Origin of the sequence: Actinomycetospora rhizophila (assembly GCF_042657905.1) — a bacterium.
Classification (GTDB): Bacteria; Actinomycetota; Actinomycetes; order Mycobacteriales; family Pseudonocardiaceae; genus Actinomycetospora; species Actinomycetospora rhizophila.
In genome coordinates, this window is the sequence record NZ_JBHSKG010000001.1 from 396,160 (window position 1) to 452,839 (window position 56,680).

Here is a 56,680-nt window from a genome sequence, read left to right on the forward strand (position 1 = left end):
TCCGGGTTCTCGCTCATCCATGCCTCGAGCTGCGGGTTCACCACCATCGGCGTGTTCACGCCGGTCGGGTGGACGGTGTTGACGCGGATGCTGTGCGGGGCGAGCCAGTGGGCGAACGTCCGCATCAGCCCGACGACGCCGTGCTTGGCCGCCGCGTAGCCGCTCATCGCGCCGCCGCCGTCGCCGCCGCGGCCCGACAGGCCCTGCGTGGAGCTCGTCAGCACGATCGCGCCGCCGTCGCCCTGCTCGATCATGCGCGGCGCCGCGACCCGCACCGTGTGGTAGACGCCGGTGAGGTTGATGTCGATGACGTCCTGCCAGCCGCGCTCCTCGTCGTCGGGCTCGCCGCCGACCTGGTTGGCGATGCCGGCGTTGGCCAGGACGATGTCGACCCGCCCGAGCTCGGCGATGCCCTCGTCGAACGCCGCCTGCAGCGCGCCGCGGTCGCGGACGTCGGCCTGGCGCGTGACGATCCGGCGGTCGAGGTCCTCGACCCGCTTGGCTGTCTCGGCGAGGTCCTCGGGCGTCGACATCGCGTACTGCACCGTGTCGACCTGCTGGCAGAGGTCGACGCCGATGATGTCCGCGCCCTCCTGCGCCAGGCGTAGCGCATGGCTGCGGCCCTGGCCGCGTGCCGCTCCGGTGATGAACGCGACCTTCCCGTCGAGCTGTCCCATGCTCGCGGCTCCTTAGCTCCAGACAACGTTGTCCCCCTACCGTGACCCACACCACGTCGATCACGCCACGGCCGGACGGCCGATCTTGTTGCTCGTCCCTGGCGGTCGCGCGGTGCGTACGGCACCGTGCTCGCCGTGATCGGGCGCCTGGTGGCGGTGGTGCTGCTCGCGATCGTCGGCGTCTACGCCGTGGTCCTCGAGGGGCCGCCCGAGCCCGTGCCCGCGTCCGCCCCGCCGGCCGAGTTCAGCGCGGATCGGGCGGCCGTCGTCGTGGATCAGCTCGCTCGCGAGCCGCGCCCGATCGGGTCCCCGGCCTCCGACGCGGCGCGCGACACGCTGGTCGGGTGGCTCGCCGCCGAGGGCCTGGCGCCGCGGGTCGAGGCGACGGCGTCGATCGCCGCCGAGGAGGGGCAGGCGCGGGCGGCGCGCGTCGAGAACGTCGTCGCGACCCTGCCGGGCACCGACCCCACGGGCGCGGTCGTGCTCATGGCGCACTACGACTCGGTGGCCGCCGGGCCGGGCGCCGCCGACGACACGTCCGGCGTCGCGACCATCCTCGAGACGGTCCGGGCCCTGCGCGCCGGCCCGCCGCTGCGCAACGACGTGACGGTCGTGCTCACCGACGGCGAGGAGGCGGGCCTGCACGGCGCGCGGGCCTGGGTGCGGGATTCGATGCCGCGCGACCGTCCGACCGTCGTCCTCAACTGGGAGGCGCGCGGCGTCTCCGGCCCGTCGATGCTGTTCCAGACCTCGCCGGGCAACGCCGGGCTCGTCGACGCCTGGGCGGGCTCGGTGCCGGCCCCGCGCGGGGACTCGTCGCAGGTCGAGATCTACCGCTTCCTGCCCAACGACACCGACCTCACGCCCGTGCTCGCCGCCGGGCGGCCGGGCATGAACGCCGCCTTCATCGGCGGCGCCGAGCAGTACCACACCCCCGGCGACGTCCCCCCGAACCTCAGCCGGGCCTCGCTGCAGAACCACGGCGGGAACGCGCTGGCGCTGACCCGCGCGCTGGGCGCGACCGACCTCGCCCCGCTCGACCCGGTCGCGTCCGGCCTGCCCCCGTCCGGCGACGCGACCTACTTCACCGTCCTCGGCTACACGGTGACCTACGACAGCTGGTGGGCCTGGCCGCTCGCCGGCCTCGCCCTGCTGCTGGCGATCGTGCTGGTGGTGGTGGCGCGGGCCCGCCGCACGGCGACCGTCGGCGGGGTGGTCGGCGGGTTCTTCGGCTACCTGCTCGCGCTGGTGCTCGCGCTCGCCGTGGGGATCGGGTTCTGGCAGGCGCTCGTCGCGATCCGCCCGTCGTATGCCGACACCGGCCCGTTCGTCGGCCGCCCGCTGATGTACGAGATCGCCGCCGGGCTCGCGGCGTTCGTCGTGGTGACGCTGATGGTGAGCCTGCTGCGGCGCCGGCCCGGCGGGATGGCGTTCGCGGCCGGGTCGCTGCTGGTGCTCGCGCTGCTGGCGGTGGGGCTCGCGGTGGTCGCGCCGGGCTCGGTGTTCATGCTCGCGTGGCCGGTGGTGGGGCTGGCGCTCGGCCTCATCGTGGTCGCCCTGGCCGGGGAGCGGCCGTGGCTCGCGGCGCCGTTCTTCGTGCTCGGCGCGGTGCCGGCGGTGGCGCTGCTGATCCCGTTCGCGGTCGCGTCGTACGACGTCGCGGGGGTGTCGGACGGCCTGCCGGTCGCGCTGTTCACGCTGGTCGGGGTGCCGATCGCCGCGGGCCTCTCGGCGCTCCCGCGGCCCGGGCAGGTGCGGGGCTACGCGCTGCCGATCATGGCGGTGATCTGGGTGCTGATCCTCGCCGCCGGCGGCCTGTTCCTCGACCGCCCCGACGCCCGGGCACCGCAGGGCGCGAGCCTCGACTACGCCCTCGACGCCGACACCGGCGTCGCGCGCTGGGTCACCACCGACACCGCGCCGGCGGACTGGACGCGGTCGTACGCGCCGGAGCCCCCCGTCGTGGTCGAGGGCTTCGACGAGCCGGTGGGGAGCGGGTCGGCGCCCCCGCTCGGCCTGCCCGCACCGGTCGCCGTCGCCGAGCGGACCCCGGGTGGCGTGCGCCTCCAGGTGTCGTCGCCCCGCGGGGCCCCGACGATCGCGGTGCGCTCCGAGGCCCCGGCGTCCTCGGTGACGGTGTCCTACCTCGGGCGCCCGCCGGTGTCGGCGCCGCTGAGCGGCGGCCCGCTGCGCCTCCAGCTCGACGACGTCCCGCGCGAGGGCGCGCTGGTGGACCTGCAGCTCAACGGCCCGGCGACCCTCGTCGTCGACGACCAGACCCTCGGTCTGGCGACGGTCCCGGGGTTCCGCCCGCGCCCGCCCGAGCTGCGCCAGGCGCGGGGGAACGACAGCGACCGCGTGATCGTGGCGCGGCGGGTCGAGGTGCCCTGACGGTCAGGCGCGCTCGTCCGAGACGACCTCGTACCAGCTCATGTCGCTCGGCCCCTCCTGCAGGCCCTCCATGCGTTCCCGGGTCTCGAGGAACGCCTCGTCGGCGTGCCAGGCCTCCCACGCCGCGCGGGTGGTCCAGGTGCCGATCACCGTGCGCTCGTGCGGCGCGTCGAGCGGGATGACGAGCTGGTTGCCGACCCAGCCCTCCTTGTCGCGGGCGGTCTCGAGGCGGTCGCGCATCGCCGCGTCCCACTCCGGCTCGCGGCCGGGCGTGAGGGTGACGTGGGTGATGACGGTCATCATGGGCGCCCGGCTACCCCGGCACGTCCGTGCTTCACGCCCGCGGATGCGCCTTCTCCCCGACGGCAGCCCGTTCCGCGATCTGCGTGACGCGGGTGCTGCGCGTCGCTGGTCGCTTGGCTTCGACGAGCCACACGAGCATCGCGCGGCGCGCCGAGCGGGAGAACCCGTCCCACTGCTCGCGGGCGCCGGGGTGGGCGTCGAAGGCCGCGGCGAGGTCGGGCGGGACCACCAGGTCCTCGACGTCGTCGAGCATCGTCCAGCTGCCGTCGGCCTTCGCCGCGTCGATCAGCGCCCGGCCGGGCGGCGCCATCAGCCCGGCTGCCTCGAGCCGGGCGATGCGCTGCTTGTTCGAGCGGGCCCAGCCGCTGCCGCGCCGGCGCGGGCTGAACCACATCGCGGTGCGCTCGTCGTCGAGCGAGCGCGTGGTGCTGTCGATCCAGCCGAAGCACAGGGCCTGCTCGACCGACTCCTCGTAGCCGACGGTCGGGCGCCCGGTGCGCGCCTTCCAGGTCACGAGCCAGACGCCCTCGCCGCGGTCGTGGTGCTCGGCGAGCCACGCGCGCCAGGCGTCGACGTCGTCGGGGTGGACCTGCTCGCTCACGCCCGCACCGCCGTCCGCGCCTCGAGCCGGTCGGCGACCATGCCCAGCGGGATCGCGAGCGCCCAGCTGATGCGCGCCCACGTCGGCGACACGAAGGCGATCGGGATCGACGGCAGGAATCCCGCGATGACGGCGGCCGTGCCCCAGTACTTGCCGTGCCCCCAGCGGCGTGCCCACCCCTCCTTGACCAGGTTGTCCTGCTCGGCGATGCGCCACAGCGCCAGCGAGCTGAGCGCCGTCCCCATGATCGAGCCGGCGTAGATGATCGTGGCGGTGACGCTGTCGCCGTCGCCGAGCAGCCCGGTGGGGAACGGGAGCATCACGACGAAGAACAGGAACACGAGGTTGGCGACGAGCAGCCGCCGGCTGGCGCCGTTCAGGGCCATCAGGTCGTCGTGGTGGAGCACCCAGAAGCCGCCGATGACCGCGAAGCTGATCACGAGGGCGAGGAACTGGTGGCCCAGGGCGAGCAGGTCGGCGAGGACCTGCCCATCCCGGACCTGCACGTCGGTCAGCGGCAGGATCAGGATCGTGATCGCGATGGCGAAGATGCCGTCACTGAGCGCCGACACGCGGTCGAGGGACGGCAGCGGCCGGCCGTCGTCACCCTCCACCGCCGCCCCCCGTCGTGCTCAGCCCGTGATCTCGTAGGTCGGGGTGATGATCGCGCGTCCGATGCTGTGGAAGAAGAGGTTGAAGCCGAGGAACGCGGGCGTGGCGTCGGCGCCGACCCCGAGGTCCTCGACGTCGACGGCGTGGACGACGAAGAAGTACCGGTGCGCCCCGTGCCCGGCCGGTGGGGCGGCGCCGATGAAGCGCTTGGCGCCGGCGTCGTTGGCCAGGGTGATGGCGCCCTCGGGCAGCAGGCCCTTGTCGGGGTCGCCGGCGTCGGCGGGCAGGCTGGTGGTGGAGGCCGGGATGTTGACGACCGCCCAGTGCCAGAACCCGCTGGCGGTCGGCGCGTCGGGGTCGTAGCAGGTGACGGCGTAGCTCTTGGTCCCCTCGGGGGCGCCCGACCACTCCAGCTGCGGGGTGACGTCCTCGCCCCCGGCACCCATGATCCCGCTGACGTGCGCGTTCGGGAGCGTCTGCCCGTGGGCGACGTCGGTGCTGGTGACGGTGAACGACGCGACGTCGGGCAGGAACTGGTAGGGGTCGGGCGGCTGGTGGGACACGGTCGTGGCCTCCTTCTCGACGGCTTGCTCTCCGTCGCGCCAGTACCCGTGTGGTCCCGGTGGCCACGCCTCCGGAGCGGCGACTCGTCAGACGGTCGCCGGTGTGGCGGCCCGGTCCGTGGTGGCGGCCGCGGTCGGCGCGACGAGCAGCGCCACGCCCATCACCGCGAACCACAGCAGGCTGCTCAGGGCGGCGATCAGCGGCAGCCAGAGGTGCAGCAGCGGCAGGATGCCGAGCACGCCGGCGCCGGCGACCCACGCCGGGAGGGCCTTCGACCGGTACGCGACGAGCGAGGTCGCGAGGATCATCGCGGCCGCCCCGATCTGCGCGTAGTGGTAGCTCCAGACCGCCAGCGCCAGCAGCGGCTGGGCGAGGGCGGGCAGGACGATCTCGCCGAACCGGACGACCGCGGCGGGGTAGGCGACCTCGGCCGCGAAGCCTGCGGACGTCAGGGCGAAGAAGAGCACCCCGCCCGCGAGCGCGACGTAGACCGCACCCGACGGGCCGGCCGCCCGGCGCAGGACGTGGACGAGCACGCCCAGGAACACCAGGCCCAGCAGGACGTGCAGCAACGGCAGCGCGCCGTTCGCCGTGACGAAGCCGGCCGCGCTCTCGTAGTAGCCGGCTGCCTCCTCCGGGGTGCGCGGCTGGTTCGGGGTGCCGACCACGTAGGCCGGGATCATGGCCACCGCGGCCAGCACCCCGCACGCTCCGCCGATCTTCGTCTCCGTGCTCGTCACGTCGCCCCCTCGGTCGGCCACCTCCGGCGGGCACATTGCAGCGAAACGGACCAGCCGGTGACAGACCGCGAGAACGAAGACCGCCCGTTCGTGTCAGATCGTCAGGCCACCGTCTACGGCGACCGTCGCGCCGGTCATGTAAGCGCTGTCGTCCGACGCGAGGTAGACGACCGTCTTCGCGATCTCCGCCGGCGTCGCGTGCCGGGCGAGCGGGACGAGCTCGTCGAACGCTGCGGCGGCCTCCTGCTGGCCCAGGCCGGTCGCCCGCATCTCGATCGAGTCCTGGAACGGCGTCGATGTGGGGCCGGGGTGCAGGGAGTTGACGCGGATCCTCCGCGGAGTGAGCTCCTTGGCCGCCGCCTTCATCATCCCGACCTGGGCGTGTTTCGCGGTGACATAGCCGCTGATCCCGCCGAAGCCCATCAGCCCGACGACGCTGGAGGTGATGATGATGCTCGCGCCCTCGCCGAGGTGCGGCGAGGTGTGCTTGATCATGTGGAACGCGCCGAGCGCGTGGATCTGCAGCGTGCGGGCGAATTCGTCGGACGGGTAGTCCTCGATCGGCGCGACGGCTCCGGTGTTGCCGGCGTTGCTGAAGACCACGTCGAGGCGCCCGAACCGCTCGATCGCTTCGGCGACGGCCGTCTGCACGGCCTGTTCGTCGGTGACGTCGGCCTGGGTGCACGCGGCCTTGTCGTCGCCGAGCTCGGCGACCGCCCGCTTCAGCGCGTCGGCGTCGAGCCCGATGAGGTGCACCTGCGCGCCCTCGTCGACCATCGCGCTCGCCGACGCCCGCCCGATCCCGCTCTCGCCACCGGTGATGATCGCGACCTTGCCGTCCAACCTCGCCATGACTGCCCCCTCCGAGTCGTGCGTCCTCGGGACAGCCTTGTCGGGCTGTAAGTGAGGTAGGTCACAGCGAGGGCACGGGATGATCGCTGCTCGGGGTGGTGGCTGCGCGCGGTCGTCGGGCGGGCGCGGGGGGTGAGCCATCGCGTGGCGCGGTGCGTCTCGTCGCGGTCGTCCCGCACCACACGATCGCGGGCGGCGAGTACGACGGCCTCGCGGTGGGCCGGTACGCGGGGCTCGGGTTCGCGCTGCAGGTGGGGTCGTCGACGCCCTCGGACGGAGGGTCAGGCGTGGCGCAGGAAGGCGACCCGGTGCCGGTCACGACGGTGACGGGCACGGTGCTGCTGCCCAGCGACGAGGCCCCGCCCGTCCTGTCGGCCGGCGCGGTCCAGCCACTACTGGCGAGCGCCGACGAGACGTGGCCGGCGGACGGGCAGCTCGCCGTGACGGGTCGACTGGTCGTCGAGCCGTGCCTCTGGGCCGCCGACGGCATGCTCTGGTCGCTCGTGTCCGACGGCGTGCGGATGTGGTCAGTCGACGCGATCTGCCGGATCGGTGGGGACGGCATCGAGGACCTCGCGACCCTGTCTGGCCTGATCGAGTTGGATCACGGCTCGACCTACGTGCTGGAGCTCGTCGACGTCTGACGCTCACGCCTCTCGCGCGAACACTCCCGACCGGTCGAGGACGAGCTCGGTCTCCCCGGGCTTCGCGGTCTGGACAGCCTCCTCGAGATGGACGAGGAACAGCCGCCAGGCGGCTTCCAGGGAGTCGACGTCGGGGAAGACGAGGGCGGCGTCCGGTGCCATCGCCCGTAGGTGTCCGTCGAAGGCTGCTGGCGTGACGTGCAGGCGGAGCGGTACCGGCAGCGGCCGGTGATCGAAAACGGTCAGCACCCCGACCCCTTGCTCGCGGTCCTCGTCGACCGCGCCCTCGGCGGCGAGGTAGCCGACCAGCTGGTCGTAGAACCCAATGCTGGGCTTCTCCATCTCTTCCTCCTCACGCCGGGTCGGCATAGGTGACTCCGTGATGGCAACGAGCGATCCAGGGCGAGGACCGACACCACGGGGTTGGACTCGACGGCGCGCCGATCGGTTCCATCGATCTCCGTGGTGGCGTTGATCGAAGTGGCGTAGCCGGTCGAGCCGTTGAACGCCGCTCGCCGATCCCGTGAACCCTGTCGGGAGTGCCGTGGGTGCAGCACGGATCGGGTCGGGGATGCTTGCCGACGGGTGCCAAACAGAGGATAGTTCGAACATACGTTCGAGGAGGCGATCATGGCGAGAGCTGACCTCGTCCGTCGCCTCGTCGCGGCATACGGCCGAGGGAACGACGGCGAGTTCCGTCGTGTGGTGTCGGAGATCGTCGACGACGAGCGGCGAGCGGGCCACAATGCCGTGGCGTCGGCTCTCGACAGGGAGCTCAACGAGGGAAGGGGTCCCGGACTCGGAGCGCCGACCTCGCTCCGCCCGATCCCCAAGGCCCGCGACGACCGCCCGCTGCTCCGGGTCGGTAAGGCTCGGTACGACGAGGCCGATCTCGTGCTCGACGCGGACGTCCGTCGACTCCTCGTCGAGGTGGCGAGGGAGCATCGTCGCCGCTCCACGCTGCTCGATTACGGGGTGCGTCCCCGGTCGCGCCTCCTTTTCGTCGGGCCGCCCGGCACCGGCAAGAGCGCGACGGCCGAGGCTCTAGCCGCGGAGCTCAGCGTGCCCGTGGCGCACGCGTCGCTCACTGCGATCACCTCCTCCTTCCTGGGTGACACGAGTCGGAATCTCGATGCCGTTGTGCAGTTCGCTCGCGCGGCCCCGTGCCTGTTGCTCGTCGACGAGGTCGACGTCCTCGGGCAGGACCGTGGGCGCGCCGACGACCACGGCGAGCTCAGGCGTGTTGCAGCCACGCTCCTGCAGGTTCTCGAGGACGACCCGGGTGAGTCGGTGGTCGTCGCCACCTCGAACCACCCCGGTTCGCTCGACAGTGCGCTGTGGCGCAGGTTCGACGACGTCGTGATCTTCACCGAGCCCGACCTCAAGCAGCGCGCAGAGCTGCTGGACCTCCGACTTCGGGTGATGGACGCGTATCCACCGGCGACGCCTTGGGCACGGCGCCTCGATGGAGCCTCTGCCGCGGACGTCGAGCTCGTGGCGCGAGAGGCCGTGCGCCGCGCGCTGGTCGACGATCGCCGCACCGTGAGCTCCGCCGATGTCGAGCACGCTCTCGAACGCTTCCGTCAACGGCGCCGCGCGTTGGGGCAACCGGGTGATGTTCCGGTCGGGGAAGGGCCGAGTTCCTCCGAGTAGGACCCTTCGAGCGACGAACTTCGTAACGTCGATCATGTGGTCGGCGAACATGACGTCCCTGACATGTTCGCCGTTCGCGACCATCCGCACCTTGCCCTGAGGGCGTGGCTACGCCCTCGACCACGGTTCCGTGAACGCACTGGAGGCGGCCGGGGGCCACTGAATCACCCTGACCGTCGCCGCCACGCGCGGGACCTCCTCGCGCAGGCCGAGACCATTCGCGCTCGTCACCGCTCTCGGACGACCGTGCTCGGGATACACCCCGAGTCCGTGATCATGCTCGACCTCCACCGACGGGTCCCCGTCATCGAGGTCGAGCGCGCTGGGCTGACCGTCATCGAAGCCATTGACGAGTCGGTGATGGTCGCGTTTCCGACCGAGCCGGACATGCGTGAGTTCGTCCGCCGCTGCGAGGCCTACGAGGGTGGCCCGTCGTCCGGCCAGGTGAGCGCTCCGTACGAGGCACTGTTCGACAGCGTCCGTCGAGTCCGGTCCCTCTCCGTCGACGACGTCCTCGACTCCGCCCTCCCTCGCGACGGCGACGAGGTCGTCAGGGTCGATGTGAGCGGGTGGTGCCCGGACGACCGCCCGGAGGCCGAGCGTCGGCATGCTGAGCTGCGAGGGATCCTCGAGCAGGCGGGGGCCGAGATCCAGGACTCTGCGCTCGATCTGCGGGTCGGTCTGTCGGCCTTCCGTGCTGACGTATCCGGCGCCCGACTGGTCGAGATCGCCGCCACGGAACGCGTCAGGGCGATCCGTCGCTGCCCGCGCCCCGTACTCGGGCGGTTCTCCGCCTTCCGCGCCGCCGCCGACGAACTGCCAGCCGTACGCCCACCGGCGAGCCGATCACCGATCGTCGGAATCGTCGATTCAGGAATCCGGGCCGAACATCCTCTGATCCGGCCGGCATTACGGACCGCGACGAGCGTCGGCGGCCTACCGCCTCACGATGCCAGCGGTCACGGCACGCTCGTCGCGAGCCTCGCGTTGTACGGCTCGCTCGAGGAGCACCTCCACGGTCGTAGCCCGGTCCAGGCTGCGGCGGGGCTCGTGAGCGTCAGGGTGCTCGACGAGAACGACTTCTTCCCCGACGCCGAGCTGTGGGAGCGAGACCTCGAGCTCGCTGTTGCCACTGCCGCTGACGCCGGTGCTCGGATCATCGTCCTGTCACTGGGAGATCTCCGCAGCCCCTACCGCCCGCCGGGCCCCGTGCCGGTCGCGGCCGTGGTCGACCGGCTCGCTCGAAGTCGTGGGTTGGTCATCGTCGTAAGTGCCGGCAACACGGTCAGCGCCGACTTCCCGCGGGAGGACGGGCTCGAGCACCGCTATCCCGAGTGGTTGCTCCAGCATCGCGAGGCAAGCCTCCTCCCGCCGGCGATGGCGTCCCTGGCCTTGACGACCGGAGGCATCGTCGGCGGCTACCGCCAGGGTCTGCGTCCTCACAGCGACGACGTCCACCAACGACCGATGGGTCGACCCGACCATCCGAGCGCGCACACCCGGTGTGGGCCGGGCGTGGAGAACGCCGTGAAGCCCGAGCTGGTGGCGCCAGCGGGGACGCCGACGTTCCTCATCGGAGAGAAGCGCGTCGCGGATGACGTCCGCACGTCGCACATCGTGGGAGCCGCGGGTGGGGGAGAGACCGACCGTCTCCTCAGCTCTGGCAGCGGGACGAGCTTCGCGGCGCCGATCGTGGCGCACGCCGCAGCGCGTGTCCTCGATCGATACCCGAATCTCACGGCCAACGCGGTCCGCGCGCTCGTCCTCGCCGGCGTCGAGGACGTACCCGCAGTCGTTGAGGGCGAGACTGAGAGTCAGTCCCGCGAGCAGCGGCGACGCCTCACCGGGCACGGCAAGGTGAACGCCGAACGGTCGACGAATTCCACTGATCACCGGGCGATGCTGCTCGCCGAGGCCGAGCTCCCCGTCGACGGCGTTCACTTCTACACGGTCCCGATCCCCGGGGCGTTCTTCCGCGCCCGACAGATCGTCGTGCGCGCCACCGTCGCCCACGACCCGCCAGTACGGGCGACTCGCCTCGACTACCTCGCCAACCGAATGCAGGTCCATGTCTTCCGTGGCGTCGACCTCGATCAGGTCCGGCGCAAGTACGAAGAGGATGCGCGCGTCGAGCTCGGAGCGCCGGCCGACCTCAGGCGCCACCACCTCGGTCTGCAACCGGCCGCGTCTGCGTCATGTCATGCCGCGAACCAGTGTGCGACGGTGGAATTCGCCCAAGCCTGGGACGCCCACTATCGCGGCACCGACCTCGTCGTCGTCGTGCGCAACACGAAGCGCTGGGACGACGAGCCGACCCAGGCCTATGCCCTGTGCGTGATGCTCGAGACCGACGAGAACGCAGAACCCCTCTACGAGGAGCTCCGGGTCCGGCTCGAGGCCGTGGCCGAGGTCGAGATCGAGGCGGAGACATGATCGGCTCCCGACTTCAGCGTTCGGTCGACGGCGGCCGCCGGTGCCGGGTGGCCGACGCCAGCCGTCCGCGAACTCCGTCGGTCATCCGCGAGAAGCCGAACAGCGCGAGGGTGTCGCGGAACAGCTCGTTCTCGTCCATCCCGCCGGTACCGGACTCGACGTCGTCCATCGCGTTCGCGATCTCCCGCAGAGGGATCTCCTCGAGCTTGCGTTCGGCCTCGCCGTTCGCGACCCGGTAGTCGGTCCACGTGCGCGGGTCCGTGCCCGGCGGCCACACGAAGCCCTCGGCGTCGCGCAGGAGGTCGGTCGGGAGGCAGGCGAGGACGGCGTCGCGGCGGTCGGCGTTGACCCGCGACAACCCGAAGGCCCCCGCGACCGTCCGAGCGAGGCGGGCGGCCTCGACCGGCCCCTCGGCCGCCACGACCTCGGCGAGTGCGTGCCTGACCAGCTCACGCGAGCGGGGATGCGGCAGGCTGTCGAGCACCTGCCGCTCGCCGCGCGGCACGACCGACCACGGGCGGAACGGCATGCGGACACTGGAGCCCGGCTCGGCTGCGGCGTCGGGAGCGGGCGCGGTGGACTGCGGAGGCTGCTCGGCGGCGATCGGCGCCAGGCGCGTCAGGCCGAGGGCATGGTGACGGCGACGCGGCGGCGACGGCTCGACAGCCCGCCCAGGTGATGACTCCGGGCTCTCCTCCCGAGGGGTCGGCGGCTCGGGGTCCTCACCCCGCACGACGCTCTCGACGCGCGTACAGAGGCCGTCCAGGACGGTAGTGGGGTCGGCGAGCCAGCTCGGCAGCCACACCCGCGCGACGTGGGGCCACCCGAGCGCGCCCTCCAGGACGTTCGCCGGCAGGCCGTCGCGATCGCCGACGGTGCGCCGCCGTGACCAGCCGGGACCGTCGAGCAGGACGACCAGCGCGGGTTCGTCCGGTGCCTTGCGCGGTGCGACGGTGAGGTCGAGCCGGAACTCCGAGAGCCCGACGTCGGTTCTCACGGCGTAGCCCCGCGCCCGCAAGGCTGCGGCGAGCTCGTCACGGTGCCGGTCACGAGCCGAGACGGGTCGCGCCGCGGCGTCCCCCGAGCTCTCGACACCGCCCGCCGCCATCTCGAGATAGGCGCGGAGGTGGTGGATGCCGACGGCCGACGTGTCCTCGGCGCGCAGGTCGGCGGGATCGAACGAGCAGAACACGACGATCTCCCGCCGCGCCCGCGTCACCGCGACGTTGAGGCGGCGCTCCCCGCCGGCCCGGTTCAGCGGCCCGAAGTTCAGCGGCAGCTTCCCGCGGGCGTCGTGGGCGAAGGCGACCGAGAACAGGACGAGGTCGCGCTCGTCGCCCTGGACGTTCTCGAGGTTCTTGACGAACAGCCCGGTGCCGTCGTCGCGCTCGAGCGCATCGGTGATGCGGGGGTCGTCGAGCGCGCGGAGCTGCTCGTCGACGAGATCGCGCTGCTGGATGTTGAAGGTGACGATCCCGATCGACGGCTCCTCGTCGCGCGCGAAGCGGGCGACCACCTCGTCGACGAGGGCCCGTGCCTCGACAGGATTGGTGCGCAACGGCCCGTCCCCGGTGGCGGTGCGGTGGAAGCGGCCCGGCACCCGGCGGAACGACACCCCGGTGTCGTCGCGCGGGGGCGCGGGGAAGGACGCCAGCCGGCCCTCGTAGTACTGCCGGTTGGAGAAGGCGATGAGGGACTCGTCGCGGCTGCGGTAGTGCCACGACAGCCACCGCTGGGGGACGCGCGCCTGCACGCACTCGGAGAGCACCGACTCCTCGTCCTCGGGCACGGTCTCCAGCGTCGGGTCGGGGTCGTCGCCCGGGCCGTCGTCCAGTCCGGCTCCACCGAAGACGGTCGGCGGCATCTGCTTCGAGTCGCCGACGACCACCGCCGCGCGGGCTCTGCCGAGCGCCCCGACCGCGTCCGCCACCCGGATCTGGGACGCCTCGTCGAACACGACCAGGTCGAAGGTGACCGCGTCGGGCGCGAGGAACCGTGCGAGGGAGTCGGGCCCGACCAGCACGCACGGCGTCACCTGCGTGACGAGGTCGCCGTAGCGCGCGAGGAGCCGGCGGATCGAGAGACCGCCGCGCTGGCGCCCGAGCTCGCGACGCAGCTCCCCGACCCGTCCCCGCGTGGTCTCGGCGTCGATCCGCCGGCTGTCGAGGACCTGGCGTGGGATCACGTCGACGAGATGGCGGCGCACCTCGTCGGCGCTCGCGGTCAGGGCGGCGACGGCGCGTTCGTGGGCGACCGCGTCGAATGCCCCGAGCCCGGTGGTCTCGAGCCGTTCTTCCAGCGCCGCCGCCGCGAGGCCGCGCTCCAGCGCCGCGACGACCTCGTCCGCGCCGACCCCGCCGTCGAGCACCGCGTCGGCCGTCGCCGCGCTGCCGTGGCGGACCAGCGGCTCCAGGACCGCCCGGAGCTCGTCCCACCGCCGGAGGGCGACGAACCCTGTGTCGACGTCGGCGCGCCGGGCCGGTGCCTCGGCGACCCAGGCCGCCACCAGGCCGGCACCGTCTCGCCAGCGGTCGGTGGCGTCCTGCTCGGCCCCGGCGGCGTCGAGTGCCGCCCCGAGGCCGCCGGCGAGCCGCGTCAACGCGTCGTGCCACCGCGGGTCGTTCACCGCGGGGTCGACGAGGTGGGCCCGGACGGCGTCACGGAACGGGCCCTCGGGCAGCGCGGCGAGGGACGTCGCGCGGGCCTCGCGCTGCAGGGCGCTGATCTGCGCGCCCACGCGGTCGGGCTCGACCAGGGGGTTCCAGTCCTCGGGCAGCGCGATGCCCGGCAGGGCGACCGCCCGGCGGCGCAGGTCGGCGATCTCGGTGCGCAGCGTGCGGAGGTCGTCGACGAGCGGGGCGAGCGTGCGGCGGTCGGGGGCGGCGTCGTCGCGCAGGCCGGGACGGAGCCGGTCGAGGACCGCGAGCTGCTTCTTCTTCCGTCCGATGACGAACGCCGCGTCCGCCGTGACGGCCTGCTGGTGCAGCCCGTCGAGGTCCAGCGCGACCGCTTCGGGGCGGGCGGTGGCGAGGGCGGGCCGCTGGGCGGCGACGAATCCGTCGACGGCCCGACGGAGCTCGCTGGCCGCGGCCTCCCACCGCGGGGAGAGGACCTCGTCGAGCAGGGCCAGGGGCGGTCGCCCGGGCCGGGCGACGCTCGCGGCGACGTGGAGCTCGCGGGCGGTGGTGGCCGCGTCGAGGACGCCGCGCACGCTCGGCGGTGCCCCGGCGAGCACCGCGAGCGCGCCGTCGGCGATCCGGACCCCTGCGGCGGCCGCCGCGGTGTCGACGGTGGCCGTACCGCGGACGAAGCCCCACGGGTGGTGACGGCGCGGGCGGGCGTGCCACACCGCTTCCGGCGCGTTGCGCAGGCGGTGCCGGAGGTCGGCGAGGACGTCGCGGTCGGCGCCCGTCACGAAGGCCCGGGCGACCTCGAGCGTCGGGCCCTCGCCGACGGCGAGCACCGCCGTGCGGGCCGAGTAGAGACTGAGGCCGATGGCGTTCTCGCCGTGGACGAGGTCGCGGTAGCGCGCCAGGCGGCCGGTGGCCGTGCGGAGGTCGAGATCGGCGACGCGGTGCCCGTCGACGTCCACCTCCGCGCCCGCGTCCAGCGCGCGCAGCAGCCGGGTCCGCACCGTCGACGGTTTGGCGGCCTTGTCGTGCAGATCGAGGGCCAGGTCGGCGAGTCCGACCTGGTCGAGCCGCGCCCGGACGACGTCGAGCGCGGCGCGCTTCTCGGCGACGAAGAGCACCCGCTTGCCGGCGGCGACGAGGTGGGCGAGCAGGTTGGTGATGGTCTGCGACTTCCCGGTGCCCGGCGGGCCCTCCAGCACGAACGTCCGGCCGGCCCGGGCGTCGGCGACCGCGGCCAGCTGGGACGAGTCGGCGGGGACCGGGCAGACGCTCGCCAGCGCGTCGAGGTCCGCGTCGCTCGGGGCCGGTGCGGCGACCGGGTCGGTGAACTCGCGGGTCGGCGTGTGCACGAGGTGGTGGACCAGCGGAGCTGCGGTGAATCGCTCCCAGTGGTCGTCGAGGTCGCGCCACAGGACGAAGCTCGAGAAGTGCAGGATCGCGAGGTCGGCGCTCTCGCGGACGGAGAACGGGAGGTCGCGTTCGGCGAGGGTCTCGCGGACGGCGCGCAGCGTGGCGGCGAGGTCGATGCCGTGCTCGTCGACGGGCGGATCGGCGAGGGCCGGGAGCTCGATGCCGAGCTCGGTGCGCAGCTTCTCGAGCAGACACAGGTTCGGTGCTGTCTCGCCGCCCTCGTCGAGGGTCAGCGTCGGGGGCTGCCCGCGTCGGCCGAGAGTGAGCACGACGGGCAGGAGCAGCAGCGGGGAGCGCAGCGGCTTCCCGTCCGCGGCCGACCACTGCAGCGTGCCGAGGGCGATGTAGAGGTTGGCGCTGCCGGACTCCTCCCGCAGCGTCCGCGCCTTGCGCTGCAGGGTCCGCATCCGGCCCGCGAAGCTCGTGGTGTCGAGCTCGGTGAAGACCTGCTGGCGTCGCAGCCGGTCGGTGAGGACGTCGTCGGGGAGGTCGCCGGCCGACGTCACGCCTTGCGCGCGTCGGACCTCCGGCAGGTCGTCCGCCGCGTGGAGCTTGATCGTGCGGCCCTGATGCAGCCGGTCCTCGAGCTCGCCCAGCGCCGACTCCGGGAGAGCGAGCCGGGTCGCCGACGGTCCCGCGGTGAAGTTGATCAGTCGGTTGCGCCGGGTGAGATCGAGCAGGGCGTTCTTCCACACGGCGACGCGCGGGGGTGCGTCGTCCGTTCGTTGCCCGGTGTGCGGGACAGGCCTCGAGGGCGGCTGCTCGGTCGGTGTTGTCGCGCTCGGCGTCGCGGGCGCCTGCACGGTGATCACGACGGAGCCGCCGTCGTCGATGTGACGTGCCGGGAGAGGGACGACGCCGTTGCGGCGGGCCTCGCGCACATCGACGACCCCGAGCAGCAGCTCGTCGCCGGCCTGGCGGAGCTGACGATGGCCGGTGGCGCACGCCTCGTCGAAGGTCTGGGACGACGGCCCGGAGGTGACCACGGTCGTCTCGAGGAATCGGGCCCGTCCGAGATCGACGAGATTGGTGACGGTGCCGATCTCGTGGGCGGCGACCTGCGAGAGCCCCAGCTCCTCCTCGCGCCAGTAGCCGACGAACGCGTGCCCGGCGGGGACGCACAGCAGCGGGTGCAGTCCCGCCTGCTCGAATGCGGCGGCGAGCAGCACCGTCGTGTCCAGGCAGGTACCGACACGTTCGGTGCGCAGGACCTGCTCGGGGGTGCGGACGCGCTGGCCGGTGTGCTCCCAGCTGGCCGGCGCCACCCCGTAGGCGACATCGCGGTCCTGGACCGCCCGGTAGATCGCGCCGGCCACAGCGTCGACGTGCTCGGGGCCCCGCTGGTAGCCCGACATGGAGGGGTCGCCGGTGGTCGTGCGGAGGTGGTCGCGCGCGGCCGTCAGGACCTCGGCGATCTCGGGGTGATGGGGGAGCACGAAGGCGGCGAGCAGTTCGACCGAGAGCCGGTGCTCCAGCGGATCGAGCACCCAGTGGTGGTGGGCCAGCACCCGCAGCGGCTCGCGATGCGTGTGCTGTTGTCCGCCGGCATCGACGCGGACGAGGAGCGTCGCCTGGTGGGTCTCCTCGACCGCCGCCATCCGCCGCGGGTCCGGCAGGAGCGGAACGGACTGGAACGCCACCGGACGCTCGGCACGGACCACCTCGAGCGACCGGGCCCACGGCGTCACGAGGAGCTCGCCCATACCGTCGACGACGGAGACCTCGACGCACACGTCGTGCAGATCTTTCGCGGCGCGCAGCCTCAGGCGTCGGACGGGCGAGATGCCGCTGTTGGCCATCGCGTGGTTGACGAAGTCCAGGCGGACGACATCGACCGAGACCGGCTGGTCCATACACCTCCCCCATCGTGCGAGCCCATTCCACATGATCGGTCCGATAGTCCGCTGCCCCGCGTTGCGCCGACCAGGTTGCATGGTCCGGCGCCTTCAACCGTTCGAGTGGTCGGGCCCGGCGGCCCGGGCGAGGATCTGTTGGAGGACACAGTCGTTCCGGAACCAGCTCCGAGCAGGCTCGACGCAGCCGCGTCGTCGTGTGTGAGTCCTGAGGGCTGGCGTCATCGTCGCGGGAGCGGTCGGCTCTTCGATCACAGCGTTCGACGGTGCTTCGGCATCGTCCAGACAGCTCTCAGTGTGGTGCGGGCAGGAACGGGCTGGGAGTCCGCGCCCAGGTGACCACCAGCCGATCGCGCGCGCGGCTGCAGGCCACATAGAACAGCGAACGCTCGCGGGCCACTCCCGCCTCACGTTCGAGGCTCGGAAGCTGGTCGATGACGAAGTCGAGGGGAAGGACGCCCTTCTGCGCGCCGACGACGACCACCGCTGAGAACTCGGTTCCTTTGGAGCGGTGCATCGTGGCGAGCTTGACGGCGTCGCGGTCCCCGGGGCCGTCCCTGTCGATGATCTCGACCGCGACGCCCACCCGTTCCAACGCGCCGCGTACCTGGTCCTGTTCGGTACCGCGTCGGGACAGCACCGCGATCGACCGCGCCTCGACCTTCTCAGAGAGCCACTGCTCGACTGTCTCGGTCACGAACTGCATCTGCTCGGCGTCGGAGGTGAAGCCCCGCACCTCGGGTGAGGGCCCGTCGAACGCCGAGTGATATCCGGCCACCGTGTCTGGATCGCCGTCGAGGTCGACCACCCCCGCTCGGTCCATCACGTCCATCGCGAAACGCAGATTCTGACGTGTGGTGCGGTAGTTCAACGTCAGACGACGTGAGCGTCCGCGGGTGTCGATGCCGAGACGTCCAAGAGTGAGCCGTTCACCGTAGATGCGCTGGTGACCGTCCTCGCAGAGGAACATGTCGTTAGGCCCCGGGGCGACCAGTCGGCGCAGGACACGCCAGTGGCCGGCATGGAGGTCCTGGCCCTCGTCGACGACGACATGGTCGAAGGAAGGAGCCAGCGGCCGCAGCTCCGGATCAGCCAGGATCTCCGCGGCTCGTCCCGAGAGTACGTCGTATGTGGTCCGCCCGTCAGACGCCACGTCGCGCCGGAACGCTTCGAAGACGCGCCACACGGCCGTTCGCTGTACACGGGTGAGGCGGGTTCCGCGACCGGTGCGTCGGGCCTTCAGGTAGGCGTCCTTGGTCGCGACGGACTGGGCGAGGACGACTGCACGGTATTCACCGGCGAGGAACGACGGAGTCAGACTCGGGGCGAGGTCGTTCGGAACCCCGGCCTCGTGGACCGCGCGACTCCAGCGCTGATTCTCCTCGCGTGGATCGAGGGGCTGTCCCGGATGTCCGTCGACCGATTCGACGACTCGACGGACGACCTGGTCCACCCCGAGGACTTCGGCCCGCTTCGCTGAGTCCGGAGCCAACAGGCTGCTCAGATCACCGCGCAGGTTCGCCGCGAGGTTTCGTGTGAAGGCGCAGAGGAGCACGCTCCCGCGTGCGGCGAGGTGCGCCGTGCGATGCAGCGCCACGACGGTCTTGCCGGTCCCGGCGCCGCCGGCGAGCCGGAACGGACCGTTGTATGTCTCGCGATACGCGATCGAGCGCTGAGTGGGGTGGAGGTAGGTCCGCCAGGCCGCGAAATCGCCCTCGAGCATTCGCCGGAGCTCGTCGTCCGTGTCCAGGTAGACGAACTCCATGCGGCTGGTCGGCAGCCGGACCGCGACGGCAGGGTCGTCCGCGGCTGCGGGCTTCTCGTTTCCGTACGTCGCCCGGACGTCATCGAGGGAGGCGCCGGTGGCGAGATCGAGGAGCACCTGTTGCTGCCAGGCGGGGAGGTCGACGGCAAGGCTGAGGATGTCGTCCTCGCTGGTGAGCCGGACAGCTTCGGCGGCGACCTCGGCGTTGATCCCGACCTCGATCAGTTCCTCCGGCGTGAACGGAAGGACCTGTGGGCTGTCCAGAAGGGTGGGACGGGTGCGGAACGTGTCGACGGTCTTCTCGACGGCCGACGGTCGATAGACCTCCATGGCTCCGTTGGCCGGGTTGACCTCGTAGACCAACGAGCCTGCGAGTTCGTAGGCGTCGTCGTGGTTCTTGATCGCGGCGAGGAGCCACGTCGGTTCGGTGTCGTCGCTGACCGCGAACATGACAGCGCGGTACTGCTGGTCCACACGGGCCGTGCGAACCTTGGGATCGGCAGGGTTCTTCGGCTTCTTCAGGTCGAGACCAGTGAGGTCGGCGTTGCTGTTGAGCTTGGCCAGAAAGTCCCAGGCTCTCGCCTTGATCGAACCATCGAGCTCGAGGTCCTTGTGGAACTGCCTCGACATGAAGACGCCCATCAGCGATGCCCTCCTCGGTGCTGGCGTATCGATGATCCACCCGCGACCCGACAATCGGCGCCTGGTGCTCGGGCTCTTGCGACGGACCGACGGCGCGGGCGGTGAGATCAGTGGCTGAACAGCGTCGGTTCGGAGGACCGGTCGAAGAAGTCGTCCCGGACCGGGCGCGGCAGGAGTCGGTCGAGGGTTCCTTCTCGGACCTCGGGGGACCAGGACTCGTTGACGCAGTTGTCGAGCAGCGCCGGTGGGAGCGTCAAGCCCAGTACCGCGGCGAGCGCATGCGCCCCGAGCCGAGGAGGGATCGCGTTGCCGATCTGCTGTCCCTGGTTCTTTCCCGACCAGGGGTAGTCGAGAGGGAACGTCTGCAGACGGCCGGCCTCCGCGGGCGAGAGCCTTCCGGCTGTCCCGCTGATGCCCTCGCCCTCGAGCCGAACGCGACCGACCTTGCCGGTGATCGTCGCCGCCGGCTCCTCGGAGCTCCTGCGTCCCCGATCGGCGGGGTCTCCATTGGTGCCGTAGTTGGAGACGGCGACGAAGTCGCTCGCTCGCGCGACAACCCCGCTCATCGTCTCCCACGGTTGTAACTGATCATCGCCCTGGTCGCGCGCCACCCCCCGTCGATAGGCCCGGTGCGTCGGGCTCGGCAGTCGCGGTCGATGGCGACGGTGCGCGAGGAGCAATGCGCGCCGTCGCGTCTGCGGAACCCCGTACTCCTCCGTGCCGAGCACACCAACGTCGGTGTGGTACCCGTGGCGATTCAGGACGATCTCTATCGACTTCCACACGGGGAGAACGGCGGGGACCTGCTCCAGGACGACCGCCTCGTACGGATGGCCGGCCCTCTCAGCCTCCAGCAGCCATCGGAGTGGTTCGAGAACGAGCCCTGTCCGCTCGTCGTCGAGTGCCCCGAGGTCCTTCTTGACGTTCTCGCCCCTGTCCAACCGCCCGATCATCGCGAGCACCTTCTGCAGGGCCCTTCGCCCGTTGCCTGCTCCGGCGATGGTGAACGTCTGGCAGGGCGGACCGGCTGTCAGGATCGTGGCGGTCGGGAGGTCCGACGGCACGAGCCGTCGTACGTCGTCGGAGACGGTGAGCAGTCCGGCTGCTTCCCGCGTGGCGCAGGCGTCGTCGTCCCACTCGACCCCGAGGGCGCGGATGCCGAGCCAGGTCGCAGCGACGTCGAGACCGCCCGGCCCAGCGAACAGATCGACGAGCCGGACGTCCGGCGACGGTTCCTCCGAGGCCACGGGGCGGATGCTACCGGCGGAACGTCCGTGCCCCGTGCCGACGGGGTGATCGCTGAGCGGCCTCCCGGCTGGGCTTCCAACCGGACGTAACGGACGTCCGGGTGCGGAGCGATGGCACCGCGTGAGAGAGATCGCTTCGGGGCGGATCCTGAAGTACCCTCCGGGCCGCGCGGGGCCGGATGGAGTAAGAGGGGGTCAGCTGCAGCGTGGTTGCTGTCTGGAAGTGGGAGCGCCAGAGCCCTACCTACGGGAACTACGGGAACGCCAACCAGTGGACGCTGAACGCAGGTCTCGACTCCTTGGCCCGGGAGACCGCACAGAACTCGAACGACGCCAGGCGGTCCACAGAGCCCGCCGAGCTGGTCTACACCTTGATCCGATTGACGGGCGAACGCCGTCGTCGATTCGAGGAAGCGATGGGGTGGGACCAGCTCGAACCCCACCTCCGGTCGATGGGCTCCGCGGCGGCGGGCGCGGTCACGGCCGGTCAGATCCAGGCGAACCTCGAGATCATGCGGAACGCGCCGGCTCTGACCCTGCTGCGCATCGCCGATTACGGCTGTAGAGGGCTCGGTGGGCCCGAACTGACGGTCGGCGACCCGGCGGACTACGGGGACTTCATCAAGCTCTGTCGGCTCGACCTCTTCAGCGGTAAGGACGAGGGGGCCGGCGGCTCCTTCGGTCTGGGGAAGGCCGTCTACTGGCGCTTCTCCCGCATCCAGACCGTCATCTTCAACTCTTCCCTCCCCGCGGTCGCAGGTGATCGACCTCGGACCCGCCTTTTCGGGGTGAACCAGGGCGTGGTCCACCGCGTGGGCACGCAGGGCTACCAAGGTCGGGGATGCTTCGGTGATCTCGACGACGCCGGCAACGTGGTCTCCTCCTGGGACGACGAACGCCTCGCCGATGACCTGTACCTGGGACGTCACGACCCGCGTCCCGGGACCTCAGCTCTTCTCGTCGGCTTCCACGATCCCGACCAGCCTGAGAAGCTGCTGCGCGGGAACGAACTGGCAGAGCTGCACGATCTCGCCAAGGAGCTCCGGAACGGCATCGAGGAGAATTTCTGGCCGTTGTTGACCCGAGGTGGACTACGAGTCCGGATCGAGGTCGACGACGGCGAGCAGCTACTCGAGGAGCGGGTGGACCCGGAGGAGACCTTCACCGAACTCGTCCGCGCTCTCCGGCGGTTCGACGCCGGTGACGTCGACCAGCACCTCGGCGACCCCTACTCGGTCGTCGTCAGGGACGTTCCGGTGGAGATCTCGCGTCGTCGCACCGGCGACAAGCATCCGAAGTTCGGTCACACCGCCAAGCTCGTCGTGACGATTTCGGACACACAGAAGGACACGCTGGAGAACCAGGTGTGTCTGTTCCGCAGACCCGAGATGGTCGTCCAGAAGCTGCCTCGCACGTTCGAGGGGACGACTTATCACGCCTTCCTCGTGGCAGGTGCCGCGATGAGACCCGGTGATCCGCCACAGGATGACGTCCGCGCCGACGATTTCCTGCGCTTCTCCGAACCTCCGGCACACGACCGTTGGGTCCCCGGACGGGGAGCCTCGCAGGCCAATCTCAGCGCGCACTACGTCGCGCCATGGCTCCCGAACCTCCGTGCCATCGAGAAGAACGTGATGGCGGCGCTCGTCGGCCTCTTCGGCAGCACCATGGGAGACACGGCCAAGCCGCCTCGAGCTGTGGTGAAGAACCTCGACTTCCTGCGCGGATCGGCTGGTCCGGGTGGCGCGGGGACGACGTCGAAGAAGCCCGACGTCGACATCAAGGCATGGGAGGTCGAGGACGGCCGCTGGCACATCACTTTTGAGGTCAGGGCGAGGAACAGGGCGGAGGGCTGGTCGATGCGCCCGTCCCTGGCGCTGGTCGGGCTCGACGGCTCTCACCAGCTCGTCCCCTGGGAGCACCTGGAGTCGCTCACCACGGACGCGTCGGTGGCCGACGGCATTCTGCAAGTACCTCGGATCGGGCGGGGGCGATCGACCACCGTGCGGCTGCGCGCCTCCAGTACTCGCGAACTGCTTGTGCCTGCAGGCGAGACGGGAATCGACGTCGTTCTGAGGGAAACCGGCCCGCTCGCGACGGCGCAGGTGACGACATGAGCGTTCGCTTCGCCTGGCCCGTTCTGGCCGCTCCACCACAGGTCGATCTCCAGGATCTCCAGCTCGATGAGGCTCCGGCTCGCGGCATCACGAAGGACCAGGACCACCTCCGGGTGGTCCTGCCCGGAGACCACGCGTGGGACCGCTTCAGTTGCCGAGTGCTTGTCGCGACCGACGAGGACGGCTCGGTCTTCGAGGACCTGATCTGTTACGTCGTCGCTTCGTCGCGTGACTCCGCCACGCGGGTGCCGTTCGTGCTGTCGGGCCTCCCCGGGGATGGCCTGGTGGAGATCCATCGAGACGAGATCGCTCGCGACGTGATCCTGACCGTCGAGGTGGCTGCGGTCCATCACGGTCGCCGGCGTGTGATCGGTCGGTCCGCTCCCTGGACCGTTGTCGCCCAGGTCGGTGTGGCCCCGAGGACGGCCGGAGGATTGCCCTTCGGGTTGACGTGGGTCGACTTCTCCTCCGAGGACGCCCCCGCCGTCGTGAAGGGCTCGCCCCTTGCCTCAGCCGTCATGGAGACAACGCTCGGAGCGACACCGCAGTTGCTGCTGAACTCCGCGCTCCCCGGCTTGCGGGATCTGCTCCACGCCGACTCGGCGAAGCTCGAGCGGCGTCGACTCCGGGATCTCCTGGGAAGCGACGTCGCTCGGCTGGCGGTCTCCTCGCTGATGCGAGCGGCCGCGGCCGAGGTGGTCGAGGCGGACGACGGAACGGTCATCGCTCCTCAGGAGGACCTGCACCGGCAGGTGTGCGAGGCCATCGCCGAGGTGATGGGTGGCATGGGGTCGGTCGAGGAGCTCTACCAACGTCTGGCCGGCGGTGATTCGGACTCCTCGTCCGGCGATCTCTGGAGTCGAATCGATCTCGCCATCGACGAGGTGGTGGGGCGTCGGGGCGCCGTGGCGACGGCCTGTGAGGAGATCAGGGTTGTCTGAGCTTCGACGACTCGTGTCTGCGGATCTGATCTGGTCCCGCGACCCAGAGGAGGTCAGGGAGATGTCGCAGCTGGTTCGCCGTCGCCATGGCGAGATCGTCGGCACCGATGTGTTCGACGAGCTGATGGTCGAGTTCGTGCGTCGGCGTGTGGACGGTGCCTGGGACGAGGACCGAGCCGCTTCGGATCGCTGGCTGGCCCCACGGCTGCACTTCGCGCTGCGTCTCACCCGGAGTGAGGCCGCTGACCGCCTGATGTGGGCCTGGATCGCCAACCGCTACCTCGAGGTCGTTCAGTGGCGCTGGTCGGACGCCAAGGGCGACGTCGCGGTGGACCGCCTCGTGGGTCCGATTCACAAGCAGGCGTTCGCGCGCCTGTGGTGGGGCGCGGAGCTGTTCCGCGACGGAACGGACTACCGGACAGTCGAGCGTGCGTTCGTGCTCCAAGATCTTCCGAACAGCTATCTGCACCGCCCTCTGGTGCGCTGCCGATCCTTGGCCCTGGGGCTTCTCGAGGTCCTGGTACCGACAACGGCGGATGGCTCGGGCGGCTCGGCCTCGGAGGTCAACGAACTGGCGCGGGTTCTCAACCTGGTCACCGCCGGTTGTCCGCCCGAGGTCGAGACGGGCTTCCAACAGGACGATCGCTCCGGCTACCTCCGGTGGGTCGGGCGAGGCGTCCCCCGGCCGACCTCGTGGCAGCCGTTGCCGGCCGGACCGGATGTCGAGGACACGACTCCAGAGTCGGTCGCGGCAGGCGCTGAGATCGCGAGGCGAGGCAGAGAGCTGGCTCAGAAAGCCGTTGCGGAGGGAGCGCATCGTGACTGAAGAGCGTCCGCCCGACAATCCGGTGCTGGAGCTCGTCGAAGCCCAGACGATCCGTGCGCTCGGGGTGTATCGCGTCGATCCCGGGCTCGTCGAGGAGCATGCGAACAACGAGCGACGGATCGAGCAGGGTGGCTACGGAGATCGACAGATCTTCGAACTGGTGCAGAATGCCGCAGACGAGCTGCGGACCAAGTCCGGCGGCGAGATCGCTGTCACGCTGACGGCCACGACCTTGTACTGCGCGAACGAGGGATCGCCGGTGACCGCCGAGGGAGCGGACACCATTCTCAGGATGAGCGTCTCGAAGAAGCGTGGAGGCCAGATCGGTCGCTTCGGTGTCGGGGTCAAGTCTGTGTTGGCCATCTGCGACGCGCCGCAGTTCTTCAGCACCTTCGGCGAGGACGAGCTCTTCGCTTTCGGGTTCGACCGCGAGTGGTCGGCGAAGCGAATCCGAGCCGTACAGACCGATGCAGTCAACACCCCGGTTCTGCGCATGGCACGTCCACTCGACGGCGACGACGAGCGAACCGACGATCCCGTCCTCGACGAGATGCTCACCTGGGCGACCACAGTGGTACGCCTACCCTTGAAAGAGGGCGCCGCAGAGCGACTGGCACGCGACCTGAGGTCTTTCCCGGTCGAGTTCCCGCTGTTCTCACCGCACGTCGGAACGGTGACCTTGTCGGATCGCCGCCGCGCCAGGGTCGACCGACAGTTCTTCCTCCGGCAGGAGGGAGTGACCCACACGCTGCAGGAGGAGACGCCGAACGGCGACACCGTTCAGCACCACTGGCGCGTGTTCACCCGTGCGCACCGGCCGAGCGAGGGAGCGCTCGCCTCTGCCGGTGAGCTCCACGACCGGCCGACGATCGATATCAGCTGGGCGGTGCCTCGGAGTGCGCAGTCCCGCGGGCTCTTCTGGTCCTATTTCCCTACCAAGTTCGCGACTCTGCTGCGCGGTATCCTCAATGCTCCCTGGAAGACCTCGGAGGATCGTCAGGCGATCTTCGATGGGAACGCATTCAACGAGGAGCTCATCGAAGTCGCGGCGGACCTCGTGGTTGAGTCTCTGCCGCACCTGGTCGCGCAGGACGACCCCGGCTCCTACCTCGCCTATCTGCCCGGTCGAGGTCGAGAGGCACCCCAGTTCGCCGACGAAAAGCTGACCGCCGCCATCTGGCGCGCTACGGGACGGAACCCGTCCGTCGTTGATCAAGACGGTCGGCTCCGTCGGCCGGCCGATGTGCGACTTCACCCTGAGAACCTCGATCGCGCTCTTCTCGATCTCTGGGCCGGCTCCCCGCAACGTCCATCGGATTGGGTGCATCCGTCGCTCGAGTCGCGTGAGCGACGTGCCCGCGTCGAGCAGATCTTCGAGTCGGCCGGCTGCAGGGCGAGTACCGTGACCCGGTGGCTCGAGGCGCTCGTTGCGTCTCGCGAACCTGCGGCCAGCGCGACGGCGATCAGCATCGTGGCTCGGCTCCAGGACAACGAGCACTCCTTGGCGAAGCAGGCGCTGGAGGCGAAGGTCGTTCTCACCGAACGGGGCGATCTGGTCGCGCCGCGCCCGGGAACCGTGTTTCTTCGGTCGGACGTCGGCTCCGTGGCTGATGATCTCGTGTACGTGAACCGTCGAGTTCTTGACAAGTTCGGCATCGCGAGCGCGTTGTCCAGCCTTCGCATCAACGAGGCGGATGCGAACGGGCGCCTGTCCGCCGCAGCCGACCGCGGATTCGGTTCCTACGATGACGAGGACTGGCAACGCTTCTGGGAGCTGACGCGGGAGGCGGGACCCGCGAGCACGTTCGAGGTGCTGAAGGATCGACCCAGAGGACTCGAACAGCTCCGTGTCCGGGTCGTGGCCGGGCAGTTCCGCCCGATCGCGGAGGTGCTCCGGCCAGGGCGGGTCGTGCCGGCCGACGGCAGCCGCGATCAGCTCATCGCCCTCGACGACGGTTTCCATGCCCCGGACCTCACTGTCCTCTCGTCACTCGGGCTCCTCGAGAGCCCCGCTCCTCGTGTCGATCCCACCAAGGAGGAGTGGTACGAGGACTACCGCGAAGCGGCGTGGCACGCGTTCATGCGAGCCTTGCCTGCCGACGCCCGCCGGCCGCAACTCGCGACGATGCAGGTCGAGGGCACTCCTCCTGCCGGCCCCCTGCGCCTGCTGAGCAAGCTGAGCCCTGAAGGGGCTGCGGCGTTCCTCGAGCACGTCCCAGCGTCGGGGCTGGTCCAGAACTGGTCGATCCAGATGGGGCGCCAGCAGACCACCAGGCGGCAATTCCAGTCCCCATTGGCCTGGATGGCCCGTCGGCACGGATGGCTCCAGACGTCGCTGGGCCTGTTGCGTGTCCGCGAGACAGTGGGGCCCTCCCTGAAGACTCATGAGGACGTCCTTCCGGTCGCGCGGGTCGGCGAGCTGACCGGCGACGTTCTCAAACTGCCCGCCAGCGTCGAGGCAGTGCCGGAAGCCACGTGGCGTCGCGCCATCGCAAGACTCGAAGCCCCGGAGCAGGAGCACCTGCCCGGACAGCTCTACGCGCTCATGCTGCGACACGGGGCCACCTGGCCCGACGGTGTTCGTACCTGGTGCCGCGTCGGGACCTCCTGGGAGCAGAGGGACGACCCCGAGATCGCCGTGAGCGCCACGCGCGAGGATTACGACGAGCTGGTCCGAGCCGGGAGTCCGGTTCTCCTGATGGAGTCCGACGACGATGCGGCGTTGCTCATCGAGCAGTGGGGCATGAAGCGTGGGGCCGATCTCATCAAGAAGGAGCTCCGGGTCGTTCCACAGGCAGACCCCGAAGTCATCCTGGACCTGTTTCCCGCGCTGAAGGCGCGAAAGCAGCGGGTCGACGGCTGGTCTGTCCAGCGATGCTCCGAACTCGAGCGACTGGTCCACTCGCCTCAGGGCGTGAGCGCCACCCCGCTGAGTCGAGCCAGCAAGGACATGACGGTCCTCGTGCTCGAACCCGAGGACGATCTGGCCACTCTGCGGGCCGTGGACGCCGAGCTCTCTCTGGGGCTCGGTCCGGCGCAGTGTCGCGCACTGATCGAGAACCAGGCGAAGAGGGCGAGGTCGCAGAAGGTCCAGGAGATCCGTAAGACTGCCTCGGTCCCGGAGAAGGTCGTCCGCCTCTTGGGTGAAGAGGCACTCCGCGGTCGACTGCCGGAAGGACTCGAGGCAGCCGAGAAGCGCCGTCGCGGGCGCCCTCTCACCTCGGTCGAGGTGGGGCAGCTGGCGATCGACGCGCACGGACCCGGTCTGCTTCGGGAGTACGCGGAGGAGGTCGCAGGTCGCACCGAGAACGCTCCGCGGTCGTACATCGGCAACGAGAGCGCGCGACGTTTTGTGGCCGACCTCGGACTGCCGAACACCTTCGCGGGCGCCTCGGTGCCGGCGCCGCCGGTGACCGAGACCGTCGCGGGTCCCTCGATGTACCCGGCGCTCCACGACTATCAGGAGACCCTCGCGACGAGGATGCGCGACCTGCTCCTCGAGTCGACTCCGAAGCGGGCCCTGCTCCGCCTGCCTACAGGAGCGGGGAAGACGCGCGTCGCTGTTGAGGCCGTGATCAGGGTCGTCAAGGCGCGCGCCCTCTCGGGCCCGGTCCTGTGGATCGCCGAGTCCAACGAGCTCTGCGAGCAGGCGGTGCAGAGCTGGAAGTTCGTCTGGAGCAAGGTCGGGCCGGAGGAAGAGCTGACGATCTCCCGGTTCTGGGGCGGCAACGACGTCGTGCCGGTCGAGGAGAACACCCACCTCGTCGTTGCGACCGATGCGACCCTCAACCAGCGACTGGACCGCGAGGATCTGGGGTGGTTGCGCCGTCCCGCGCTGGTCATTGTCGACGAGGCACATCGTGCGACGACTCCGACCTATACACGGATCTTCGAGAGGCTGGGCCTCAGCCTGCAGGCACGACGAACCGACCGCCCCTTGATCGGGCTCACGGCGACCCCGTTCCGTGGTCGGAACGAGGCAGAGACGAGATTGCTCGTCGAGCGATTCGGCCGGAACAGGCTCGACGAGGACCTCTTCGGTGAGGAGGAGCCGGCCGTCGTACTGCAGCGAAGCGGTGTCCTGGCGCGAGTGCAGCACCGAGAGCTCGCAGGTTCGACGATGAGGCTTTCGGAGGACCAGAAGGCGCACGCCGACAGGATGGGCACGCTCCCGGCGGCCGCGGAGGCGCAGCTGGGTCAAGACGAGGCCCGCAACAACACTCTGATCAGGGAGATCGTCGCCCTGCCGGCCGACTGGGCCGTCCTGGTCTTTGCCGTATCCGTCGAGCACGCGAAGTTCCTGGCTGCATCGCTCAACGCACGCGGGGTCAAGGCAGCCTCCATCGACGGGTCGACACCGCCCGGACAACGGCGCCAGACCATCGAGTCCTATCGGCGGAAGGAAATCCGGGTCCTCACCAACTACGGAGTCCTCGCACAGGGCTTTGATGCGCCGGCGACCCGTGCCGTCGTTGTCGCGCGTCCTACCTTCAGCCCGAACGTCTACCAACAGATGATCGGCCGCGGGCTCCGTGGACCCGAGAACGGCGGCTCGCCTGACTGTCTCATTCTCGATGTCAGCGACAACATCGAGAACTTCGAGGGTCAGCTGGCCTGGTCGGGCTTCGAGTACCTCTGGGCTGACGACCGATGAGTGCGCCCGATGAGAACTACGACCTCACCGATGAGCAGCGCCGAATCGTGGAGCTCCCGGCGGACGCGACCACCCTGGTGACGGCCGGCCCGGGGACCGGCAAGACCCACACGCTCGCGCATCGGGTGGCGCATCTCCTCGATGCAGAGGGGTTGGCCGGCCACGAGGTCCTCGTGCTCACCTTCTCGCGCGCAGCTGTCGCTACCTTGAGGCACCGCCTGCGTGAACTAGGCGGGGACGTCGCACGTGTCCGTGCTCGTACGTTCGACTCCTGGGCCTTGGAAATTCTTCGCGAGGCCGGGCGGGAGGGGATCGATCTCGACGGGAACTTCGACCGGCGAATCCGTGAAGCGACCCAACTTCTGGGTGACGATTCGGTGGAGTTGCGCGAGGACCTCCGCCACGTCGTCGTCGATGAGGTCCAGGACCTCGTGGGTGCGCGCCGCAGGCTCGTTCACACGCTCCTCAGCGAGTTCGAGTGCGGCTTCACGCTGGTCGGCGACCTCGCCCAGGCGATCTACGGCTTCCAGGCGGACACGGCCGACCGCGACAGTACCTTCATAGCGGACCTGCGAAGGTCATTCCCCGCTCTCGTGGAACTCGAGCTCTCCACGAGCTTCCGGTTCAAGAGCGACGACGCGAGACGAGCGCTCGTCCACGGGGTCGCGCTCCGGGACAACAGAGGGCAGGAGGGTAGGCTCCGCGAACTGCGGGACACACTTGAGTCACTCGACCACCTCGGCCCCTTGGGCAGCGAATTCGCTCTTGGAATGTTGAGGGAGACCGGGACCTCGACAGCGATCCTCTGCCGCACGAACGGTGAGGCGCTGCTCGTGTCCGAGACGCTCCGACAGAACGATGTCCGGCATCGGTTGAGGCGAGCTGCGACGGATCGGGCGGTGCCAGGATGGTTGGCTGAGTTGGTCGACCGCTCGAACAGTGTCACGTTGACCCGAGATCGGTTCGACGCCGTAGCTCAGGACCTCGGCCTGGAGAACCTGGATGTCTCCTGGTCGCTCTTGCTGCGGGTCGCCGCGGACAGGGGTCGCCGCGTCCTGGATCTCGTTCGGCTACGGGACGCGATAGCCGCAGGTCGCCTTCCCGACGAGATCGTGGCTGAGCCAGAAGCCGACCTGGTCGTGAGCAGTTTCCATCGCGCGAAGGGCCTCGAGTTCGACCACGTGATCATTGTCGATCCGAGCAACGTGCACTGGAAGCACGTGGACGCCGAAGCATCGGGCGAAGAGGCGCGACTGCTCTACGTGGCTCTGACGCGGGCGCGTGACCAACTTTGGGCTACCGATCCGGTGCGGTCGTGGCAGGTCCGGAAGGCGGACAAGATCGATCGTTGGGGCAGGTATGGCCGCGAACCCTGGAAGCGTCTCGGGCTCGAAGGTGGGGCCGGGGACGTCGAGGCGCAGATTCCCGGCTGGTACGACGACCGGACGATCGTGGAGCAGGAACAAGCCGGCAATGCCGCTCGCTTGCGGAGCGGAGATCTCGTCGATCTGGTTCGGACCGACACCGTAGTGCCGGACGGCGAGGCGCCGGACTACACCGTCATGTGCCGGGGAGAGGCCGTCGGCGGGGCGTCGCCGCGATTTCGACGAGTACTTCGGGGGTTCATGCAGCAGCACCCCGGTAGCCGGCCCCGGACGTACCCCTCAGTGATACGGGGGCTGCGCGTCGACTCGCTGGAGACCGTCGTCGAAGGCGCCGCCGCCACTCGGCAGGCGGGCCTGAACGATCTCGGGGTGCGGCGGGTGCCGCGGCTCGTCGGACTGTCGTGGTTCGAGTACGCGAAAGGCGGCACAGATGCCTGACCTCGGTCCGCACTACGGCTTCAGGAATGAGCTCGCCGATCGCCTCCTGGCGGATCTCCTCGGACCTGCTCTCGGCGACGAGGAGATCCTCGACGAGGAGCCGCTGTCGGCGTACGTGACCGGCGTTCTTCATGCCCGACGGGCCGGGGCCGAGTCGCGCCGGGACGAAGCAGAGGCGCGCGAGGACGATGTCGGCGAGTCTCGCGTGCGCAACGACGAGGTCGTCGACACCGGGATCTCGATCTCGAGCGTGCAGAAGCCGTCCGCGATGGGGCTGACCTTCTCTGTCGACCCTGAGCGCAGCCCCTCCCTGCAGATCGAGATCCGTGCAGCGAGATACGAGCCGATCGACGATACGGGCCGTGTCGTCACGGCAACGCGCGCCGAGCGACGAGGCGTGGACACAGACTCCGTTCGGTGGAGACGCAGTCCGTTGACGCCCACGATCCTCGAGGTGGGCGTCATCGGTGCGGACGCGGAACGCCATCGCGTCGGGGATGGGCTCGAGCTCCGAGTGAAACGGCGCGTTCCGACCGCGAGCGGTCTGCTCCCGATCACCGTCAGCCTCGTGAACACGGCTGTCGTCGATCAGGCAGAGGTGCTCGACCCGTACTGCTGGTTCCAACCTGGTGTCACCGTGTCGACGACCTCGCCCGCGATCGTCGACCGCACGCGAACGCGTGAGGAGGCGCCGCCGGATGTCGTCACCGCGTCTCTCCTCCATCGCCACGCGCCGAGCTTCGCCACCGGACATGGTTGCTCTGTCGACTGGCCGAGCTGGACGCCGCCGGCGCCCGGCGAGGTCGGAGCCGAGCCGGCACGTACCGGCAGGCTCGTGACTGCATGGGTGCCCTCTCGCGACGTCCTGCTCACCGAATCCAATCCCTCGGTCGGCGACATCAGCATGCAGGAGCTCGCCCTTGCTCCCGAGGATGTCGTGCGCTCGCGCCTCCTGACGATCGTCGACGCCTACGAGGTCTGGATCGGCGCACGTCGCGACGAGGCGGAAGAGCTGAGCGGCACGCCGTACGCGGAGGTGGCAATCCAACACCTCGACGAGTGCGCGACGGCTGCGAGGAGGATGAGGAGCGGAATCGCGCTGCTTCAGGACGAGCAGGTGATGCGGGCATTTCGACTCGCGAACGAGACGATGGCCGTGCAGCGCGCCCGGTCGGCGTGGGTCCGTGCTGGTCGCGTCGGCGAGCCCGATCTCAGCGCGGCGAGCTGGCGACCTTTCCAGATCGGTTTCGTGCTCCTGTGCCTCGACGGGATCGCGGACGCGAGCCACGAGGACCGCGACGTTGCAGATCTCCTCTGGTTCCCGACCGGCGGAGGGAAGACGGAGGCCTACCTCGGTCTGATCGCTTTCACGACCTATCTTCGTCGCCTTCGAGGCGGGGCGCAGGGAGCCGGGGTCACCGTGCTCATGCGCTACACACTGCGGTTGCTGACCCTGCAGCAGTTCGAGCGGGCGGCCGCGCTGATCTGTGCGATGGAGGTCGTCCGGCGTCGGGAGCAGGACCTCGGCAGGGAGCCCATGTCGATCGGTATGTGGGTCGGGCGCGCCGCTACACCGAACTCGCTGAAGGAGGCGAAGAAGGCTCTCGAGCAGCTGGCCGCCGGCAAGCAGCTCGATGAGGAGAACCCTGTCCAGCTGACGTCGTGTCCCTGGTGCGGGACACCGATCGATCACAACGACTACGAGGTCGACGAGAGGGCTACGCGCCTTGTAGTCCGATGCCCCTCGTCGTCATGTCCCTTCCTGGACGGCATCCCGGTCCACGTCGTGGACGAGACGATCTATCACGCTCACCCGACCCTCGTGATCGCCACGTCGGACAAGTTCGCGCTGATGACGTGGAAGGCTGACGTCGCCGCCGTCTTCAACCGGCTCGGGTCGCTCGAGGGGACCCCACCACCAGAATTGATCGTTCAGGACGAGTTGCATCTGATCTCTGGTCCGCTCGGCAGCCTCGCCGGTTTGTACGAGACGGCCGTGGACTACGCCTCCGGCAGCCCCAAGGTCATCGCCTCGACCGCGACGATCCGACGAGCCGATGAACAGGGCCGTCGGCTGTTCGATCGAACAACACGGCAGTTTCCGCCGCCCGGCCTCGACGCACGCGACTCGTGGTTCGCCGTCGAGGCGCCAGCGGCGAGGAGAGCTACCCGCAGCTATGTCGGTGTGCTGGCGCCCGGGACGAGCCAGGCGACCCTTCTGATCCGTACGTATGCATCACTCCTCCACCACGCCGCGAGGATCGACGCGCCGGCGGTAGTGAGAGATGCCTACTGGACGCTTGTCGGCTACTTCAGCAGCCTGCGACTGCTCTCAGCGGCCGAGCTCCAGGTTCATGCGGACGTGGTGGAGCGACTCGGCCAACTCGCGCATCGGGATGGGGGCCTTTCACGCTCCGGTGAGCTCCTGCTGAGCGAGTTGACGAGCCGGCTCAGATCGAGCGAGGTGCCTACCCGTCTTCAGGAGCTCTTCACCGCGATCGGGGACGACGCCCAGCCGCTCGATGTCGTGCTGGCAACCAACATGATCTCGGTTGGTGTGGACGTCGACCGGCTCGGGTTGATGGCGGTGATGGGACAACCTCAGGCGACCGCCGAGTACATCCAGGCGACCAGCCGTGTTGGCCGGCGTGATCCCGGGCTCGTCGTGACGATGTACAACGCGTCTCGGTCGCGGGATCGCTCGCACTACGAGAGTTTTGTGCCCTATCACTCGGCGCTGTACCGCCAGGTCGAATCGACCAGCGTCACTCCGTTCGCGCCACGAGCCCGTGATCGGGCATTGCACGCGGCGCTGGTCGCGATGTTGCGCATGACCGAGCCGCTGGCGCGTGCAGATGAGGCCGCTGCATCACTCGACACATTCGAGGGGAAAGCCGAGGACCTGATCGAGCTGATCGGGAGGAGGGCGCGCAGCATGGATCACTCGGTGCGGCACGGTGGAAGCGAGGTCAGTGAGGACGAAGAGTTCGTCGTTGCTGAGCTCGAGGAGTTTCTCGATCGTTGGCGCGACCTTTCGCGTACCAACTCGAGGCTCCGGTACGAACCACGGCGCACCTTCGGGTCGGGCCCTCGGGACCCGGCGGCGGCTCTTCTCCGCGGGTACGAGCAGGACGACGACCTGCAGCTCGCCACCGAGACCATGTGGAGCCTGCGGGACGTGGACGTGGAGTGCCCCCTCTATCTGGAGCGTCACTGATGCCGAGACGTGGTGCCGGACGCCCGCGACGGAGCGGCCCTGTAGTCATGGCGGACCCGGTCGGGCGCGTACGCCGAGGGCAGCTGGTGACCACCTACGGCGTGGGAGCGATGATCGCCGCGGAAGAGCGCTCGTTCATCGTGACCGCGATCGACCGGTGGGCTGTCCCGCAGGAGCCAGACCTCCAGGAGTTCCGACTTCAGCGCCGGCTCAAGGTGGCCGGTTTCCATCGACCGCCGACTCCTGGCGAGGACGAGCGTGGAGGCAACGGCGTCCACGTCCGTGTCTTCCCGGAGATGTACACCTGTTCTGGCTCGGAGGCCACAGGCGCAGTTCCGTGCCAGTACAACCTTGCCGAGTACAAGCGGTTCGAGCCGACGAAGAAGAACGAGTGCTCCGCCTGTTACGGCTCTCTAACCCCGTCGCGATTCGTCGTCGCTTGCGAGAACGGGCACCTCGACGACTTCCCGTACTGGCAGTGGGTGCATCGCGGCAGGTCGGGAGGCGACACGGCTGGCGGCCCGCACAAGCTGTCGTTCCGCTCGAGCGGTCGAACCTCGGCCCTCAGATCGATCGTCATCGGATGCAGCTGCGGAGCCTCGGCGTCGATGGAGGGCTCCTTCGGGCGTGGCGCCCTGCGCGAGATTGGTTACAGCTGTCGAGGTGGGCGGCCGTGGCTCGGCCGTGACAGCGCGGAGCAGGGTTGTGACGCCATGCCGCGCACGCTGCAGCGAGGCTCTTCCTCGGCATGGTTCGCGGTGATGAGTTCCGCCCTCTCCATCCCGCCGTTCACGGAGGCACTTCACCGGGCGATCGGGGACCGTGCTGAGGAGTGGAGCGCCCTCCCCGATGACATGATCGGGAAGGTGGCTCGCAAGGTGCCGGCGTTGGACCGCTACTCGGTCGAGGACATCGTCGCCGCAGTTCGCCAACGTGAGGCTTACGGCGAAGAAGAGGACGTAGCGGACATAGGGTCCGTGTTGCGGCAGGAGGAGTACCGCCAGCTCTTGCACGAGACGGCGACGGAGAACGGCGAGTTCGAGACCGAGATCGCTTCCGACGAGCGTCCGATTGACGGCGTCGAGCCGGCCATGCTCGTGACCCGACTCAGAGAGGTCCGCGCGCTCCACGGCTTCACTCGCGTTGATCCACCGGCGGGAGCCGGCGATGCACGGGTGGTTCCCGTCTCCGGAGATGGACGAGCTCCGTGGCTTCCGGCCATCGAAGTGATCGGTGAGGGTGTGTTCCTTCGCCTTGACCCGGACCGGCTCGAGCAATGGGAGCAGGTCCGGGGACCAGGCTCGGCCCATGAGCGCGCTGAAGTGGTTCGTGCGGCCCATGAGCGCATGCAGCGCGACCACGGCATTGACCTGTCCGAGTTTCCCTCGCCAGTGACGAGTCGTCTGATGCTGGTGCACTCCATTGCCCACGTCGTCATCAACGAGTGGAGCCTGCAGGCCGGTTACCCGGCCGCGTCCCTGCGCGAGCGCATTTACGTCTCCGACGACATGGCCGGGTTTCTCGTCTATACGGCGACGAGCGACTCAGCCGGGAGTCTCGGTGGCCTCGTGGAGTTGGGGAGACCCGAAGCTCTTCGGAGTTCCCTCGAGTCAGCCCTTCAGCGTGCGTCATGGTGTTCTGCCGACCCGTTGTGCCTGGAGGCAGAAGCTTCCGGAGCCGATTCACTGAACCTCGCGGCTTGCCACGCCTGCCTTCTGCTCCCGGAGACGAGCTGCGAGTACAACAACACCTTCCTCGACCGCGCCATGCTCGTGGGCACGCCCCAGGACCCGAAGGCAGGCTATTTCGCAGAGGTCACGGAGGCGTAGAGGAGCCACATCAGCCGTACTGTCGGGCGATCGTCACACCGATGGCACGTGCCAGAAGAGGTGGAACGGCGTTACCGATCTGTCTCGCGATCTGCGCTCGGTTGCCGCACCACTGATGGTCCAGCGGGAAGGACTGCAGAATCGCCGCCTCGGCAGGAGTGATGGGACGGTGATCGGAAGGGTGGAGGAATCGCCCTTTCTCGGGTTTGAAGAACTCGGTGCGGATCGTCACGGACGGCTTGTCCCAGCGGAGTCGTCCCATGACGTCCATCTGCCCGCTCTTGTGCCGACGCCAGCAAGGGGCGAGGAGTTCGTCCGGAAGATCGGCTCGGCTACCACCCGGAGGGATCGCTTCGATTCTCTCACGCGTGACCGACTGGACCTCTCTGGTCACGTGCAGCTGGTGAGTCTTGAAGGCTCCCGGCAGCTCGCGGCTATCGAACTCGTAGGTCGCGTCCGGCAGATCGGGCACCGGCTCGCCCGCGGTCTCCTCGAGCAGTCGAAACGCGTCGCCGACCGAGTTGTACAGCCCTTCCTGGGTGATAGTCGGACGGAACGCGGGCAGGGGAGGAACCGAGCGGCGGCGTCCGACCACCACGGCTCGGCGGCGGCGTTGCGGAACGCCATAGGCGGCCGCGTCGAGGACCGAAGCTGTGAGGCGGTACTCGCGCAGCGGGCCCCTTCCCTCCTGGGCCTTCAACATCTCCCATTCCGGAGACCGCAGGAACGCCGCCACGTTCTCGATGACGAAGTAGTCAGGACGGATGCGTTCGAGCGTGCGGAGGTACTCGCGCCACAAGGTGTTGCGCGGATCGAGGGGGTCGCGGCGACCGAGGTCGGAGAACCCCTGACACGGCGGTCCCCCGACGACGACGTCCGCCGAGGGGATGTCGTCCCACTCCTCGATGTCCTGGTGGAACAGGTGGTCGCGGCCAAAGTTCGCGGCGTAGCTCGCGGCTGCTGCGTGGTCGTGCTCGACGGCGGCGAGGACCTTGAATCGAGCCCGTACACCAGGCACGAGAGCGGCGTCGAGGAACCCTCTTGTGAGGCCACCGCAGCCTGAGAACAGATCGACGAGCCGGAGGGTACGTCCCACCCGTCGAACCTATCCGTCGGTCGGTCGGCGAGACTGGCGACACGGCGAGCGACGCACCACGAGGAGAGCCAGGTGGACGAGAAGCCGGTCCCGTCCTCGCCCGCGGTCAGCGATCGGATGAGTGTCGCGAGACGTCGTGACACGGCGGCCGAGATGTTGGTCCGTCGCGAGGCCCACCGCCGAGGACTTCGCTATCGGGTCGACTCCCCGCTGCCGGGCATGCCGCGTCGTCGGGCTGACATGCTCTTCACCCGCGCGATGGTGGCAGTCTTCATCGACGGCTGCTTCTGGCACGCCTGCCCGATCCACCAGACCTGGCCGAAGGCAAACAGCTCTTGGTGGGCGAACAAGCTGTTGAAGAATGTCGAACGCGACCGAGACACCGATCGCCGTCTCGATGAAATGGGCTGGGTCGTCCTCCGTTATTGGGAACACGAAGACCCCGTAGAAGTGACCGACCACATCGAGGTAACTGTTCGCGGGCCGACGCGCGGCGGCAGCGGGGCCTGACGAGAAGTCTCTCTCGCGGTGCCGCCTTGCGAGGTCGGCGCTCGCGATCTGGGCTTGCTTCCAAGGAGTGGGTCGCTGGCCAGGCGGATAGCGTCCCGTTGTGTGTCGGAGTCGTCGACGCCCGAAGGTCAGCACTCAGTCGGGGCTCCAGTTCCCCATCCGCCGTTGCTGTTCGCGCAGAGCGTTGGGGAGGAGATCGACGACCTGCCGACCCTCCTCGTGAGGTTGGGGAAGGGCTTCGAGGAAGCCGGTCGCGATGACGGTCTGGAGGAAGTCTTCGCCGGTCTCGTAGAGATCGGAGAGCGCCTGCGCTGCTCCTTGGGCGTCCCGGACCTCGTCGGGCTCGGTCGAGGCGGCGGCCTGGCGGTACCAGCGGCCTACATCTCCGAGAACGATCGTCGGGATGCCATAGCCGAGGTCGTTGTGGCAGTCCTCGACGATGCGTCGGACGGCATCGGACGTCGCGCCGAGCGCGGCGTCGATGCGGGATTCCTGGGCGAGCTCGAACTCGGTGGGCTGGTCCTCGGCGTCATCGTCGATCACCACGTCCTCCCGAGGGCGTCGAGCAGGTTGGCGAGCTCGTTCTGGGCGACTCCGCGATCCTGCGGCGAGGCGTGAGGATTCTGGCGCAGCCACCGCTTGATTGCGCGGATGTTGTCGATCCCCTTCTGGATGTGCATCTTGCCGCCCACTGTCGCGCCCGACGCCCGTTCCCAACGGATCGCGTCGGCCGTCGTGCCGTCACCGATGCGGGTCGGACTGTTCGCGCCGTGATAGAGCGCGTCGACGATCCGGTTCAGGCGGGCGTTCTTCACGGTCGGTCGCTGCGCCGACGGCCGGATCGGGGGCCCGGCGCCTGCACTCCCGCCCGAACCGAGAGGTTCGACTCTGTCGTCGCCGCTTGCGTTGATCGCCATCGAGATCGCGCCGGCCCCAGCGATGCCGGCCCCGGTGGCGACGAGGCCGGCCGACGCGACGGTCAGCGGGACGCCGGCCGGGGCGCCTGCGCCCGTGACGGTGAGCGCGCCACCACCCACCGCGCCCGTCCCGCCGAGCAGCATCAGGCCCGCGCCGCCGGCCATGGCCGCCACAGCGGGAAGGTTGTTGATCGCGGCGTTGCCGAGCGACGCCATCGCGTTGACGGCGTCGCGCCCGACGTCGCCGAGCACGTCGCCGACGTCCTCCCAGAAGCTCGGGCTCACCGGTGCGGCCGCGGCGGCCTCGTCGAGCATGCGCGCCGCGCCGTCGCCCGCCGCCGCCAGCTGTGCTCGAGCATCGTCGAGGACGGCCCTCCCCGGCTCACCGATGCCGACCGCTTCGACCGCCCGGCGCTGCGCCCAGTCGAGGGTCTCGGCGTAGATGTCGAGCGCGCGGCTCGCGGTGGTGAAGGCGGCACCGGCGTCCTGCCAGGCGGGCGGTTGCAGCGCGAACCGCTCGCGGAAGGCGTCAGCGGCCTCCCCGCTCCAACCGTCCGGGGTGCTGATGCGCGCGAGCCCGTCACCGGCCTGCGTGAGGTCGCCGGCGAAGGCGACCATCGAGCGGGCGATCGCCCGCGCTGCCTCGGCGTCGCCGGGGACGAGGAGGAGCGGGTCGGCAATCTCGCCCAGCTCGGCCATCAGCGCGGCGCCGGGTCCTCGCCCGGACGGCGAAGCACGGGATCGAGGGCGCCGGCCGTCGCGTCCTCCGCGCGCAGGTACGCCGCCGCTGCCACGCCGAGGTGCTCGCCGGCCGCGCGACCGTCCTCGACGAGGTGCGTGACGCCGACCTGCCAGCGTTCGCAGAAGCCGGCGAGGCTCGTGGCCAGGCGCTGGTGGCCGAGCGCGTCGGCGCCGGCCGACAGCGACCCCACCGGATGCGCGCTGACCTGGCCGACCGTGCGGGCGATGCCGTCGGCCGCGGCCCGCAGCGCCGCGAGATCGACCTGGTAGCCGTCGCTCATTCCGGCAGCGTGGCAAGCACGCACCCGCTGGCGCAGGCGAACGGGAGAAGTGGTCACGCGCGCGCGGCGCGGATCCCGACCGGCTCGGTGATGCCGACGGTGCGACACGCGTCGACGAGACGAGCCACCACGCGACCCACACCCAGCGCGCTCCACTCGGTCGCCGTCGCCCCGATCGTGACGGCGTGCGGCGGGCCGTCTCCGAGCCACCATCGCCAGGGAACGGGCTGCTCGAAGGCGACCCCGGCGTCGTCCGCGAGGCGAGCAGGCGACAGGCCCTCCTCCTCGAGACCGGACGAAGCGTGGAGGATGGCGTCGCCGTGATCGGCGACGAGCGATGAGCCGCCGGAGTCGAGCATGAGGCACACACGCGTGTGCGCTCCTGGTGCCGCGAGCGCGAACCAGGCCTGCCCCTCGAGGAGACGCCGCGTGACCGATCTGGCCGTGCCCGGGACGTGGTACTCGAGTCCCGCGAGCTCGAGCGCGCCGAATCGCTCGAGCGTTCGCACGGCCGCGTCGGTCAGCGCCTCCACGGGAAGTGGCTGGCCGTCGGGCTCGACCTGGAACCAGCCGCAGAGACCGTCGCCGAACCAGGGGCCACCGGCGTCGTTCATCCCCCACGCACCCCGCGCCGACCCATCGATCACCGAGCTCCACCCGAGAGTCGCGCTCAGCGCGTGGAAGACGCTGTAGCAGTCGTGTTCGTCGTCCGGGGGGCCGGCGAGGCGACCGTGGACACCGAGTGCGAGGGACGAGACGGGCATCGCGTGGATCCTGGGCTACGTCACCCGGAGCTCGTCGCCGACCGCGACCTCGCCCGGCTCCAGGACCGTGTACTTCGCCCCGAAGACGACGCCCTTGTCGGTGAGCCGGTAGGTCGCGAGCGTCTCCAGCGGCTCGGGACCGACGCGGGCGCCCGTCTGCTGGTCGACGGTGACGACGGCGCAGCGCACGGCCTGCTTGGAGAAGGCGAGGTCTGCCGTTCCAAGCGCAACGCGGTCGAGCCCGTCCTCGGCGTGGGCGGCGCAGGCGGTGAGGACGACGTTGGCGCGGAAGCGCTCGATCGGGATCGGCTCGCCGGTGCGTTCCGCGGCGCGGTCGGAGAGGTCGTCCGCGGCGGCGCGCGAGAGCAGCAGCAGCGGAGCCGCTGTCGGCCCAGCCGGACAGGCCGGGCACGAGGCCGTCGGTCGGGCGATGGTGCTCGGGCGTGACGCCGACCAGCCGGCTCTCGACCCCGAGCACATCGGAGAACCAGGCGGCGGCCTCGTCGCCTTGGTCGACCGCCGGGTGCGACGTGCTGAAGATCTCGACCTGCCGGCGCTGGCCGTCGTCGACCACGTCGACGGTGCAGTCCGGGCGGCCGCCGGCGGACAGCGTCAGCCGGGCGCCGCCGAGGTGCGGCCGGACCGTCGCCAGGAGGGGGTGGCGCCGCTGCGTCTTGAACCGGCCGTCGGGCGCCACGACCATGAACCGCCGGTCGCCGGCGAGCCCGGTCGGGGTGACCTCGCGGCGTTCCACCGCCATCCCCGCGCAGCCCTTGATCGGGAAGACCGTCAGGGACGCGACGCGAGCGACCGCCTCGACCATGCCGTCAGCGTGTCACGCCGCAGAGGCCTGAAGCGGGTCAGAGGACCTCGAGCGGGTCGATCGGCCGACCTCGCCAGACCAGGGTCTCGTCCAGTCCTTGGACGAACACCTCGGACAGCTCGAGCCATCGCCGCGCGGGCACGGCGGTCGCCTCCTCGATCTTCGCGCAAGCGGCCGCCAGGTCCCACTCGTCGTCGCACAGCTGCGGGACGAACACGCCACCCGACGGGCTCCACCGCGCGATGTGGCTCGACCGCCGGCCCGCGCTGCGGCGCAGGACGTCATCGAGTCGTGGGGTCCGACGGACGGCGGGGTAGCGCGCCGCCCACGGCCACGACGCGAGCGCGCCGACCAGAGCGGCATCCAGCGCCCCCGCGGCGCTGATCGCGTGCACGCCCGCGACGAGACACCCGACGGCGAGACCCTCGCCGACCTCGGTCTGCTGACGGGCTCTCGTCAGGGTGCCGGACACCGCGTCATCGTCCCCACGTGCCCCGCCGCGGCCCACCGCGACGCGCGGTGGGGCAACGATCGGAGCCCAGGGCCGTCTTTGCGGATGCAAACGATTCGGCGAGGTGCGCGGAACCGCCCACGTGACGGACGGTCGATCCTCAGGATCGAGCTCATGGTCGCTCGACGGCTCGCCACGGGTGCGCGTACCGCCGTGGTGTGCGCGATCGCCGTGCTCGTGTCACTCGCGGCGGGCCCTCATGGGCGCGCGGATCCGTTGCCCGGCTTCGATCTCGACCCGGTCGTGCTCGAGCAGCGCGTGGACGACTGCATCGCAGGGGCCGCCAGTGACAAGTTCCTGCTCGCAGGGTGGATCAAGATCAGTACAGGCGAGCAACGCCGCTGGTACTGCAGCTCGCTCAAGCACATGTACCTCCGCGCGGCGGGTGGATCGGTCCACGACCCCTTCGTCGACGTCCCGAGCTTCCTCGCGTGCACGGACCGCACGGTCAGCTACGGCTTCCCACGGCCAGGAGACCCGGGCAACACGCAGCTCATCTACCAGTACTTGGGAACGAGTCGCCGCGCTGTGGTCATCGTGAACGACAGCACCGGGGATGTAGTGAGCATCTACACGACGCCCGCCGACGACTGGACGACGTGTGCACGATGGTCGCCGTGAACGAGCGCCGAGCTGTCGTCGCGGGGATCCGAGAGCTCCAGGCGGCCGATCAGCAGTGGCGGACCGAACACCCCGAGCTCGCGCTTCCCGGCGCGCTCCTCGACGTCATCACGTCGTGCGGGTTCCAGTACTACGCCGAGCACGACGTCACCGACGACCTCCGGTTCCTCGACCGGGCTGGCGAACTCCTCAAGCACGCACCGTCCCTCGTCGCGCCGTACTGGACGTCGGCCGCCACGTGCATCCGCCGGCTTGCACACGAGGCCGAGCCGTTGCGCGCAGACACCGGCGACCTCGACGCCCGCGAGGCGCTCCGGCGCGTCCTCGTCGAGGTGCCGCCGGACGTCCTGCTGGGACGTCGCGACGAGGAGGCGTCTCCGGTCCTCGTGTGCCGGAACGAGGCGATCGGTCTCGCCGACGGCATCAGCACGCCGTACCGCTGCGCCTCGCGTATCTCGGCGCTCGCCTACTTCAGCGCGCCGGACCGGTACGGCGTCATCGACGAGATGGTGGCGCTCCGCGAGCGGTACGAGACGAGCGCGACCGAGCGGGTGGAGCTCGCCGAGTCGATCCGCGCCGGGGTGCGGCGCTACCTCGAGTGGTCTCAGGCCGGCACCTGATCGGCCGCGACCGCGCGCACGCCCCCATCGACGAGCACGAGGTGGTCGTGGCCGGGCTCGCGGACGAGGATCGCCTCCTCGATCTGCGCGAGCAGGCTCTGCAGCGAGGCGGCCTCGGCGTCGTCGAGCGCGTCAGGGTCGTCGTCGAGCGAGGGGCGCGCGCTGGGGGCGACACCCTCATCGTCGGAGACGTGCCGCGCGAGCCGCTGCGGGCAGACGTGCAGGCGCACGGCGGGGTCGACGGGCTCGCCGTCGAGGTTGGTGAGGTCCACGCCGTCGGCCGGGGTGCCGTCGAGGTTGGCGCGGAAGCCGAGGGCGGAGAGGAAGCGGTCGTAGCGTTCCTGGTCGTTCATCGCGTACCTCCGTGGTCGATGCCCGATGGTGCGAGGAGCAGGGCTGGGCCTGCCAGTGCAGAGAGGTGTGACCCTGGCCAAGTGGGCAGTGACCTCCCGCTCACCGGATCGGAAGTCGATCCTCCACCGGGGCGAGATGGAAGGTGCGGTGGGGTTCGGCCTGGTACCAGTAGGCAACCGACGACCAGTCGTCGCTGCGCCTGTTCGCGTGGCCGTGCTCGATGCTCACGCGGATCGAGCGCTCGAAGACGACCGGGTCCTCGATGTGGAAGCGGTACAGGCTGACCGGTCCGCGCCAGTTCTTCCCGCCCGCGAGCGTGACCCCGTGGTAGGGCGCCGAGTAGCTCTGGGTCGGGCACCAAGCGGTGTTGACGTAGTCCTCGGTGCCGGTCCCGTGCAGGGTGGGCGGCCAGACGTCCCCGTCGATGAAGATCATGTCGTCGCCCTCGCCGTACCAGTTCCAGCGGCGGGTGCGGCGCCGGTTCTGGATGTTGAGCACGCAGCCGACGTAGTGGCCGTGGCCCTCGGCCTCCAGGATCGTGTAGTTGTCAGTTCCTGTCAGGTTCGTGCCGTGGAACTGGTAGGCGGCGTTCGACGGCCCCGGCCGCACGCCCGCGGTCGGGTTCTGGCGGCGCCACTGCGCGTGGAAGCGGCCGATCTCGTCGTCGAGGGCGTCGAGCTCCTCGCGGTCGACGTAGAAGTAGACGAGCACGTTGGCGTCGTCGACCTCGCTCGTGATCTCCATCCGCGCCCCGGACCCGAACGGCATCGCGAACCAGCAGTTGAACGCCTTGCCGTCCTCCGGGCTCATCTGCAGGGGCAGCGAGACGAAGTTGGTGGTGCGGCCGTGGCCGACGCCGAAGAAGTCGCCGAGCGGCACCGCGACGCTGGGGTGCTCCTCGCCGTCCCACCAGGCGCGGAGGACGAGCCGTCGGAGCAGGTCGTCGGCCTTGCCGCGAGGGTTCCGCAGGCTGCGCGACGTGGCGACGGTGACCCAGATGTGGGTGACGACGCCGGCGCCGGCGACGTCGAGCAGGGTCGCGGTCTCGCCGGGGCGCAGGGTCACGCGGTCGTCGTTGCCGCCCGTGCGGTCCCAGCTCGACGACCGCCGGCGGCGCGTGCGCCGCAGGCGGGGGAGATCGCGCAGGCTCGAACCGTGGGGGCCGTAGTCGACGGTCATGGGGTCCAGCCTCCCCGGCGACTTCGCGTGGGGAGGGAACCGAATCGGGTCCGGCGCCATCAAACCCGGTATGACGACCTCCGACCTCTCCTCCTCCGACACCGTCGACGTCCTGTCGGACGGCACCCCGACGGTCTACGACGACCTGCTGTGCCACGCCCGCGCCGAGCACTGCACCCCGGTCTGGCTCGCCCACGACGACTGCCGGTTGGGTTTCCTGCCCGTGCCCGACGACCCGGTCGGCGCGATCGGCGCCCACGACCCCTACCGGGTCCTGGCGCAGTGGTGGCCCGGTCCGTGCCCCGACGACTGTGCGTGCCTCGACCCCTTCCTCGGCGAGCTGCCCCCGCTCACCCGCGCCGACGGGGAGGACCGCTCGAGGGACCTGCGCACGTTCGAGGAGGCGAGCGGGATGGCCGAGGACGTCGTGGCCTACGGCCTGCGGAAATTGGCGCTCGTCCGCGTGTCGCGACCGGCCGACATCCCCGCGGTGGTCGGCTGGGGCGGCGCCTGCAACTACTCCCACCAGGACAACGTCCGCCTCGGCGCCGTGCTGCGGAGCTGGGAGGAGCGGTTCGGTGCCGTCCTCTCGGTGATGTCGTCGTCCACCCTCCTGCTGTCCGTGGCGTTCCCGCCGACGACCGACGAGGAGGCCGAGCTCGTGGCGTCCGAGCACTTCGCCTTCTGTCCGGACCAGGTCGACCCGCAGAACGGCACCGTCTACACCCCGCGCACCTACGGGCAGACGATCCGTAACGCGAACCACTGGCGGTTCTGGTGGGACTGACCGTCAGGGGGCCGACGTGATCCGGTCGAGCCATTCGCGCAGGACCCCGAGCTCGGCCGGGCTCAGGGCGTCGACGTCCGGGAGCGACGCGCGCAGGGCCGCGGCGGCGGGGACGGGCCCGGGGTCGGGGAGCGCCGGCGCGTCGGTGGTGATCGCGGCGATGACGGCCTCGCGCGCCGATTCGGCGAGCCGGGGGTCGCGCTGGTCCTCGGGGGTCGCGATGAGCGTCAGCGTCGTGCCCTCCCCGACGGCGCGGACGAGCCCGACGGCGCGCTCCTCGGGGACGCGCAGGCGACCGGCCTCGGCGATCCGGCGGATGTGCTTGCCGAGGACCTCGACGGCGGCGGTCGCGGCCGGTGATCCGGGCGCCGAGCTCGCGTACATCAGCCGGTAGAGCGCTGGGTGGGCGAGCCCGAGGCCGACGTGCTGGTCCCAGCCGTCGCGGAGGTCCTGCACCGGGTCGTCGCTCGCCTCGGCGGCGGTCTTGCTCGCGAGGTACGACGTGAAGCCCTGCGCCGCCACGGCGTCGAGCAGGCCCTGCTTGTCGCCGAAGAGCCGGTAGATGGTCGGGGCCTGGACGCCGGCCGCGGCGCTCACCGCGCGCGTCGACACGGCCTCCGGGCCGTCCTCCTCGAGCAGGCGCAGGGCGGCGGCGACGATGCGCGTGCGGGGACCGTCGTCCGTCTCCATGCTCACGACGATAGCGCGACGTCGCTTCCACCGATAACAACAGTGCTAGCGTTGTAGCGTTACCACTGGAAACGGAGACGCCATGATCGTCGTGACCGGAGCGAGCGGCCAGCTGGGCCGCGCCGTCCTCGAGCGGCTGCTCGACCGTGTGCCCACCGGGGAGGTCGGGGCGAGCGTCCGCGATCCGGAGAAGGTCCGGGACCTCGCCGAGCGCGGTGTGCGGGTCCGGCGGGGCGACTACGCCGACCCCGCGAGCCTCGCCGAGGCGTTCGCGGGGGCGGCGCGGGTGCTCGTCGTGTCGGCCAACACCCTCGGTCCGGAGGGTCTGCGCCAGCACCGCGCCGCGATCGACGCCGCCGTCGCGGCCGGCGTCGAGCGCGTTTTCTACACCAGCCACGCGGGGGCGAACCCGGACTCGCCGTTCCCGCCGATGCCCCAGCACGCCGCCACCGAAGAGGTCCTGCGCGGCTGCGGTGCGGCGTTCACCGCGCTGCGCCACGGCTTCTACGCCTCGACGGTGCCGATGCTGCTCCGGGACGCCTGGCGCACCGGCGAGCTCCGCGTCCCCGCGGACGGCCCCGTCGCCTGGACCACCCACGCCGACCTCGCCGAGACCGCGGCCCTCGCCCTGACCACCGACGAGCTCGACGGCGTCACCCCGCCGCTCACCGGGCCCGAGGCGGTGACGATGGAGCACCTCGCGGACCTCGCCTCGCGGGCGGCCGGCCGGACGATCCGCCACGTCGTCCTGCCGGACGACGAGTACCGCGCCGAGCTCGTCGGCCACGGTGTGCCCGAGGCGGCGGCGGACATGCTGGTCGGGATGTTCGCCGCGAGCCGCCGGGGCGACTTCGCCACCGTCGACCCGACGCTGCCCCGGTTGCTGGGCCGGCCGGCGACGCCGTTGACCGAGGTGCTGGCCGCGGCGGTGCCGGCTCAGGCGTAATCGTCGTTGGTGCGTCCGGTGAGCACCGACCGGTCGTCGGGGGTCATCGGGTCGACGTCGTCCCTGGTCTTGATCAGGAGCCAGTCGTCGCCGCCGGTCCGGATGAACGCGTAGCCGCCGGTGAGCTTGTGGCCGTGCAGGACGACGGTGAGGTGGCCGCGCGCGAGGGCGTCGGCGGCGCTGCCCTCCGTGCGCTGCTCGTAGGTGCCGGTGTCCCAGACGATCACGGTGCCGGAGCCGAGGCGGCCCTCGACGTCGATGTGGTCGAGCGCGTGGTCGTCGACGCGGCGGGCGAGGCGGCGCTGCGCCGGGTCGGTCGACGGGCCCTTGGGCACCGCCCACGACACGAGCACGCCGTCGATCTCCAGCCGGACGTCGAAGTGCAGGCTCGACGCGTCGTGGCGCTGGACGACGAAGCGGTTCGCCATGGACCCATGGTGCGGGAACGACGAACTGACGCTGCGCGGGCGCCGGGTCCAGCCTGGCTCTCCGGGCGCGGACGGTGCGCCCCCGAGGCGAGGAGCGGCAGGTGTCCACCCAGCAGAACAAGGAGCTCGTGCAGCGGCAGTTCGACGAGATGTGGAACGGCGACAAGTGGGACTCGCTCGAGGAGATGTTCGCCCCGGGCTACGTCAACCACGATCCCTACAACGGCGACCAGGGCAGCGGCCCCGAGAGCTTCAAGACCCGCGTGCAGGCCTACCGCGGCGTGCTCGCCGACTTCGACCTCCGCGTGGAGATGCAGCTCGCCGAGGGCGACCTGGTCGAGACGTACTGGTCGCTGCGCGGCACACACGCCGGCGAGATCGAGAACACCGCGCCGACGGGTCGCCACGTGCACTTCGAGGGGCAGCTGCTCAGCAAGATCGAGGACGGGCGGTTCGTCGAGGAATGGGTCAACTGGGACACCCTCGGCTTCCTGCGCGGCATCGGCGCGCTGCCGTCCTGAGCCGTCAGGGTCCCACGCGGACGTCGGCGACCAGCGGCCGGTGGTCCGACGCGGTGACCTCCGGCGTCTGCGGCGGACCGAGGGCGGCGAGGCCGCGCAGGAAGATGTAGTCGATCTTCCCGTGGTCGGACGTCGGGTACTGGCCGGCCGGGTCGACCTCGGCGAATCCCTGTCGCAGCGGCGCGAGCTCGGGCCTGGTCGGACCGACGTTGAGGTCGCCGAGCACGACCGCCGGACCGGGCGCCGTCGCGGCCCCGGCGAGGCGGCGGAGCTGGTCGGACTGCACGCCGTCGAGGCCGATGTGGGCGTTGTAGAACGAGACGGGCCCGGACGCGGTCGTGACGTCGACCGCCAGGTAGCCGCGCTGCTCGTCGCGCCGGTCGGGCGGGAAGGTGACGACACGCGGCGGGCTGACCGGCAGCTGCGAGAGCATCGCGACGCCGTAGAGCACGTCGTTCGGGCCGGTGTCGCACGCCGGGCCGAGGGCGGCGTTGACCGGGGCGTACGCCTCGGCGGACGTCGGCGGGCGGATCGGGCCGCGCGCCACCTGGTAGTCGAGTCCGTGGTCGCGGCGCAGGAGGTCGGCGAGCTCCTCGGCGTCGCGGGTGCAGACCTCCTGGAGTGCGAGGACGTCCGGGCGCAGGTCGGCGACGACGGGCGCCCACTCGTCGGGGTCGTGCGCGCCGGTCTGCACGTTCCAGGTCATGACGCGCAGGCTCGACGGAGGTGGCGGCGGGCTCGGGTCGCTGCAGCCGGTGACGACGGCGAGGACGACGACCAGCCCGCCGAGCGCCCGCCGCCAGTGCCGCACGCGCACATCGTCGTCCACGGGGTCGCCCGATCGGGTCGGACCCACCGACTGTCGTCCCGGAGTTCGCGGTGCAAGCGACGCGACCTGATGGCCGATCGACCGGGCGGGGGAGCGGCCTCACCCTGAAGGTCGCTGCTCGGCGAGGGGGGACAAGGCCATGTCGGACGCCGTATCCATCCGCGATCTTCTCCAGCGTCTCGAGGACGCGATGAACTCGCGGGAGCTCGATCTGCTCGACGACATCGTCGCCGAGGACTTCGTCCGGCACTGCCAGGCGACGCCCGACTTCGACGTGCGCAGCCGCGAGGACTTCAAGGACTTCCTGCGGTCGAACACGGCCTCGTTCCCGGACAACGTGCAGACGTTCGTCCAGGTCGTCGAGAACGGTGACCGTGCGGGGATCTGGGTGACCTACGAGGGCACCCAGCAGGGACCGCTCGGGCCGATCCCGCCGACGGGCCGGAAGGTGTCGTTCGACTTCGGCGGCATCTTCCGGGTGGAGGACGGCAAGCTCGCCGAGCTGTGGGTCACCTGGGACAACATGACGATCATGGGGCAGCTCGGCCAGCTGCCGGGCTGATCAGCCGAACCGCTCGGTGGTGATGGCGCCGGCGGGGACGCCGAGGCTGCCGAGCCCGTGGATCGCCGCCCCGACCAGCGGCGGCGGGCCGCAGACGAAGTACTGGTGGCTGGGCGCGTCGCCCGGCGGCACGAGCGCCCGGAGCATGCCGGCGTCGAGGCGGCGGCCGCCGGTGCGCAGGACGGAGAGGTCGAGGCGGCGGGACAGCGCGAGGATCTCGGCGGCGAAGAGCGCCTCGCCCTCGCGCTCGGCGAGCAGCAGTGCGTGCGCGCGGGGGTCGGCCGCGGCGGCGTGGGCGCGCAGGATGCTCATGATCGGGGTGACGCCGACCCCGCCGGCGATGAGGACGAGGCCGCCGTCGGCGCCGGCCGTGCGCGGGACGAACGCGCCGTGCGGGCCGTCGAGCCAGACCGTGCGCCCGGGCTCGAGGTCGAGGAGCCCGCCGCTGAACGGGCCCTGGTCGCGGACGGTCAGCTCCAGGACGCCCGAGCGCGTCGAGGCGGCGATGGTGAACGGGTGCTCCTCGGCGATCGGCAGGCGGCGCAGCCGCACCCACACGAACTGGCCCGGCTCGGGCGGCGGGTCGAGGGCCGGGCCGGCCGGCGCGAGCACGACCGTCGAGGTGGTGCCGGACTCCGGGCGCACCGCCGACAGGAGGTACGCGCCGCGGCCCATCGCCGGCCGGACGATCCAGCGCCGGACCAGGATCACGAGGAGGACGGCGCCGAGGCAGGCGGCGGGGACGCCGATCAGCGGGTTGACGGCGAGGCTCCCGAACAGCCAGACGTGCGCGCCGGTGAGCAGCAGCACGAGGACGCCGAGGACCGCGTGCACCCGGGCGATCTGCCCGTACCGGCGCACCGACCTCAGGGGGAGCACCATCGCCCCCACCAGCATCAAGGCGGTCGCCGCGATGCCCGTCCTGAGGGGCCAGCCGACGGCGAACGGGTCGAGCATCGCCATGCCGCGGGGCGAGTGGAGCACCGCGGCGACGACGTGAGCGACGGTGAAGCCGGCCGCCGCGACCCCGAGGCGGCGGTGGACGCGGTTGCTGATCTCGACGCCGAGCAGCCGCGTCAGCCCGCGCACCCGCGAGACCAGGGCGACGATCAGCGCCATCAGCACCGCGCCGATCAGCCCGAAGGCGCTGGCCCACGTCACGGTCTCGCCGAGGCGCGGCGACGCGAGCGACAGCAGCAGGGCCACGAGGGGCATGAGCAGGAGCATCGCGAGGCCCATCGCCCACGCCCGTCCGCGCTCGGTCATGGGAGCGGACGCTAGGGACGCGGCGTGATGCGCTGGTGCCGTTCGGTGACGCCGTGACCTTTTCGTGACCTAGGCAGGATGACGGCGTGGAGGTCATCGCGCGCGGGGTCGTGGTCCGGGACGGTCGGGTGCTGTTGATGCAGGAGCTCGCGGTCGGCTACTGGTTCTTCCCCGGCGGGCACGTCGAGGCGGGCGAGACGCCGGAGGTCGCGCTGGTCCGCGAGCTGCGCGAGGAGCTGGACGGCTCCGCGACGGTCGGCGAGCGGCTGGGCGAGCTGGAGAACGCCTGGGAGGAGCATCGGGAGATCAACCACGTCTTCGCGGTCACGATCGACGTCGAGGACCCGGTCAGCCGGGAGCCGCACCTCGCGGCGGGGTGGCACCGGATCGAGGACCTGGCGTCGGTCGACGTCCGGCCGCGGGCGCTCGCGGACCTCGTCGTGGCGTGGTGGCGCTGAGCGCGGCGTGTCATGCCGGCGACGTGGTGGCGATCCTGGCGATGAACGTCAGCGTGGCCGCCACGCTGACCCACCTCAGGGGCGCCGGAGGTAGCGCGGGGCGAGGTCGTCGGTGAGCCAGGTGTCGTCGTTGCCGCGGTGGAAGACGGCGCCGTCGGCGGCCGCCGCCCGCGCGTCCACGGTGAGGACCACCGGGCGTCCGTGCCGCGCTCCGACCGCCCGCGCGGTCTCGGGGGACGGCGAGAGGTGCACCCACTGCCGCCCGCCGGCGTGCAGGCCGTCGCGCAGGATCGCCTCGACCGAGCCGGCGCCCGTGCCGTGGAAGAGCACCGGCGGCGGGTCCGCGGGCGGCATCTCGACGTGCCCGGGCAGCGAGTGCCCGTAGCGCGCGCGGATGTGCCCGTCGGCGAGCTCGTAGCGCTGCTTCGACCCGTTCGCCACGACGTCCTCGACCTCGCCGACCGACACCCCGAGCGCCGCGCACAACGCGTCCACCGGCGTCCAGCCCCGCGTCGTCGAGCACCAGCCCGAGGCGCGCCGGGTCGTGCCGCAGCGCGCGGGACATGCGCTTCGAGAGCCGCGTCCGGTCCACGACGCCGGGTTTGTCGCGCGGCCCTGGGAGGCAAACGCACCGGCATGAGCGGCGAGACGGTCGAGGGCGTCGAGGTCACGCACCCCGACAAGGTGCTCCTGCCCGCGCGCGAGGGCGGAGACGACCTGACGAAGGCCGACCTCGCGCACTACTGGGCGACGATCGCGACCACCGTCCTCCCGCACCTCGCGGGCCGCCCGCTGACCCTCCAGCGTTTCCCCGACGGGTTGGACGCCGGCGGGTTCGTGCAGCAGGACGCCGGCAAGCGGGCGCCGAAGGGCCTGCACACCGTCGACACGCCGCGCCGCGAGCACAAGGGCGGCGACGACGTCGTGCACCACCCGCAGGTCGCCGAGGCCGCCGACCTCGTCCGGCTCGTCCAGTTCGGGACCGTGGCGCTGCACGGGTGGAACGCGGTCGCCGGGTCGCTCGAGCACCCCGACCGGTTGATCGTCGACATCGACCCTGCTGATGGCGCCGATCTGGCCGGCATCCGCGACGTCGCCCGCGCCGTGCGGGCGGCGGTCGAGGGGCGGGGACTCGTCGCGTTCCTGCAGTCCACCGGCAGCCGCGGCTACCACGTCGTCGCGCCCCTGGACGGCAGCGCGGGCCACGACGTCGTGAAGGAGGCGGCTGTCGAGATCGCCGACGCCGTCGCCGCCGACCACCCCGACGAGCTGACCACCGAGGTCCGCAAGGACGCCCGCCGCGGCCGCACCTTCCTCGACGTGGGGCGCAACGCCTACGGCCAGACCGCGGTGATGCCGTACTCGCCGCGCGCCCGCCCCGGCGGGCCGACCGCGACGCCGCTCGACTGGGACGAGCTCTCTCGCGTCACCCCGGACCAGCACGACGTGCGATCGATCCCGCGCCGCCTGGCCCGCAAGGCCGACCCGTGGGCGGGGCTCCGGGACCACGCGCGATCGCTGAGCTGACCGAGCTGGTGGAATTACTGACGTTGAACGTCAGCATGGCCGCCACGCTGGAACACCCCGGATGACGCGTCACCCGGCGCTGCGGAGCACCGCGCGGACGCCGACGACCAGGCCGAGCGCGCAGGTCAGCGCCGCCGCGATCGCGCCGTGGAGGATCGACGGGTCGGTCAGCGCGCCCGTGAACGCCGCGCGCTCGGCGTTGACCACGTAGGTCAGCGGGTTGACCGTCGCCGCCGCCTGCATCCAGCCCGGCCCGGACTCGAGCGGCAGCATCATCCCCGAGAGGATCAGCAGCGGGAAGATCAGCGTCTGCTGCACGCCCCAGAACAGCCACTCCCGGTTGCGTGACGCCAGCCCCAGCGCGTACGACAGCGCGCCGAGCCCGACCCCGAACACCCCGAGGATCGCCAGGCCGACCACCACGCCCGCCGGCGAGAACGTCACCCCGAACGGCAGCGCCGCCAGCGTGATGATCACGGCCTGGACCACCAGCGGCGCCAGCTCCTTGAGCGCCCGCCCGACGAGGATCGCCGGCCGCGAGACCGGGGTGGCCAGGACGCGCTCGTAGCTGCCGGTCATCAGCTCGTAGAGCAGGTTCGCCCCGGTGCTCCCGGTGCCGAACAGCGCGATCATCACGACCACGCCGGGCAGGAACCACGTCAGCGGCGACTCGCCGCCCAGCTGGTCCGACGACAGCGAGCCGGCCAGCAGCGGCGCGAACAGCCCGAGGAACACCAGCGGCTGGAGCAGGGAGAAGATCAGCGAGAACGGGTCGCGCAGGACCAGCTGGAACTCGCGCAGGAAGATCGTCACGGTGTCGCGGACGAACCCGGTCCGCACGGTGTCGACCTCGGGGCGCACGGCCACGGAGACGCTCATGCCGCGGCTCCTTCCTCGCGCAGGCTGCGCCCGGTGAGGGCGAGGAAGACGTCGTCGAGGCTCGCCTCGTGCAGGTGGGCGGCGTGCACGGTGATGCCGGCGTGGTCGAGCCGGGCGAGCATCCCGGGCATCCGCCGCGCCCCGTGCGCCAGGCGGAGCTCCACCCGCCCGCCGGCCACGGATCCCTCCTCGAGCAGGGACGCCGCGCGCCCCGGGTCGTCGACCTCCAGCACGATCCGGTCTTCGGCGTGCCGGGCGCGCAGGTCGTCGCTGCCCGCGTCGGCGATGACCTCGCCGTGGTCGACCACCACGATCCGCTCGGCCATCTCGTCGGCCTCCTCGAGGTAGTGGGTGGTCAGCACGACCGTCGTGTCGGTCGCCTCGCGCAGCGTCGTGATGTGCTGCCAGAGGTTCGCGCGCGCCTGCGGGTCCATCCCGGTGGTCGGCTCGTCGAGGAAGAGCAGCTCCGGGTGGTGCATGAGGCCGATCGCGACGTCCATCCGGCGCCGCTGGCCCCCGGACAGCGACGACACCGTGCGGCGCTCGAGCCCGCGCAGGTCGAGGGTCTCCATCAGCTCGCCGGCCCGCCGTCGCGCCGCGACCCGCGTCTGGCCGTAGAGGGCGCCCTGGGTGACCAGCTCGTCGAGCACCCGGTGGTTGTGGCCGCCGGCGTTGCCCTGCCCGACATAGCCGATCCGGCGCCGGACACCGGTGGGGTCGGTGACGACGTCGACGCCCGCGACCCGGGCGGACCCGCTGGTCGGGGCGAGCAGCGTGGTCAGCATCCGCAGCAGCGTCGACTTGCCGGCGCCGTTGGGGCCCAGCACCGCGACGAGCTCGCCGCGGTCGACCCGCAGCGAGATGCCGCGGACCGCCTCGACCACCGCGCCGCGCCGGCGGAACGTCCGTCGGAGGTCCTCGGTGAGGATCATGCTCCGATCCTTTCGGTACAGCGTCTGGAAAGTCCGGCCAGGTTAAGCTGACGCTGTACGGAAAAGCAAGGGAGGTCCGATGGAGGAGCCCCGGCTCGAGCACCACCTCGACCTGCTCTGGGGCCACGGCACGGACAGCGGACGCGGGCGGCCGGCGCGCACGACGCGCGAGCAGGTCGTCGCCGCCGGCATCGCGCGGGCCGACGCCGAGGGGCTCGCCGAACTGTCGATGCGCGCGATCGCGGCCGACCTCGGCGTCGGGGTGATGTCGCTCTACACCCACGTCGAGAGCCGCGACGGGCTCGTCGCGCTGATGACCGACCACGCGTTCGCCGAGATCACCGGCGACCTCTACCCGCACGACGGCGAGCCGTGGCGCGACGCCGCGGCCCGCCAGGCGCGCGCGCTGTGGGACCTCTACAGCCGCCACCCCTGGATCCTCGACCACGGCAGCCGCCTGCCGATGGGGCCGCACGTGCTCGCCCTCGAGGACGCCTTCTACGCCGCGTTCCTCGACATCGGCCTCACCGCCGTCGACTCCGCCAACGCCGCGATCGCGCTCCGCTCGCTGGTCACGGGGCTCGCGCGCGACTCCAGCAGCGAGCAGGACCAGGTCCGCCGCACCGGCGTCGGGCTCATGGAGCACTGGGCGTCGGTCAACGCGATCTTCTGGGACCGCTACTTCGAGCAGGAGCGCTACCCGGCGATGACGAAGCTCTGGCTCGCGGGCGGCTTCGAGACCGACGACGTCCTCGCCGAGGAGGGGATCCTCGAGCGGGCGGTCGCGGCGTATCTCGACGGCATCGCGGTCCGGGTGCATTCCGGAGGAACCGGTCGGGGGACGGGCGGAGCCTGATGCCGAGGAGCACCATCGGGTCATGGCCGAGCACTGGACGGGCGAGGTCGCGCGGCAGCGGGACGGCTTCACGCTGCTGCGCGAGGTCGAGGCCCTGCGGGAGTCGGGGGAGACGGCGCGGGTGACGACGCCGTTCGGGCACGAGGCGACGATGGTCACCCGCTACGCCGACGCCCGCGAGCTGCACGGCGACCCGCAGCGCTTCCGGCTCGACGCGGTCGGGCCGCCGCCGGCCCTCGTCGCGGCGGGGCGGGACCGGGCCGAGTTCCGCCGCCGCCAGGCCGGCAACCTGCTCGGCCAGGACCCGCCCGACCACACGCGGCTGCGTCGGATGCTGACCGGCGAGTTCACCGTCAAGCGGATGAAGCGCCTGGTCCCGCGCGTCGAGGAGATCGTCGCCGAGCACCTCGACGCCATGGAAGAGGCGGGCCGCCAGGCGGCACGCAGCGAAGCGGAGCTGACGCGCCGGAGGCCGTACACAGAGCTGGTCGACGACTTCGCGCTGCCGGTGCCGTCGATGGTGATCTGCGAGCTGCTCGGCGTCCCGTACGACGACCGTGCCGAGTTCACCGAGCGCAGCGCGAGGTCGCTGGACAGCACGATCTCCGCGCCCGAGCGGATGCGCCTGGCCGACGCGTCCCGCGCCTACATGGCCGACCTCGTCGCCCGGCACCGCGCCGCGCCCGGCGACGACCTGCTCGGCATGCTCATCCGCGAGCACTCCGACGAGATCACCGACGACGAACTGATCGGCATCGGCAACCTGCTGCTCGTCGCCGGCCACGAGACGACGTCGAACATGCTGTCGCTGGGCACGCTCGCGCTGCTCGAGCACCCCGACCAGCTCGCCCGCGTCCGCGACGAGCCCGCGGCCGTCGACGGGGCGGTCGAGGAGCTGCTGCGCTGGCTGACGGTGGTGCACGGCGGCTTCCCGCGCGCGGCCACCGAGGACACCACGCTCGGCGGGCACCCGGTGGCGGCCGGCGATCTCGTCATCGCGTCGCTGGCGGCCGCCAACGGCGACCCGGAGCTGGTCGAGGACGGGGCGACGCTCGATATCAGCCGCCCGCCGTCCCCGCACCTGGCCTTCGGACACGGCATCCACCACTGCCTGGGGGCGCCGCTGGCCCGCATCGAGATGCGCGTCGCGTTCCC

Annotated in this window: 48 protein-coding genes and 3 pseudogenes (2 of these 51 running past the window's edge); 23 read left to right on the top strand and 28 right to left on the bottom strand. The window is 70.9% G+C overall.

The genetic code is table 11. The features are described 5' to 3' along the window. Positions 1-677, bottom strand: the 5' portion of a protein-coding gene (locus tag ACFPK1_RS01915; protein WP_378019198.1) for a mycofactocin-coupled SDR family oxidoreductase. Its footprint begins 148 nt before the window's first position; only the first 677 of its 825 coding nucleotides appear in the window; the start codon lies at positions 675-677; its stop codon lies off the left edge, out of view. 135 nt (positions 678-812) lie between these two features. Here ACFPK1_RS01915 and ACFPK1_RS01920 point away from each other — a divergent pair, with 135 nt between their 5' ends. Continuing rightward, positions 813-3,068 (top strand): M20/M25/M40 family metallo-hydrolase, encoded by a 2,256-nt coding sequence (locus ACFPK1_RS01920; protein ID WP_378019199.1) that lies wholly within the window; start codon positions 813-815, stop codon positions 3,066-3,068. 3 nt (positions 3,069-3,071) lie between these two features. On the opposite strand, the gene ACFPK1_RS01925 is transcribed toward ACFPK1_RS01920, so the two are convergent. From ACFPK1_RS01925 to ACFPK1_RS01950, 6 genes are all read right to left on the bottom strand, one after another. Continuing rightward, positions 3,072-3,371 (bottom strand): antibiotic biosynthesis monooxygenase family protein, encoded by a 300-nt coding sequence (locus tag ACFPK1_RS01925; RefSeq protein WP_378019200.1) that lies wholly within the window; start codon positions 3,369-3,371, stop codon positions 3,072-3,074. A 31-nt stretch (positions 3,372-3,402) separates the two neighbouring features. Next, on the bottom strand, positions 3,403-3,972 hold the full coding sequence (locus tag ACFPK1_RS01930) for a YdeI/OmpD-associated family protein (protein ID WP_378019201.1): 570 nt from the start codon (positions 3,970-3,972) through the stop codon (positions 3,403-3,405). Further along, the gene (locus ACFPK1_RS01935) at positions 3,969-4,586 is read right to left on the bottom strand and encodes a TMEM175 family protein (protein WP_378019202.1); all 618 of its coding nucleotides are present in this window, start codon (positions 4,584-4,586) and stop codon (positions 3,969-3,971) included. Before ACFPK1_RS01935 ends, ACFPK1_RS01930 begins: the two co-directional genes overlap by 4 nt. A gap of 18 nt (positions 4,587-4,604) precedes the next feature. Continuing rightward, on the bottom strand, positions 4,605-5,147 hold the full coding sequence (locus tag ACFPK1_RS01940; protein ID WP_378019203.1) for a YbhB/YbcL family Raf kinase inhibitor-like protein: 543 nt from the start codon (positions 5,145-5,147) through the stop codon (positions 4,605-4,607). Between the two features lie 87 nt (positions 5,148-5,234). Then, positions 5,235-5,888 carry a hypothetical protein gene (locus ACFPK1_RS01945; protein WP_378019204.1) on the bottom strand — a complete coding sequence of 218 codons (654 nt, stop codon included), beginning with the start codon at positions 5,886-5,888 and terminating at the stop codon, positions 5,235-5,237. Positions 5,889-5,981: 93 nt separating this feature from the next. Beyond that, positions 5,982-6,740 (bottom strand): SDR family NAD(P)-dependent oxidoreductase, encoded by a 759-nt coding sequence (locus ACFPK1_RS01950; protein WP_378019205.1) that lies wholly within the window; start codon positions 6,738-6,740, stop codon positions 5,982-5,984. A gap of 152 nt (positions 6,741-6,892) precedes the next feature. Between ACFPK1_RS01950 and ACFPK1_RS01955 the strand changes: the two genes are divergently transcribed. Continuing rightward, positions 6,893-7,384, top strand: coding sequence for a hypothetical protein (locus ACFPK1_RS01955; protein WP_378019206.1), 492 nt, complete (start codon positions 6,893-6,895; stop codon positions 7,382-7,384). 3 nt (positions 7,385-7,387) lie between these two features. Here the strand turns inward: ACFPK1_RS01955 and ACFPK1_RS01960 are convergent, their stop codons facing one another. After that, entirely contained in the window at positions 7,388-7,726 is a 339-nt protein-coding gene (locus ACFPK1_RS01960; RefSeq protein ID WP_378019207.1) for a hypothetical protein, read from the bottom strand. Between the two features lie 288 nt (positions 7,727-8,014). Here ACFPK1_RS01960 and ACFPK1_RS01965 point away from each other — a divergent pair, with 288 nt between their 5' ends. Next, positions 8,015-9,037 (top strand): AAA family ATPase, encoded by a 1,023-nt coding sequence (locus ACFPK1_RS01965; protein ID WP_378019208.1) that lies wholly within the window; start codon positions 8,015-8,017, stop codon positions 9,035-9,037. A 276-nt stretch (positions 9,038-9,313) separates the two neighbouring features. Continuing rightward, on the top strand, positions 9,314-11,470 hold the full coding sequence (locus ACFPK1_RS01970; protein ID WP_378019549.1) for a S8 family peptidase: 2,157 nt from the start codon (positions 9,314-9,316) through the stop codon (positions 11,468-11,470). Positions 11,471-11,483: 13 nt separating this feature from the next. On the opposite strand, the gene ACFPK1_RS01975 is transcribed toward ACFPK1_RS01970, so the two are convergent. From ACFPK1_RS01975 to ACFPK1_RS01985, 3 genes are all read right to left on the bottom strand, one after another. Next, positions 11,484-17,366: a DUF3320 domain-containing protein gene (locus ACFPK1_RS01975; RefSeq protein WP_378019209.1), complete on the bottom strand. Its 5,883-nt coding sequence runs from the start codon at positions 17,364-17,366 to the stop codon at positions 11,484-11,486. A gap of 292 nt (positions 17,367-17,658) precedes the next feature. Beyond that, complete coding sequence (locus ACFPK1_RS01980; protein WP_378019210.1) at positions 17,659-19,773, bottom strand: 3'-5' exonuclease; 2,115 nt, start codon at positions 19,771-19,773, stop codon at positions 17,659-17,661. A 107-nt stretch (positions 19,774-19,880) separates the two neighbouring features. Continuing rightward, the gene (locus tag ACFPK1_RS01985) at positions 19,881-21,020 is read right to left on the bottom strand and encodes a DNA cytosine methyltransferase (protein WP_378019211.1); all 1,140 of its coding nucleotides are present in this window, start codon (positions 21,018-21,020) and stop codon (positions 19,881-19,883) included. Between the two features lie 206 nt (positions 21,021-21,226). Between ACFPK1_RS01985 and ACFPK1_RS01990 the strand changes: the two genes are divergently transcribed. From ACFPK1_RS01990 to drmB, 8 genes and pseudogenes are all read left to right on the top strand, one after another. After that, on the top strand, positions 21,227-23,137 hold the full coding sequence (locus ACFPK1_RS01990) for a hypothetical protein (protein WP_378019212.1): 1,911 nt from the start codon (positions 21,227-21,229) through the stop codon (positions 23,135-23,137). Beyond that, positions 23,134-24,078: a hypothetical protein gene (locus tag ACFPK1_RS01995; RefSeq protein ID WP_378019213.1), complete on the top strand. Its 945-nt coding sequence runs from the start codon at positions 23,134-23,136 to the stop codon at positions 24,076-24,078. Before ACFPK1_RS01990 ends, ACFPK1_RS01995 begins: the two co-directional genes overlap by 4 nt. Positions 24,079-24,139: 61 nt before the next feature. Further along, positions 24,140-24,904 carry a DUF6339 family protein gene (locus ACFPK1_RS02000; RefSeq protein WP_378019214.1) on the top strand — a complete coding sequence of 255 codons (765 nt, stop codon included), beginning with the start codon at positions 24,140-24,142 and terminating at the stop codon, positions 24,902-24,904. Further along, positions 24,798-25,274, top strand: a pseudogene (locus tag ACFPK1_RS02005) (sacsin N-terminal ATP-binding-like domain-containing protein); the annotation flags it as partial. The gene ACFPK1_RS02000 and the pseudogene ACFPK1_RS02005, both read left to right, overlap by 107 nt. 3,090 nt (positions 25,275-28,364) lie before the next feature. Then, positions 28,365-29,558 (top strand): annotated as a pseudogene (locus ACFPK1_RS02010) (DEAD/DEAH box helicase); the annotation flags it as partial. After that, the gene (locus tag ACFPK1_RS02015; RefSeq protein WP_378019215.1) at positions 29,555-31,381 is read left to right on the top strand and encodes a UvrD-helicase domain-containing protein; all 1,827 of its coding nucleotides are present in this window, start codon (positions 29,555-29,557) and stop codon (positions 31,379-31,381) included. The pseudogene ACFPK1_RS02010 and the gene ACFPK1_RS02015, both read left to right, overlap by 4 nt. Next, the gene (locus ACFPK1_RS02020; RefSeq protein WP_378019216.1) at positions 31,374-34,598 is read left to right on the top strand and encodes a helicase-related protein; all 3,225 of its coding nucleotides are present in this window, start codon (positions 31,374-31,376) and stop codon (positions 34,596-34,598) included. Before ACFPK1_RS02015 ends, ACFPK1_RS02020 begins: the two co-directional genes overlap by 8 nt. A gap of 47 nt (positions 34,599-34,645) precedes the next feature. Then, complete coding sequence (gene drmB / locus ACFPK1_RS02025; RefSeq protein WP_378019217.1) at positions 34,646-36,427, top strand: DrmB family protein; 1,782 nt, start codon at positions 34,646-34,648, stop codon at positions 36,425-36,427. A 10-nt stretch (positions 36,428-36,437) separates the two neighbouring features. Here the strand turns inward: drmB and ACFPK1_RS02030 are convergent, their stop codons facing one another. After that, positions 36,438-37,523 (bottom strand): DNA cytosine methyltransferase, encoded by a 1,086-nt coding sequence (locus tag ACFPK1_RS02030; RefSeq protein WP_378019218.1) that lies wholly within the window; start codon positions 37,521-37,523, stop codon positions 36,438-36,440. A 72-nt stretch (positions 37,524-37,595) separates the two neighbouring features. Between ACFPK1_RS02030 and ACFPK1_RS02035 the strand changes: the two genes are divergently transcribed. Continuing rightward, the gene (locus ACFPK1_RS02035) at positions 37,596-38,033 is read left to right on the top strand and encodes a very short patch repair endonuclease (protein WP_378019219.1); all 438 of its coding nucleotides are present in this window, start codon (positions 37,596-37,598) and stop codon (positions 38,031-38,033) included. A 135-nt stretch (positions 38,034-38,168) separates the two neighbouring features. On the opposite strand, the gene ACFPK1_RS02040 is transcribed toward ACFPK1_RS02035, so the two are convergent. From ACFPK1_RS02040 to ACFPK1_RS02070, 7 genes and pseudogenes are all read right to left on the bottom strand, one after another. Next, positions 38,169-38,576 (bottom strand): hypothetical protein, encoded by a 408-nt coding sequence (locus tag ACFPK1_RS02040; protein ID WP_378019220.1) that lies wholly within the window; start codon positions 38,574-38,576, stop codon positions 38,169-38,171. After that, positions 38,573-39,649 (bottom strand): WXG100 family type VII secretion target, encoded by a 1,077-nt coding sequence (locus tag ACFPK1_RS02045; protein WP_378019221.1) that lies wholly within the window; start codon positions 39,647-39,649, stop codon positions 38,573-38,575. The genes ACFPK1_RS02040 and ACFPK1_RS02045 overlap by 4 nt, the downstream gene beginning before the upstream one ends. Then, complete coding sequence (locus ACFPK1_RS02050; RefSeq protein ID WP_378019565.1) at positions 39,649-39,972, bottom strand: hypothetical protein; 324 nt, start codon at positions 39,970-39,972, stop codon at positions 39,649-39,651. The genes ACFPK1_RS02045 and ACFPK1_RS02050 overlap by 1 nt, the downstream gene beginning before the upstream one ends. A gap of 53 nt (positions 39,973-40,025) precedes the next feature. Beyond that, positions 40,026-40,586: a hypothetical protein gene (locus ACFPK1_RS02055; protein WP_378019222.1), complete on the bottom strand. Its 561-nt coding sequence runs from the start codon at positions 40,584-40,586 to the stop codon at positions 40,026-40,028. Positions 40,587-40,751: 165 nt separating this feature from the next. Next, on the bottom strand, positions 40,752-41,216 hold the full coding sequence (locus tag ACFPK1_RS02060) for an MOSC domain-containing protein (protein WP_378019223.1): 465 nt from the start codon (positions 41,214-41,216) through the stop codon (positions 40,752-40,754). A 46-nt stretch (positions 41,217-41,262) separates the two neighbouring features. Next, positions 41,263-41,559: pseudogene (locus ACFPK1_RS02065) on the bottom strand (MOSC domain-containing protein); the annotation flags it as partial. Positions 41,560-41,596: 37 nt separating this feature from the next. After that, a complete protein-coding gene (locus ACFPK1_RS02070; protein ID WP_378019224.1) occupies positions 41,597-42,031 on the bottom strand; it encodes a hypothetical protein in 435 nt (144 codons plus the stop codon). Between the two features lie 153 nt (positions 42,032-42,184). On the opposite strand from ACFPK1_RS02070, the gene ACFPK1_RS02075 reads away from it, so the two are divergent. Continuing rightward, entirely contained in the window at positions 42,185-42,691 is a 507-nt protein-coding gene (locus ACFPK1_RS02075; protein WP_378019225.1) for a hypothetical protein, read from the top strand. Next, on the top strand, positions 42,688-43,311 hold the full coding sequence (locus ACFPK1_RS02080) for a hypothetical protein (protein ID WP_378019226.1): 624 nt from the start codon (positions 42,688-42,690) through the stop codon (positions 43,309-43,311). The genes ACFPK1_RS02075 and ACFPK1_RS02080 overlap by 4 nt, the downstream gene beginning before the upstream one ends. Here ACFPK1_RS02080 and ACFPK1_RS02085 read toward each other — a convergent pair. Continuing rightward, a complete protein-coding gene (locus ACFPK1_RS02085) occupies positions 43,296-43,664 on the bottom strand; it encodes a hypothetical protein (RefSeq protein WP_378019227.1) in 369 nt (122 codons plus the stop codon). The genes ACFPK1_RS02080 and ACFPK1_RS02085 overlap by 16 nt on opposite strands. Positions 43,665-43,764: 100 nt before the next feature. Then, positions 43,765-44,844, bottom strand: coding sequence for a glycoside hydrolase family 172 protein (locus ACFPK1_RS02090; RefSeq protein WP_378019228.1), 1,080 nt, complete (start codon positions 44,842-44,844; stop codon positions 43,765-43,767). 70 nt (positions 44,845-44,914) lie between these two features. On the opposite strand from ACFPK1_RS02090, the gene ACFPK1_RS02095 reads away from it, so the two are divergent. Then, entirely contained in the window at positions 44,915-45,631 is a 717-nt protein-coding gene (locus tag ACFPK1_RS02095; protein ID WP_378019229.1) for a DUF4253 domain-containing protein, read from the top strand. Positions 45,632-45,634: 3 nt separating this feature from the next. On the opposite strand, the gene ACFPK1_RS02100 is transcribed toward ACFPK1_RS02095, so the two are convergent. Next, positions 45,635-46,321, bottom strand: coding sequence for a TetR/AcrR family transcriptional regulator (locus ACFPK1_RS02100; protein ID WP_378019230.1), 687 nt, complete (start codon positions 46,319-46,321; stop codon positions 45,635-45,637). Positions 46,322-46,403: 82 nt separating this feature from the next. Here ACFPK1_RS02100 and ACFPK1_RS02105 point away from each other — a divergent pair, with 82 nt between their 5' ends. Beyond that, complete coding sequence (locus ACFPK1_RS02105) at positions 46,404-47,267, top strand: SDR family oxidoreductase (protein ID WP_378019231.1); 864 nt, start codon at positions 46,404-46,406, stop codon at positions 47,265-47,267. Here the strand turns inward: ACFPK1_RS02105 and ACFPK1_RS02110 are convergent. Then, positions 47,258-47,695 (bottom strand): DNA polymerase ligase N-terminal domain-containing protein, encoded by a 438-nt coding sequence (locus tag ACFPK1_RS02110; RefSeq protein WP_378019232.1) that lies wholly within the window; start codon positions 47,693-47,695, stop codon positions 47,258-47,260. The genes ACFPK1_RS02105 and ACFPK1_RS02110 overlap by 10 nt on opposite strands. A 101-nt stretch (positions 47,696-47,796) precedes the next feature. On the opposite strand from ACFPK1_RS02110, the gene ACFPK1_RS02115 reads away from it, so the two are divergent. Then, a complete protein-coding gene (locus tag ACFPK1_RS02115; protein WP_378019233.1) occupies positions 47,797-48,216 on the top strand; it encodes an ester cyclase in 420 nt (139 codons plus the stop codon). 4 nt (positions 48,217-48,220) lie between these two features. Here the strand turns inward: ACFPK1_RS02115 and ACFPK1_RS02120 are convergent, their stop codons facing one another. Beyond that, on the bottom strand, positions 48,221-49,045 hold the full coding sequence (locus ACFPK1_RS02120; protein ID WP_378019234.1) for an endonuclease/exonuclease/phosphatase family protein: 825 nt from the start codon (positions 49,043-49,045) through the stop codon (positions 48,221-48,223). Positions 49,046-49,184: 139 nt separating this feature from the next. Here ACFPK1_RS02120 and ACFPK1_RS02125 point away from each other — a divergent pair, with 139 nt between their 5' ends. After that, on the top strand, positions 49,185-49,607 hold the full coding sequence (locus ACFPK1_RS02125) for an ester cyclase (protein WP_378019235.1): 423 nt from the start codon (positions 49,185-49,187) through the stop codon (positions 49,605-49,607). On the opposite strand, the gene ACFPK1_RS02130 is transcribed toward ACFPK1_RS02125, so the two are convergent. After that, the gene (locus ACFPK1_RS02130) at positions 49,608-50,873 is read right to left on the bottom strand and encodes a ferric reductase-like transmembrane domain-containing protein (RefSeq protein ID WP_378019236.1); all 1,266 of its coding nucleotides are present in this window, start codon (positions 50,871-50,873) and stop codon (positions 49,608-49,610) included. Between the two features lie 86 nt (positions 50,874-50,959). Between ACFPK1_RS02130 and ACFPK1_RS02135 the strand changes: the two genes are divergently transcribed. After that, a complete protein-coding gene (locus ACFPK1_RS02135; protein WP_378019237.1) occupies positions 50,960-51,331 on the top strand; it encodes an NUDIX domain-containing protein in 372 nt (123 codons plus the stop codon). A 75-nt stretch (positions 51,332-51,406) separates the two neighbouring features. Here the strand turns inward: ACFPK1_RS02135 and ACFPK1_RS02140 are convergent, their stop codons facing one another. Next, positions 51,407-51,826 carry an RNA 2'-phosphotransferase gene (locus ACFPK1_RS02140; RefSeq protein ID WP_378019238.1) on the bottom strand — a complete coding sequence of 140 codons (420 nt, stop codon included), beginning with the start codon at positions 51,824-51,826 and terminating at the stop codon, positions 51,407-51,409. Positions 51,827-51,967: 141 nt separating this feature from the next. Between ACFPK1_RS02140 and ligD the strand changes: the two genes are divergently transcribed. Beyond that, a complete protein-coding gene (gene ligD / locus ACFPK1_RS02145; RefSeq protein WP_378019239.1) occupies positions 51,968-52,858 on the top strand; it encodes a non-homologous end-joining DNA ligase in 891 nt (296 codons plus the stop codon). Positions 52,859-52,927: 69 nt separating this feature from the next. Here the strand turns inward: ligD and ACFPK1_RS02150 are convergent, their stop codons facing one another. Together ACFPK1_RS02150 and ACFPK1_RS02155 are read right to left on the bottom strand one after the other, a co-directional pair. Beyond that, complete coding sequence (locus tag ACFPK1_RS02150; protein ID WP_378019240.1) at positions 52,928-53,737, bottom strand: ABC transporter permease; 810 nt, start codon at positions 53,735-53,737, stop codon at positions 52,928-52,930. Continuing rightward, positions 53,734-54,669 carry an ATP-binding cassette domain-containing protein gene (locus tag ACFPK1_RS02155; protein ID WP_378019241.1) on the bottom strand — a complete coding sequence of 312 codons (936 nt, stop codon included), beginning with the start codon at positions 54,667-54,669 and terminating at the stop codon, positions 53,734-53,736. The genes ACFPK1_RS02150 and ACFPK1_RS02155 overlap by 4 nt, the downstream gene beginning before the upstream one ends. 79 nt (positions 54,670-54,748) lie before the next feature. Here ACFPK1_RS02155 and ACFPK1_RS02160 point away from each other — a divergent pair, with 79 nt between their 5' ends. Then, on the top strand, positions 54,749-55,525 hold the full coding sequence (locus ACFPK1_RS02160; RefSeq protein WP_378019242.1) for a TetR/AcrR family transcriptional regulator: 777 nt from the start codon (positions 54,749-54,751) through the stop codon (positions 55,523-55,525). A gap of 22 nt (positions 55,526-55,547) precedes the next feature. Next, positions 55,548-56,680, top strand: the 5' portion of a protein-coding gene (locus ACFPK1_RS02165; RefSeq protein ID WP_378019243.1) for a cytochrome P450. Its footprint extends 103 nt past the window's final position; the window shows 1,133 of its 1,236 coding nt (coding positions 1-1,133); the start codon lies at positions 55,548-55,550; its stop codon lies beyond the right edge, outside the window.

What these genes read in the sequence shown, in the direction of transcription:
- ACFPK1_RS01925 (WP_378019200.1), bottom strand. Translation starts at nt 3,371, where the DNA reads ATGATGACCGTCATCACCCACGTCACCCTCACGCCCGGCCGCGAGCCG.
- ACFPK1_RS01950 (WP_378019205.1), bottom strand. Translation starts at nt 6,740, where the DNA reads ATGGCGAGGTTGGACGGCAAGGTCGCGATCATCACCGGTGGCGAGAGC.
- ACFPK1_RS01960 (WP_378019207.1), bottom strand. Translation starts at nt 7,726, where the DNA reads ATGGAGAAGCCCAGCATTGGGTTCTACGACCAGCTGGTCGGCTACCTC.
- ACFPK1_RS01965 (WP_378019208.1), top strand. Translation starts at nt 8,015, where the DNA reads ATGGCGAGAGCTGACCTCGTCCGTCGCCTCGTCGCGGCATACGGCCGA.
- ACFPK1_RS01970 (WP_378019549.1), top strand. Translation starts at nt 9,314, where the DNA reads ATGCTCGACCTCCACCGACGGGTCCCCGTCATCGAGGTCGAGCGCGCT.
- ACFPK1_RS01975 (WP_378019209.1), bottom strand. Translation starts at nt 17,366, where the DNA reads ATGGACCAGCCGGTCTCGGTCGATGTCGTCCGCCTGGACTTCGTCAAC.
- ACFPK1_RS01980 (WP_378019210.1), bottom strand. Translation starts at nt 19,773, where the DNA reads ATGGGCGTCTTCATGTCGAGGCAGTTCCACAAGGACCTCGAGCTCGAT.
- ACFPK1_RS01995 (WP_378019213.1), top strand. Translation starts at nt 23,134, where the DNA reads ATGAGCGTTCGCTTCGCCTGGCCCGTTCTGGCCGCTCCACCACAGGTC.
- ACFPK1_RS02000 (WP_378019214.1), top strand. Translation starts at nt 24,140, where the DNA reads ATGTCGCAGCTGGTTCGCCGTCGCCATGGCGAGATCGTCGGCACCGAT.
- ACFPK1_RS02015 (WP_378019215.1), top strand. Translation starts at nt 29,555, where the DNA reads ATGAGTGCGCCCGATGAGAACTACGACCTCACCGATGAGCAGCGCCGA.
- ACFPK1_RS02020 (WP_378019216.1), top strand. Translation starts at nt 31,374, where the DNA reads ATGCCTGACCTCGGTCCGCACTACGGCTTCAGGAATGAGCTCGCCGAT.
- drmB (WP_378019217.1), top strand. Translation starts at nt 34,646, where the DNA reads ATGGCGGACCCGGTCGGGCGCGTACGCCGAGGGCAGCTGGTGACCACC.
- ACFPK1_RS02045 (WP_378019221.1), bottom strand. Translation starts at nt 39,649, where the DNA reads ATGGCCGAGCTGGGCGAGATTGCCGACCCGCTCCTCCTCGTCCCCGGC.
- ACFPK1_RS02050 (WP_378019565.1), bottom strand. Translation starts at nt 39,972, where the DNA reads ATGAGCGACGGCTACCAGGTCGATCTCGCGGCGCTGCGGGCCGCGGCC.
- ACFPK1_RS02055 (WP_378019222.1), bottom strand. Translation starts at nt 40,586, where the DNA reads ATGAACGACGCCGGTGGCCCCTGGTTCGGCGACGGTCTCTGCGGCTGG.
- ACFPK1_RS02060 (WP_378019223.1), bottom strand. Translation starts at nt 41,216, where the DNA reads ATGTGCTCGGGGTCGAGAGCCGGCTGGTCGGCGTCACGCCCGAGCACC.
- ACFPK1_RS02075 (WP_378019225.1), top strand. Translation starts at nt 42,185, where the DNA reads ATGGTCGCTCGACGGCTCGCCACGGGTGCGCGTACCGCCGTGGTGTGC.
- ACFPK1_RS02085 (WP_378019227.1), bottom strand. Translation starts at nt 43,664, where the DNA reads ATGAACGACCAGGAACGCTACGACCGCTTCCTCTCCGCCCTCGGCTTC.
- ACFPK1_RS02090 (WP_378019228.1), bottom strand. Translation starts at nt 44,844, where the DNA reads ATGACCGTCGACTACGGCCCCCACGGTTCGAGCCTGCGCGATCTCCCC.
- ACFPK1_RS02095 (WP_378019229.1), top strand. Translation starts at nt 44,915, where the DNA reads ATGACGACCTCCGACCTCTCCTCCTCCGACACCGTCGACGTCCTGTCG.
- ACFPK1_RS02100 (WP_378019230.1), bottom strand. Translation starts at nt 46,321, where the DNA reads ATGGAGACGGACGACGGTCCCCGCACGCGCATCGTCGCCGCCGCCCTG.
- ACFPK1_RS02105 (WP_378019231.1), top strand. Translation starts at nt 46,404, where the DNA reads ATGATCGTCGTGACCGGAGCGAGCGGCCAGCTGGGCCGCGCCGTCCTC.
- ACFPK1_RS02110 (WP_378019232.1), bottom strand. Translation starts at nt 47,695, where the DNA reads ATGGCGAACCGCTTCGTCGTCCAGCGCCACGACGCGTCGAGCCTGCAC.
- ACFPK1_RS02125 (WP_378019235.1), top strand. Translation starts at nt 49,185, where the DNA reads ATGTCGGACGCCGTATCCATCCGCGATCTTCTCCAGCGTCTCGAGGAC.
- ACFPK1_RS02130 (WP_378019236.1), bottom strand. Translation starts at nt 50,873, where the DNA reads ATGACCGAGCGCGGACGGGCGTGGGCGATGGGCCTCGCGATGCTCCTG.
- ligD (WP_378019239.1), top strand. Translation starts at nt 51,968, where the DNA reads ATGAGCGGCGAGACGGTCGAGGGCGTCGAGGTCACGCACCCCGACAAG.
- ACFPK1_RS02150 (WP_378019240.1), bottom strand. Translation starts at nt 53,737, where the DNA reads ATGAGCGTCTCCGTGGCCGTGCGCCCCGAGGTCGACACCGTGCGGACC.
- ACFPK1_RS02155 (WP_378019241.1), bottom strand. Translation starts at nt 54,669, where the DNA reads ATGATCCTCACCGAGGACCTCCGACGGACGTTCCGCCGGCGCGGCGCG.
- ACFPK1_RS02160 (WP_378019242.1), top strand. Translation starts at nt 54,749, where the DNA reads ATGGAGGAGCCCCGGCTCGAGCACCACCTCGACCTGCTCTGGGGCCAC.